This is a genomic window from Micromonospora sp. DT68 (genome assembly GCF_049847245.1).
Lineage (GTDB): Bacteria > Actinomycetota > Actinomycetes > Mycobacteriales > Micromonosporaceae > Micromonospora > Micromonospora profundi.
This window is the reverse complement of sequence record NZ_JBNCNZ010000004.1, coordinates 113,374-168,798: the sequence shown is the minus strand read 5'-3', so window position 1 is coordinate 168,798 and position 55,425 is coordinate 113,374. Positions and strand designations below refer to the sequence as shown.

Annotated in this window: 47 protein-coding genes (1 of these 47 only partly in view); 17 read left to right on the top strand and 30 right to left on the bottom strand. The window is 71.7% G+C overall.

Features of this window, described 5'->3' with window-relative positions; all coding sequences use genetic code 11:
• Nucleotides 1–143 precede the first annotated feature (143 nt).
• From ACPXB1_RS09310 to lysS, 3 genes are all read right to left on the bottom strand, one after another.
• Nucleotides 144–2,675, bottom strand: a complete 2,532-nt coding sequence (locus tag ACPXB1_RS09310) for an ATP-dependent Clp protease ATP-binding subunit (RefSeq protein WP_355590030.1) — start codon at nt 2,673–2,675, stop codon at nt 144–146.
• Nucleotides 2,676–3,175: 500 nt separating this feature from the next.
• Nucleotides 3,176–3,520, bottom strand: coding sequence for a histone-like nucleoid-structuring protein Lsr2 (locus tag ACPXB1_RS09305; RefSeq protein WP_007466057.1), 345 nt, complete (start codon nt 3,518–3,520; stop codon nt 3,176–3,178).
• 111 nt (nt 3,521–3,631) lie between these two features.
• Nucleotides 3,632–5,140 (bottom strand): lysine--tRNA ligase, encoded by a 1,509-nt coding sequence (gene lysS, locus ACPXB1_RS09300; protein WP_355590033.1) that lies wholly within the window; start codon nt 5,138–5,140, stop codon nt 3,632–3,634.
• 89 nt (nt 5,141–5,229) lie between these two features.
• Between lysS and ACPXB1_RS09295 the strand changes: the two genes are divergently transcribed.
• Nucleotides 5,230–5,970, top strand: a complete 741-nt coding sequence (locus ACPXB1_RS09295; protein ID WP_355590036.1) for a class I SAM-dependent methyltransferase — start codon at nt 5,230–5,232, stop codon at nt 5,968–5,970.
• 12 nt (nt 5,971–5,982) lie between these two features.
• On the opposite strand, the gene ACPXB1_RS09290 is transcribed toward ACPXB1_RS09295, so the two are convergent.
• The 7 genes from ACPXB1_RS09290 to ACPXB1_RS09260 form a co-directional block, all read right to left on the bottom strand.
• Nucleotides 5,983–6,741, bottom strand: coding sequence for a type III pantothenate kinase (locus tag ACPXB1_RS09290; RefSeq protein ID WP_355590039.1), 759 nt, complete (start codon nt 6,739–6,741; stop codon nt 5,983–5,985).
• Nucleotides 6,742–6,758: 17 nt separating this feature from the next.
• On the bottom strand, nt 6,759–7,655 hold the full coding sequence (nadC, locus tag ACPXB1_RS09285) for a carboxylating nicotinate-nucleotide diphosphorylase (RefSeq protein ID WP_425735061.1): 897 nt from the start codon (nt 7,653–7,655) through the stop codon (nt 6,759–6,761).
• Between the two features lie 53 nt (nt 7,656–7,708).
• Complete coding sequence (locus tag ACPXB1_RS09280) at nt 7,709–9,403, bottom strand: L-aspartate oxidase (RefSeq protein WP_425735060.1); 1,695 nt, start codon at nt 9,401–9,403, stop codon at nt 7,709–7,711.
• 108 nt (nt 9,404–9,511) lie between these two features.
• A complete protein-coding gene (locus ACPXB1_RS09275) occupies nt 9,512–10,396 on the bottom strand; it encodes a septum formation family protein (RefSeq protein WP_425735145.1) in 885 nt (294 codons plus the stop codon).
• Between the two features lie 107 nt (nt 10,397–10,503).
• On the bottom strand, nt 10,504–10,932 hold the full coding sequence (gene panD, locus ACPXB1_RS09270) for an aspartate 1-decarboxylase (RefSeq protein WP_355590051.1): 429 nt from the start codon (nt 10,930–10,932) through the stop codon (nt 10,504–10,506).
• A gap of 42 nt (nt 10,933–10,974) precedes the next feature.
• Nucleotides 10,975–11,823 (bottom strand): pantoate--beta-alanine ligase, encoded by an 849-nt coding sequence (gene panC, locus ACPXB1_RS09265; RefSeq protein WP_355590054.1) that lies wholly within the window; start codon nt 11,821–11,823, stop codon nt 10,975–10,977.
• A complete protein-coding gene (locus tag ACPXB1_RS09260; protein ID WP_355590057.1) occupies nt 11,820–12,794 on the bottom strand; it encodes a Rossmann-like and DUF2520 domain-containing protein in 975 nt (324 codons plus the stop codon). The genes panC and ACPXB1_RS09260 overlap by 4 nt, the downstream gene beginning before the upstream one ends.
• Before the next feature lie 146 nt (nt 12,795–12,940).
• Between ACPXB1_RS09260 and ACPXB1_RS09255 the strand changes: the two genes are divergently transcribed.
• The gene (locus ACPXB1_RS09255; RefSeq protein WP_355590060.1) at nt 12,941–14,242 is read left to right on the top strand and encodes an SAM-dependent methyltransferase; all 1,302 of its coding nucleotides are present in this window, start codon (nt 12,941–12,943) and stop codon (nt 14,240–14,242) included.
• Entirely contained in the window at nt 14,239–15,426 is a 1,188-nt protein-coding gene (locus tag ACPXB1_RS09250) for an NADH-quinone oxidoreductase subunit D (protein ID WP_355627857.1), read from the top strand. Before ACPXB1_RS09255 ends, ACPXB1_RS09250 begins: the two co-directional genes overlap by 4 nt.
• Before the next feature lie 35 nt (nt 15,427–15,461).
• Here ACPXB1_RS09250 and ACPXB1_RS09245 read toward each other — a convergent pair whose 3' ends face one another.
• The 4 genes from ACPXB1_RS09245 to ACPXB1_RS09230 form a co-directional block, all read right to left on the bottom strand.
• The gene (locus tag ACPXB1_RS09245; protein WP_425735059.1) at nt 15,462–17,222 is read right to left on the bottom strand and encodes a hypothetical protein; all 1,761 of its coding nucleotides are present in this window, start codon (nt 17,220–17,222) and stop codon (nt 15,462–15,464) included.
• A 108-nt stretch (nt 17,223–17,330) separates the two neighbouring features.
• Entirely contained in the window at nt 17,331–18,335 is a 1,005-nt protein-coding gene (locus ACPXB1_RS09240; RefSeq protein WP_425735058.1) for a glycine betaine ABC transporter substrate-binding protein, read from the bottom strand.
• A 217-nt stretch (nt 18,336–18,552) separates the two neighbouring features.
• Nucleotides 18,553–19,290, bottom strand: a complete 738-nt coding sequence (locus ACPXB1_RS09235) for an ABC transporter permease (RefSeq protein ID WP_355590069.1) — start codon at nt 19,288–19,290, stop codon at nt 18,553–18,555.
• Nucleotides 19,287–19,973, bottom strand: coding sequence for an ABC transporter permease (locus ACPXB1_RS09230; protein WP_355590072.1), 687 nt, complete (start codon nt 19,971–19,973; stop codon nt 19,287–19,289). Before ACPXB1_RS09230 ends, ACPXB1_RS09235 begins: the two co-directional genes overlap by 4 nt.
• A gap of 2 nt (nt 19,974–19,975) precedes the next feature.
• Here ACPXB1_RS09230 and ACPXB1_RS09225 point away from each other — a divergent pair, with 2 nt between their 5' ends.
• Nucleotides 19,976–20,980 (top strand): ABC transporter ATP-binding protein, encoded by a 1,005-nt coding sequence (locus tag ACPXB1_RS09225; protein ID WP_425735057.1) that lies wholly within the window; start codon nt 19,976–19,978, stop codon nt 20,978–20,980.
• Nucleotides 20,981–21,018: 38 nt separating this feature from the next.
• Here the strand turns inward: ACPXB1_RS09225 and ACPXB1_RS09220 are convergent, their stop codons facing one another.
• From ACPXB1_RS09220 to folP, 7 genes are all read right to left on the bottom strand, one after another.
• Nucleotides 21,019–21,525 carry a hypothetical protein gene (locus ACPXB1_RS09220; protein WP_355590078.1) on the bottom strand — a complete coding sequence of 169 codons (507 nt, stop codon included), beginning with the start codon at nt 21,523–21,525 and terminating at the stop codon, nt 21,019–21,021.
• A 53-nt stretch (nt 21,526–21,578) separates the two neighbouring features.
• Nucleotides 21,579–21,887 (bottom strand): hypothetical protein, encoded by a 309-nt coding sequence (locus tag ACPXB1_RS09215; RefSeq protein ID WP_053654772.1) that lies wholly within the window; start codon nt 21,885–21,887, stop codon nt 21,579–21,581.
• 51 nt (nt 21,888–21,938) lie between these two features.
• Nucleotides 21,939–23,153, bottom strand: a complete 1,215-nt coding sequence (locus ACPXB1_RS09210; RefSeq protein ID WP_355590081.1) for an ABC transporter permease — start codon at nt 23,151–23,153, stop codon at nt 21,939–21,941.
• A 120-nt stretch (nt 23,154–23,273) separates the two neighbouring features.
• A complete protein-coding gene (locus tag ACPXB1_RS09205; RefSeq protein ID WP_355590084.1) occupies nt 23,274–23,813 on the bottom strand; it encodes a DUF3180 domain-containing protein in 540 nt (179 codons plus the stop codon).
• Nucleotides 23,814–23,832: 19 nt separating this feature from the next.
• On the bottom strand, nt 23,833–24,360 hold the full coding sequence (gene folK, locus ACPXB1_RS09200) for a 2-amino-4-hydroxy-6-hydroxymethyldihydropteridine diphosphokinase (RefSeq protein ID WP_425735056.1): 528 nt from the start codon (nt 24,358–24,360) through the stop codon (nt 23,833–23,835).
• Nucleotides 24,357–24,722 carry a dihydroneopterin aldolase gene (gene folB, locus ACPXB1_RS09195; RefSeq protein ID WP_355590090.1) on the bottom strand — a complete coding sequence of 122 codons (366 nt, stop codon included), beginning with the start codon at nt 24,720–24,722 and terminating at the stop codon, nt 24,357–24,359. The genes folK and folB overlap by 4 nt, the downstream gene beginning before the upstream one ends.
• 145 nt (nt 24,723–24,867) lie before the next feature.
• Complete coding sequence (gene folP / locus ACPXB1_RS09190) at nt 24,868–25,737, bottom strand: dihydropteroate synthase (RefSeq protein ID WP_355590093.1); 870 nt, start codon at nt 25,735–25,737, stop codon at nt 24,868–24,870.
• A 354-nt stretch (nt 25,738–26,091) separates the two neighbouring features.
• On the opposite strand from folP, the gene ACPXB1_RS09185 reads away from it, so the two are divergent.
• Genes ACPXB1_RS09185 through ACPXB1_RS09155 form a run of 7 tightly spaced genes read left to right on the top strand, consistent with a single transcriptional unit; the run spans nt 26,092 to nt 34,628 of the window.
• Nucleotides 26,092–26,406: a hypothetical protein gene (locus ACPXB1_RS09185; RefSeq protein WP_053654780.1), complete on the top strand. Its 315-nt coding sequence runs from the start codon at nt 26,092–26,094 to the stop codon at nt 26,404–26,406.
• A 13-nt stretch (nt 26,407–26,419) separates the two neighbouring features.
• Nucleotides 26,420–26,782, top strand: a complete 363-nt coding sequence (locus tag ACPXB1_RS09180) for a hypothetical protein (RefSeq protein ID WP_053654782.1) — start codon at nt 26,420–26,422, stop codon at nt 26,780–26,782.
• Nucleotides 26,783–26,831: 49 nt separating this feature from the next.
• Nucleotides 26,832–30,317 carry an ATP-binding protein gene (locus tag ACPXB1_RS09175; protein WP_355590096.1) on the top strand — a complete coding sequence of 1,162 codons (3,486 nt, stop codon included), beginning with the start codon at nt 26,832–26,834 and terminating at the stop codon, nt 30,315–30,317.
• Between the two features lies 1 nt (nt 30,318).
• Complete coding sequence (locus ACPXB1_RS09170) at nt 30,319–32,289, top strand: MFS transporter (protein WP_355590099.1); 1,971 nt, start codon at nt 30,319–30,321, stop codon at nt 32,287–32,289.
• Entirely contained in the window at nt 32,286–32,843 is a 558-nt protein-coding gene (locus tag ACPXB1_RS09165) for a hypothetical protein (RefSeq protein WP_355590102.1), read from the top strand. The genes ACPXB1_RS09170 and ACPXB1_RS09165 overlap by 4 nt, the downstream gene beginning before the upstream one ends.
• Complete coding sequence (locus tag ACPXB1_RS09160) at nt 32,840–34,015, top strand: M23 family metallopeptidase (RefSeq protein ID WP_355590105.1); 1,176 nt, start codon at nt 32,840–32,842, stop codon at nt 34,013–34,015. The genes ACPXB1_RS09165 and ACPXB1_RS09160 overlap by 4 nt, the downstream gene beginning before the upstream one ends.
• Nucleotides 34,016–34,028: 13 nt before the next feature.
• Nucleotides 34,029–34,628, top strand: coding sequence for a hypothetical protein (locus ACPXB1_RS09155; RefSeq protein WP_355590108.1), 600 nt, complete (start codon nt 34,029–34,031; stop codon nt 34,626–34,628).
• Between the two features lie 6 nt (nt 34,629–34,634).
• On the opposite strand, the gene ACPXB1_RS09150 is transcribed toward ACPXB1_RS09155, so the two are convergent.
• On the bottom strand, nt 34,635–35,189 hold the full coding sequence (locus ACPXB1_RS09150; RefSeq protein ID WP_355590389.1) for a hypothetical protein: 555 nt from the start codon (nt 35,187–35,189) through the stop codon (nt 34,635–34,637).
• 194 nt (nt 35,190–35,383) lie between these two features.
• Here ACPXB1_RS09150 and ACPXB1_RS09145 point away from each other — a divergent pair, with 194 nt between their 5' ends.
• Both ACPXB1_RS09145 and ACPXB1_RS09140 read left to right on the top strand, forming a co-directional pair.
• On the top strand, nt 35,384–37,945 hold the full coding sequence (locus ACPXB1_RS09145) for an FtsK/SpoIIIE domain-containing protein (protein ID WP_425735055.1): 2,562 nt from the start codon (nt 35,384–35,386) through the stop codon (nt 37,943–37,945).
• A gap of 28 nt (nt 37,946–37,973) precedes the next feature.
• A complete protein-coding gene (locus tag ACPXB1_RS09140) occupies nt 37,974–38,687 on the top strand; it encodes a hypothetical protein (protein WP_355590113.1) in 714 nt (237 codons plus the stop codon).
• 46 nt (nt 38,688–38,733) lie between these two features.
• Here ACPXB1_RS09140 and folE read toward each other — a convergent pair whose 3' ends face one another.
• The 4 genes from folE to ACPXB1_RS09120 all read right to left on the bottom strand — a co-directional run bounded on the left by folE (nt 38,734) and on the right by ACPXB1_RS09120 (nt 42,787).
• Nucleotides 38,734–39,399, bottom strand: a complete 666-nt coding sequence (folE, locus tag ACPXB1_RS09135; RefSeq protein ID WP_355590392.1) for a GTP cyclohydrolase I FolE — start codon at nt 39,397–39,399, stop codon at nt 38,734–38,736.
• Nucleotides 39,400–39,434: 35 nt separating this feature from the next.
• Nucleotides 39,435–41,453 carry an ATP-dependent zinc metalloprotease FtsH gene (gene ftsH / locus ACPXB1_RS09130; protein ID WP_355590116.1) on the bottom strand — a complete coding sequence of 673 codons (2,019 nt, stop codon included), beginning with the start codon at nt 41,451–41,453 and terminating at the stop codon, nt 39,435–39,437.
• 469 nt (nt 41,454–41,922) lie between these two features.
• Nucleotides 41,923–42,498, bottom strand: a complete 576-nt coding sequence (hpt, locus tag ACPXB1_RS09125) for a hypoxanthine phosphoribosyltransferase (protein WP_030328005.1) — start codon at nt 42,496–42,498, stop codon at nt 41,923–41,925.
• Nucleotides 42,499–42,598: 100 nt separating this feature from the next.
• Nucleotides 42,599–42,787: a hypothetical protein gene (locus tag ACPXB1_RS09120; protein WP_355590421.1), complete on the bottom strand. Its 189-nt coding sequence runs from the start codon at nt 42,785–42,787 to the stop codon at nt 42,599–42,601.
• A gap of 99 nt (nt 42,788–42,886) precedes the next feature.
• On the opposite strand from ACPXB1_RS09120, the gene ACPXB1_RS09115 reads away from it, so the two are divergent.
• Nucleotides 42,887–43,849, top strand: coding sequence for a GlxA family transcriptional regulator (locus ACPXB1_RS09115; RefSeq protein WP_355590119.1), 963 nt, complete (start codon nt 42,887–42,889; stop codon nt 43,847–43,849).
• A gap of 151 nt (nt 43,850–44,000) precedes the next feature.
• Here ACPXB1_RS09115 and tilS read toward each other — a convergent pair whose 3' ends face one another.
• The 3 genes from tilS to dacB form a co-directional block, all read right to left on the bottom strand.
• Nucleotides 44,001–44,993 carry a tRNA lysidine(34) synthetase TilS gene (tilS, locus tag ACPXB1_RS09110; protein WP_355627885.1) on the bottom strand — a complete coding sequence of 331 codons (993 nt, stop codon included), beginning with the start codon at nt 44,991–44,993 and terminating at the stop codon, nt 44,001–44,003.
• A gap of 10 nt (nt 44,994–45,003) precedes the next feature.
• A complete protein-coding gene (locus ACPXB1_RS09105; RefSeq protein WP_355627888.1) occupies nt 45,004–46,074 on the bottom strand; it encodes a zinc-dependent metalloprotease in 1,071 nt (356 codons plus the stop codon).
• A 128-nt stretch (nt 46,075–46,202) separates the two neighbouring features.
• Entirely contained in the window at nt 46,203–47,696 is a 1,494-nt protein-coding gene (gene dacB / locus ACPXB1_RS09100; RefSeq protein ID WP_425735143.1) for a D-alanyl-D-alanine carboxypeptidase/D-alanyl-D-alanine endopeptidase, read from the bottom strand.
• 561 nt (nt 47,697–48,257) lie between these two features.
• Between dacB and ACPXB1_RS09095 the strand changes: the two genes are divergently transcribed.
• Nucleotides 48,258–48,764, top strand: a complete 507-nt coding sequence (locus tag ACPXB1_RS09095) for an inorganic diphosphatase (protein ID WP_355590127.1) — start codon at nt 48,258–48,260, stop codon at nt 48,762–48,764.
• Nucleotides 48,765–48,795: 31 nt separating this feature from the next.
• Here the strand turns inward: ACPXB1_RS09095 and eccD are convergent, their stop codons facing one another.
• Complete coding sequence (gene eccD / locus ACPXB1_RS09090) at nt 48,796–50,199, bottom strand: type VII secretion integral membrane protein EccD (protein WP_355590129.1); 1,404 nt, start codon at nt 50,197–50,199, stop codon at nt 48,796–48,798.
• Between the two features lie 101 nt (nt 50,200–50,300).
• Here eccD and eccCa point away from each other — a divergent pair, with 101 nt between their 5' ends.
• Both eccCa and mycP read left to right on the top strand, forming a co-directional pair.
• Nucleotides 50,301–54,278: a type VII secretion protein EccCa gene (gene eccCa / locus ACPXB1_RS09085; protein WP_425735054.1), complete on the top strand. Its 3,978-nt coding sequence runs from the start codon at nt 50,301–50,303 to the stop codon at nt 54,276–54,278.
• A 74-nt stretch (nt 54,279–54,352) separates the two neighbouring features.
• Nucleotides 54,353–55,425 carry the 5' portion of a type VII secretion-associated serine protease mycosin gene (gene mycP, locus ACPXB1_RS09080; RefSeq protein ID WP_355590135.1) on the top strand. It continues 274 nt past the right edge of the window, so the window shows 1,073 of its 1,347 coding nt (coding positions 1–1,073); the start codon lies at nt 54,353–54,355; its stop codon lies beyond the right edge, outside the window.

Here is a 55,425-nt window from a genome sequence, read left to right as displayed (position 1 = left end):
GGGGGGGTTTGGGCGGGGGGGGGGCGGCCGGGCGGGGTGGGGGGGGGCAGGGGGTTTGGGGTGGTGTGGGTGGTGGGGTACGCCAACCGGGGGGGCCCGGGGGGTTTCCGCCCCGGGGGCCCCGCCCCTTGCTGCTGGTTCTACTACTCGTCCGCGCCTGCGGCGGCGGTGCCACCGAGGTCGGCCGGCACGGCGTCCGGAACCTCGACCGGCTTCTCCGCACCCCGGAAGACGAGCTTGGACTTGTCGATGTCGTTCGGGTCGCCTTCGCAGTCGACAACCACGATCTGACCGGGGGTCAGCTCGTTGAACAGGATGCGCTCGGACAGGTTGTCCTCGATGTCGCGCTGGATCGTGCGACGAAGCGGACGGGCACCGAGCACCGGGTCGAAGCCCTTCGCAGCCAGGTACTTCTTGGCGTTGTCGGTCAGCTCCAGACCCATGTCCTTGTTGTGCAGCTGGGTCTCGATCCGCCGGATCATGATGTCCACGATCGAGAGGATCTCGGTCTGACGCAGCTGGTGGAAGACGATGGTGTCGTCGATCCGGTTGAGGAACTCAGGCCGGAAGTGCTGCTTGAGCTCGTCGTTGACCTTCTGCTTCATCCGGTCGTAGGTCGACTCGGAGTCCTCCGACTGCTGGAAGCCCAGCGACACGGCCTTGGCCACGTCACGGGTGCCCAGGTTGGTGGTCAGGATGATGACCGTGTTCTTGAAGTCCACGATCCGACCCTGACCGTCGGTGAGCCGACCGTCTTCCAGGATCTGCAGGAGCGTGTTGAACACGTCCGGGTGGGCCTTCTCGATCTCGTCGAACAGGACCACCGAGAACGGCCGACGTCGCACCTTCTCGGTCAGCTGCCCGCCCTCGTCGTAGCCGACGTAGCCGGGAGGGGCACCCACGAGCCGGGACACCGTGTACCGGTCGTGGAACTCGGACATGTCCAGCTGGATGAGGGCGTCCTCGCTGCCGAAGAGGAACTCGGCAAGCGCCTTGGACAGCTCGGTCTTACCGACACCGGACGGGCCGGCGAAGATGAACGAGCCCGAGGGGCGCTTCGGGTCCTTCAGGCCGGCCCGGGTACGCCGGATCGCCTTCGAGACGGCCTTGACCGCGTCCTCCTGGCCGATGACGCGCTTGTGCAGCTCGTCCTCCATGCGCAGCAGGCGCGAAGTCTCCTCCTCGGTCAGCTTGTAGACCGGGATGCCGGTCCAGTTGCCGAGAACCTCGGCGATCTGCTCGTCGTCAACCTCGCTGACGACGTCCAGGTCACCGGCCTTCCACTCCTTCTCCCGCTGCGCCTTCTGACCGAGGAGCTGCTTCTCCTTGTCACGCAGCTGGGCGGCGCGCTCGAAGTCCTGCGCGTCGATCGCGGACTCCTTGTCACGACGCACCTGGGCGATGCGCTCGTCGAAGTCACGCAGGTCTGGCGGCGCGGTCATCCGACGGATCCGCATCCGGGCGCCGGCCTCGTCGATCAGGTCGATCGCCTTGTCCGGAAGGAAGCGGTCGGAGATGTACCGGTCGGCCAGGGTGGCAGCGGCCACGAGGGCGGCGTCGGTGATGCTGACGCGGTGGTGCGCCTCGTAACGGTCGCGCAGGCCCTTGAGGATCTCGATGGTGTGCGCCAGCGACGGCTCACCCACCTGGATCGGCTGGAAACGACGCTCGAGCGCGGCGTCCTTCTCCAGGTGCTTGCGGTATTCGTCGAGCGTCGTGGCGCCGATGGTCTGCAGCTCACCACGGGCCAGCATCGGCTTGAGGATGCTCGCCGCGTCGATCGCGCCCTCGGCGGCACCCGCACCCACCAGGGTGTGGATCTCGTCGATGAACAGGATGATGTCGCCGCGCGTACGGATCTCCTTGAGCACCTTCTTGAGGCGCTCCTCGAAGTCACCGCGGTAGCGGGAACCGGCGACCAGCGCACCGAGGTCGAGCGTGTAGAGCTGCTTGTCCTTCAGAGTCTCGGGCACCTCGCCCTTGATGATCTTCTGGGACAGCCCCTCCACCACGGCGGTCTTACCGACGCCGGGCTCACCGATCAGGACCGGGTTGTTCTTGGTGCGGCGGGACAGCACCTGCATGACCCGCTCGATTTCCTTCTCGCGCCCGATGACCGGGTCGAGCTTGCCCTCCCGGGCGGCCTGGGTCAGGTTACGGCCGAACTGGTCCAGCACCAGGCTGGTCGACGGCGCGGCCTCACCCGGCGCGGCGCCAGCGGCGGCCGGCTCCTTGCCCTGGTAGCCCGACAGCAGCTGGATCACCTGTTGGCGGACCCGGTTGAGGTCGGCGCCGAGCTTCACAAGCACCTGGGCGGCGACGCCCTCACCCTCACGGATCAGCCCGAGCAGGATGTGCTCAGTGCCGATGTAGTTGTGCCCCAGCTGAAGCGCCTCGCGCAGCGACAGCTCCAGCACCTTCTTGGCCCGCGGCGTGAACGGGATGTGCCCGCTCGGCGCCTGCTGGCCCTGGCCGATGATCTCCTCGACCTGCTGACGGACGCCCTCCAGGGAGATGCCGAGGCTCTCCAGGGCCTTGGCTGCCACGCCTTCACCTTCGTGGATCAGGCCCAGCAGGATGTGTTCCGTACCGATGTAGTTGTGGTTGAGCATCCGGGCCTCTTCTTGGGCCAGGACGACAACCCGTCGCGCTCGGTCGGTGAACCGCTCGAACATGCCCTCGTGCTCCTCACGTGCCGTGCGCCTTGATGGTCAAGATCTTGGCGGGGCCGGTGCGCGAACGTCCAAGACGGGCGTCCGTGCCTCCTTACTCTATCGTCGCTGACCGACTCAGCTGAGGTCGTGTGTCTCTGGTCTGGGTCAGTTCCGCGTCGTTTTGCACAACCGTCCGCGCTCAGGAGGTGTTCCGGTACCCCTGTCGCTACGCGCAGAGCGAAATCCGACCGGCGCGACGGAAGCCTTCTCCGGGCCCTCGGAGCGTCTCCGGGGCCCACGGAGGGTGGGCCGGCACCGGCGACGAACGCCGCGCGCGGCCCTGTGGGAGGTCGTCCACAGGCTGTGGATATCTTCTCCACCGGCTGTGGACAACGCCGGTCCGACCCGAAAGCTTCCCGGGGCCGGGGACAGCGCGGAGACGGCGACGCCGGCCCGGAGAATCTCCGGCCCGGCGTCGGTGTCGCCCTGCGGCGGCCAGCGGCCACCGATTGCTGAACGGGTCAGCGCTTGGCGTGGTACTCGTCGACGATCTCCTGCGGGATACGACCCCGATCCGAGATGTCCTTGCCGGCCTTCTTGGCCCACTCCCGGATTGCCTTGTTCTGCTCCCGGTCAGCGGTTGCGCCGCCCCTGCCGCGGGCAGCCCGACCGCCGATGACCACGCCACCGCGACCCACCTTGGTGCCGGCACCCACGTACGGCGCGAATACGTCGCGCAATTTCGCGGCGTTGGCACCGGACAGGTCGATCTCGTACTGAACGCCGTCGAGCGCGAACTTGACGGTCTCGTCAGCGTCCCCACCGTCCAGGTCATCGACCAGCTTGTGAATGATTTGCTTGGCCACGTCCCACATTCCTTTCGAGCAGGGTCGTCCTGCTAACGAGAGCACAATAACCCGTGCGCCGCTTGGCCCGTCAATAGGATGCGGTTACGGCACGCTGAGAGCCAGCTGAGACTACTCAGGGCGAACCAACGGGAACAGGATGGTTTCCCGAATTCCGAGGCCGGTCAGGGCCATCAACAGGCGGTCGATTCCCATTCCCATACCGCCCGCCGGCGGCATTCCGTACTCCATCGCCCGGAGAAAGTCCTCGTCGAGACGCATCGCCTCGTCGTCGCCGCGGGCGGCGAGCTGCGCCTGGGCCAGCAGCCGCTCGCGCTGCACCACAGGGTCGACCAACTCGGAGTACGCGGTGCCCAGTTCGAAGCCGAGGACGTAGAGGTCCCACTTCTCCGCCAGGCCCGGCTCGCTGCGGTGTGCCCGGGTCAGTGGGCTGGTCTCCTCCGGGTAGTCCCGCACGAAGGTGGGCGCCTCCAGGCCGGGTACGACCAGTTCCTCGAACAGTTCCTCGGCCAGCTTGCCCGGACCCCACTTCGGGTCCACGGCCAATCCCACCTTGTCGGCGTACTCCACGAGGCGGGACCGTTCGGTGCGGACCGTGACCTCCTCGCCGAGCGCTTCGGAAAGGACTCCGAACAGTGTCACCGAGCGCCACTCCCCGCCGAGGTCGAACTCGCGTCCGTCGGCGTGGGTCACCACCGTCGACCCGCCGACCGCGATCGCCGCCTGCTGCACGAGATTGCGCGTCAACTCGGCCATCGTGTCGTAGTCGCCGTACGCCTCGTACGTCTCCAGCATCGCGAACTCCGGCGAGTGCGAAGAGTCGACACCCTCATTACGGAAGTTGCGGTTGATCTCGAAGACGCGGTCGACGCCGCCGACCACTGCGCGCTTGAGAAACAGTTCCGGGGCGATTCGCAGATACAGATCGGTGCTCAACGCATTGCTGTGGGTCACGAACGGTCGGGCCGCCGCTCCACCGTGCAACAGTTGCAGCATCGGAGTTTCCACCTCGATGAAACCCTGCCCGTGCAGTGAATCGCGGAGGCTGCGTACGGCTGCGGCACGGGTGCGGACCATCTGCCGGGCCTGCGGCCGGACGATCAGGTCGACGTAACGCTGCCGGACCCGCGCCTCCTCGGAGAGCGGCTTGTGGGCCACCGGCAGCGGGCGCAGCGCCTTGGCGGTCATCTCCCAGCTGTCGGCAAGCACTGACAGCTCGCCCCGGCGGCTGGTGATCACCTCGCCGGTCACGCCGACGTGGTCGCCGAGGTCGACCAGGCGCTTCCACGCCTCCAGCCGCTCCGGCCCGACCCGGTCCAGGGAGAGCATCGCCTGCAACTCGGTGCCGTCACCGTCGCGCAGGGTGGCGAAGCAGAGCTTGCCGGTGTTGCGTACGAAGATCACCCGGCCGGTGACGGAGGCCTGGTCGCCGGTCGCGGTGTCGGTCGCCAGGTCGGCGTACTTCGCGCGGATCTCGGCGAGCGTGCTGGTGCGGGGAAAACCGATCGGGTACGGCTCGACGCCCTCGGCGAGCATCCGGTCCCGCTTCTCCCGGCGGACCTTCATCTGCTCCGGAAGGTCGTCGGCGGGGTCCACTGGCACGGCGTTCTGCTCGCTCACGGCACGCTTCCTCGTCACGAAGACTACTGGGGGTCAGGCCCGAGCGTACTCAAGCGCTCAGGTGCCCGTTACCGGATAGCCTGCCCGCCATGGCGGATCACACTCAGGCACTCTCGTTCGGTATGGCCGCAGCCGACTACGACCGGTTCCGGCCCCGCTATCCGATCGAAGCCGTGCGGTGGGCGCTGGACGGGCTCAGCGGCTCCGCCCGGGTCGTCGACCTGGGTGCGGGAACCGGCATCCTCACGCGCAGGGTGCTCGCACTCGGCCACCGGGTGACCCCTGTCGAGCCGGACCCGGAGATGCGCGCCCGGCTGGACGCCGCCACGCCGGGCAGCACCGCGTTGGCCGGCGGCGCCGAGTCGGTGCCGCTGCCCGACGGATCCGCCGACGCCGTGGTGGTGGGGCAGGCGTACCACTGGTTCGACAGGGAGCGGGCGCACGCCGAGATCGCGCGGGTGCTGCGACCGGGCGGGACGTTCGCCCCCATCTGGAACCTCCGGGACGATCAGGTGGGCTGGGTCGCCGAACTGGGACGGATCGCCCGTCTGGGGGACAACGCCGGCGACGTGATCGAGAGGTACACCGACTTCGGCTCCGCCTTCGGGGCGATCGAGCTGGGCGAGTTCACCCACCGCGCCACGCTCACGCCGGATGAGATAGTCGCCATGCTGCACACCCGCTCGTACTGGCTCACCGCCCCGGCGGAACAGCGGGCGGCGATCGACGAGGAGCTGCGAGCACTCTTCGCCACCCATCCGGACCTGGTCGGGCGCGCGACAGTCGACCTGCCGTACCGCACGATGGTCCTGCGCGCCCGGCGGCGCTGACGCCCGGCGGGGTCAGCGGTTGCGGTCGTAGACCATCCGCAGGCCGATCAGGGTGATCATCGGCTCGTGGTGGGTGATGCTGCGGCACTCGTTGATCACCAGGGAGGCGAGGCCACCGGTGGCGATAACGGCTTTCACCTCGCCCAGTTCCTCGGTCATCCGCTCGACGATCCGGTCCACCTGCCCGGCGAAGCCGAAGTACAGGCCGGACTGGAGGCACTCGACGGTGTTCTTGCCGATCACCGAGCGGGGCTTGGTCGCCTCGACCTTGCGCAGCTGGGCGGCCCGGGCTGCCAGCGCGTCGAAGGAGATCTCGATGCCCGGGGCGAACGCCCCACCGAGGAACTCGCCCCGACCGCTGATCACGTCGAAGTTGGTGGTCGTGCCGAAGTCCACGACGATCGACGGCCCCCCGTAGAGGGTGTACGCGGCGAGCGTGTTCACCACCCGGTCGGCGCCCACCTCCTTCGGGTTGTCGATCGCCAACTGCACGCCCGTCCGTACTCCGGGCTCGACGATCACGCTCGGCACGTCGGCGTAGTAGCGGCCGAGCATGGTCCGCAGCGACCGCAGAGCGGCCGGCACCGTGGAGCAGGCGGCCACACCGGTGATCTCGACGTTGTCCCCGGCGAGCAGACCCCGGAACTTCAGGCCCAGCTCGTCCGCCGTCGAGCGGGCATCGGTCTTGATCCGCCAGGAGTGCACCAGCTTGTCACCGTCGAAGGTCGCCAGCACGGTGTTTGTGTTTCCGATGTCGATGCAGAGCAGCACGCACGCAGCCTAGACAACTACTCGGAGCGCAGGTCCAGCGCGATGTCCAGGATCGGCGACGAATGTGTGAGCGCACCTACCGAGAGGAAGTCCACGCCGGTGGCCGCGTACCGGCCAGCCACCTCCAGCGTGAGCCCGCCGGTGGCCTCCAGCTCCGCCCGGTCGCCCACGGCGGCCACCGCCTCGGCCAGCGCCTCCGGCGTCATGTTGTCGCAGAGCAGGAAGTCCGCGCCGGCCTCCACAGCCTCCAGAGCCTCGGCGACGCATGTCACCTCGACCTGCACCGGCACCTCCGGGAACGCCTCCCGCACCCGCCGGTACGCGGCGGTGATGCTCCCGGCGGCCAGCTTGTGGTTGTCCTTGATCATGGCGACGTCGTAGAGGCCCATCCGCTTGTTGGTGCCCCCGCCGGCCCGCACCGCGTACTTCTCCAGCGCCCGCAGGCCCGGCGTCGTCTTGCGGGTGTCCAGGACCATCGCCTTGGTGCCCGCCAGGGCGTCCGCCCAGGCGCGGGTGTGGGTGGCCACCCCGGACATCCGGCAGAGCAGGTTGAGCGCCGTCCGCTCGGCCGTCAACAGCAGCCGGGTCGGGCCGGTCACCGTCGCCAGCACGTCGCCGCGCGCCACCCGCTCACCGTCGCGGGCCAGCTCCGACACCTCGACGGTACGCCCGAACGCGCTCACCTCGCCGACCAGCTCGAACACCGCGGTGGCCACGGCCAGCCCGGCCAGCACACCGTCCGCTCGCGCCACCAGGTCGGCCGTGTCGCTCTGCTCAGCCGGGATCGTCGCCACGCTCGTGACGTCGAGGAAATCCGGTCCCAGGTCCTCCACGAGCGCGTTCTCGATCACCTGCCGCACCTGCGCCGGATCCAGTCCGGCCGCCCGCAACGCCGCCTGCGTCGACTCCGTCATTTCCGTCTCCATTCGCGACTGCGGGGCTCGCAAACTCGGCTCACTCCTCGCGCTCACTGCCGCCCCTCCCATTGCTGCGTCAACCCGCCCTGCCTCCCGACCGACCCGACCAGGTGGCCCAGCCACCGCTCGTCGACAGTCGGGAAGTCCTCCCGCCAGTGACATCCCCGCGTCTCGGCGCGCGCGTACGCGGCGGCCACCAGCGCCGACGCCACAGTGAGCAGGTTCGTCGCCTCCCAGTCGGCGGTCCTCGACCGACCACGGGCGGTGCCCAACTCGGTAAGCGTCCCCGCCGTGCCGGTCAGCGTCGCGGCCGAGCGGAGCACCCCGGCGCCCCGCGTCATGGCCCGTTGCAGGGTCGGCGTCGCTTCGGCCGGCAGCAGCCAGCCCGCACTGCCGCGCCACGCGCCGACGTTCGCCGGTTGCGCCTGCTCGGGTAGCCCGGCGGCGATGTCGTCGGCGATCCGCCGGGAGAAGACCAGCCCCTCCAGCAGCGAGTTGCTGGCCAGGCGGTTGGCACCGTGCACACCGGTGCAGGCGACCTCGCCGCAGGCGTACAGGCCGGGGATGGAGGTGCGACCGCGCAGGTCCGTGCGGACGCCGCCGGAGGCGTAGTGCGCGGCCGGCGCGACAGGGATCAGGTCGGTGGCCGGGTCCACGCCGATCGCCAGGCAGGACGCAACGATTGTCGGGAACCGGCTGGCCAGGAAAGCCCCGCCCAGGTGCCGGGCGTCGAGGAAGACATGGTCGGCGCCGCTGGCCAGCAGCACCCGGTGGATGCCCTTGGCCACGACGTCGCGGGGAGCCAACTCGGCCAGTTCGTGCTGGCCCACCATGAACCGCTTGCCGTCGGAGTCCACCAGGTGCGCGCCCTCGCCGCGCAACGCCTCGGAGACCAGCGGCTGCTGCGCGTGGCCGGCGCCGGGCACCCCCGCGCCGGGCGGGGTGATCAGGGCGGTCGGGTGGAACTGGACGAACTCGATGTCGGTGACCGCCGCGCCGGCCCGCATCGCCAACGCCACCCCGTCACCCGTGGACACGGCCGGGTTGGTGGTGGCCGCGAAGACCTGCCCCATTCCGCCGGTGGCGAGCACCACCGCCCGGGCCAGCAGCGCGCCGACACCGTCCTCGCTGCCCTCGCCCAGCACGTGCAGGGTGATCCCACAGGCCGGGCCGAGGCCGTCCGGGCCGTCGCCGGGCGCCCGCAGCAGGTCCAGCACCAGGGCGTGCTCCACCAGTCGGATCCACGGGTCGCGCTGCACCGCCGCGTGCAACGCCCTCTGCACCTCGGCGCCCGTCGCGTCGCCACCGGCGTGCACGATCCGGTCCGCCCGGTGCCCACCCTCACGGGTCAGCATCAGCGAGCCGTCCGGGTGGCGGTCGAATTCGGCGCCGATCCGCATCAGCTCCCGCAGCCGGGTCGGACCCTCCTCGACAAGCGCCCGGACCGCCGCCGGGTCGCAGAGCCCCACCCCGGCGATCTCGGTGTCCCGGGCGTGCGCCGCCGGGGTGTCGGCCGGGTCGAGCACGGCGGCGATGCCACCCTGCGCCCACCGCGTCGAACCGTCATCAATGTTGACCTTGGTCACGACCGTGACGTGCAGACCCGCCTCGCGCAGGTGCAGTGCGGCGGTCAACCCGGCCACCCCGGAACCCACCACGATCACGTCGGTGGTCTCCACCCAGCCGGGCGCGGGCGCGGCAAGCAACGGCGGCAGGGCCGGCAGATCGACGGTCGGAAAATCCATCCCCCCAGTCAACCCGAACCATCCTCGTCCGGGGGCGACGGGGGCGGGACAAGTGGTTTGGGCTACCCCGTCCGGCGGTCGCCCCGCCGCGCCGACCGGCCCCGCTTGTCACTTCGTCCGGACCGGCAGGCCGGCAGCGCCCGCGCCGCGCAGTGAGGCGGTCACCGTACGGTCGCTGAGCCACAGGTAGCAGCGGACGCCTCGATCACCGACCCGCCAACGGCCAGCACCCGGTGGCCGCACCACCACGCCGCTGCGAAACCGCAGGTCGGCGTCGTCCGGAACGCCGACGTACCGGCCGAGGATGCTGCGGCAACCGTCGTAGAGCGGCACCCAGTCGGCGTCCCGGGTCGGGTACGGCCGGTCCGGTGCACGCCACACCCCGACGAACTCGGCATCGTGCTGCTTGCCGCACTCCACCGGGACCAGGGTCTGCACACCTCTGCCCGCGCCGCCACGGGTCTGCTGGCAGCCCAACCGCAGCCCGGAGGGCGCCTTCAGCGCGTCCCGCAGACTGCCCGACCGGACCACCACGGTGGCCGCCGCCTCGACAGTGGTCAACTCGGTGAGGTCACATCGGAACCAACGGGAGCCGGCCGCCCAACCCGGCCCGGACGGCAGCGCCACCGACAACCGCAGCCGCCCGGCCCGCCAGTCGTCGCCCACGTACGCGGAGGCCCTGGTGTCGCACTCGGCGAACGCGCCGCGCAACTCGGTCGACCCGTTGGCCGGGACGGCGGCCCGCTCGACCGGAAACGCCCCCACATGCGCGGTCTCCACCCGGTGCGGGCCGGCGCAGTCGATCGGCTGGTAGCTGGCCAGGGTGACCACCTCGGTGAAGTCGGCGGCCTGGCACACACCGGCGGCCGGCGTGAACGCCGTGGCCGGCGGCAACGCCGCCCAGTCGTCGGTCAGGTCACCGTCCAGGTCACCGGACGCACCGCAGCCGACCAGCAGCACCGCCGCGACGACAGAGGCGAGCACAGGCGTCATGGCACGGCGCATCGCGGCCTCCCCCAGCACCGACCGTCTTCCGACGGCGTGCCAAGGGTAACCGGAAATGACCTTCCGGTGACAGACCGGAATCGCGTCGCGTGGGGTCAGACGCCGGACACGGCTAGCGGGCTGGGCACCGGGTCGCCGGCCGTGCCCGGGGCCACCGCAGCCGGGTCGGCACCCAACTCGATCACCCGGTTGTCGGCGTCCACGTGCACGACCCGGGGCCGGTACGACCGGGCCTCGGCGTCGTCCATCTGCCCGTACGAGATCAGGATGACCAGGTCACCGGGGTGCACGAGGTGGGCGGCGGCACCATTGATACCGATCACGCCGCTGCCCCGCTCACCCGGGATCACGTACGTTTCCAGCCGGGCGCCGTTCGTGATGTCCACGATCGCGACCTGCTCGCCGGGGAGCAGGTCGGCGGCGTCGAGCAGGTCCTCGTCCACCGTCACCGAGCCGACGTAGTGCAGGTCCGCCTGGGTCACAGTGGCTCGGTGGATCTTCGACTTGAGCATGGTCCGCAGCATCGGGGCTGGCCTTTCGAAAGGTGGTGGAGGGGTGCGGCCGGGTCAGGAGCGAGGGGCGAGGTGGACGGCCGCGTTGTCGATCAACCGGGTGCTTCCCACCCAGGCGGCGATCACCAGTCGCGCCGGCCCGGACACTGGCCCCGGCTCCAGCTCGGGATCGGTGAGCACCAGGTAGTCGAGCTGAGCGCCGGGCGTACCGGCACCGAACGCGGCGTGCGCGGCGGTAAGCACCGCCCCCGCGTCCAGGCCGTCGTCGGCGGCCCGGGCACCGGCACGCAGCGCGGCGGACAGGCTCAGCGCCGCAGCCCGCTCGGGCTCGCTCAGGTAGCGGTTGCGGCTGGACAGCGCCAGGCCGTCCGGCTCCCGCACGGTCGGTACGCCGACCACCTCGACCGGCACGTCCAGATCCCGCGTCATCCGCCGGACCAGGGTGAGCTGCTGATAGTCCTTCTCACCGAAGAACGTCAGGTCGGGCCGGGTGAGCTGGAGCAGCTTGAGCACCACGGTGAGCACACCGTGGAAGAAGCCGGGACGACTGGCGCCCTCCAGCTCCGCGCCGAGCGGCCCCGGATCGAGGCGCACCCGGGGCTGACCGTCCGGGTACATGTCCGCCACCGACGGGGCGAACACCAGATCGGCCCCCGCCCGCCGGCACACCTCCAGGTCAGTGTCGAGGGTGCGCGGATAGCGGTCGAAGTCCTCGTTCGGCCCGAACTGCAGCGGGTTCACGAAGATCGTCACCAGCACGTGGTCGGCCCGTTCCCGGGCGGCCCGCAGCAGCGTCTCGTGCCCGGAGTGCAGGGCACCCATGGTCATCACCACGCCGACGGTGCCCTTCAGCGCGGCCCGCGCCTCGGCCAGCTCGGCCCGCGTGTGCACAAGCTGCGTCATGCCGCCACCTCCCGATCGCTGTCGGCCAGCACGCCCAGCAGCGACTGCGCGTCCACAGGCCGCAGCCGGCCTGCGGCGATCGCCCGATCGGCGGTACGCCGGGCCAAAGCCAGGTAGGCCGGGACGGACTCCGGTGCGGTGGCCGCCAACCGGGCCAGATGCCGCTCGACAGTGCCGGCGTCGCCCCGGGAGACCGGGCCCGTCAGGGCGTCGTCACCGAGCCGCAGCGCGTTCTCCAGGGCTGCCCGCAGCAGCGGGGCGAGCACCTTCTCCGGCCGGGACACCCCGGCGTCACGCAGCCGGTCGGCCGCCTCGTTCACAAGGGTCACCAGGTGGTTCGCACCGTGTGCCAGCGCGGCGTGATAGAGCGGGCGGTCCGTCTCGGCCACCCACTCGGGCACGCCACCAAGGTCGGCCACCAGCCGGGCAGCCAACGGGCGCAGCTCGGCCGGGGCGGTCACCCCGTACGAGATGCCGGCCAGGCGGGCCAGGTCGTCAGGCGTACCGGTGAAGGTCATTGCCGGGTGCAGGGCGAGCAGGCGGGCGCCGACCGCGGCGGCCGGGGCCAGCACGGCCAGCCCGTGCGCGCCGGAGGTGTGCGCGACCACCTGGCCCGGGCGCAGCGCGCCCCGCTCGGCGAGGTCGGCGACCACCCCGGCCAACGCGTCGTCCGGCACGGCGATCACCAGCAGGTCGGCGGCGGCGTGCGCGACGGCGGCGGCCGGGCGGCGGGGCACCTCGGGCAGCAGCAGGGCGAGCCGGGCGCGACTGGCACCTGATTCACCCGTGACGGCTGCCACCCGGTGCCCGGCTGCGGCGAGGGCCGCGCCCAGCACGGCACCGACCCGGCCGGCGCCGACGACGCCAACGGTCAGCAGGCGGGATGTGGCGGGGGCGCCGGTGACGGCGCGATCCCACGGCACGGCGGGCCCAAGCTGGGCGGCCGGACGCGGGCGCAACGGTGCGCTCATGGCGACGATCCAGTCCTCGAGAAGGGGTACCGGTCGATCGCAAGTATGCTCCCGCGCCGCAGAACCCAAACAGGATGTGTGAAAACGTTCACCGCCTCAGGTCGTAGGGTCGGCACGGTGACGCACCCTGACCCCGGAGTGAACTGATGTCGATCCGCTGGCGGGACGCCATGGACAGGGCCCTCTACGGGCCGGGCGGCTTCTTCGTCTCCGGCACCGGCCCGGCCGACCACTTCCGCACCAGCGTGCACGCCTCCCCGGCGTTCGCCGCCGCTCTGCTGCGCCTTCTCTCGCAGGTCGACGCTGCTCTCGGCCACCCTGCTCGGCTCTCCGTGGTCGACGTCGGCGCCGGGCGGGGAGAACTGCTGCTCACCCTGCAGAGGCTCGTCGAGGCCGTCGGGGTTGCGGTGGGGGTTTCCGGGGAGCCCACCCACTCCGGGCGGTCAGGCTTGATCCCTGCGTGGGCGGGCTCCCCGGAAACCCTGACTTCCACGGCCTCCGCCCGCCGGTCACCCGGCGATCCGTCATTCGCCGCTGCTCGTACGTCTCTCGCGGAGCGGGTGCGGTTCACGGCTGTCGAGTTGGCACCTCGACCCGAGCACCTGCCTGAAGAGATCGAGTGGGTGTCCGAGATTCCGGCGGGGATAACCGGACTGTTGATCGCTACCGAGTGGTTGGACAACGTTCCGCTCGACGTGGCGGCGCTCACCGGGGATGGCTGGCGATACGTGCTGGTCGACCCGGACAGCGGCGCCGAGACGGTTGGTGAGCTGGTCAGCACTGCTGATCTTGAGTGGCTGACAACGTGGTGGCCCCTGCCCTCGGACCCACCGTCATCAGGTGCGGACAGCGACCCGGATCCGGCCTCGACCTGGACCGACGCGACAAGCGGAAGCGAGTCGGGTTTCCGGCCAGCCCGGCCGGCGCAGGGATCAAGCCTGACCGCCCGGAGCCGGCCGGGCTGCCCGGAAACCCCCAACGGCAACGCACGCGCAGAGATAGGTAGGAGCAGGGACGAAGCCTGGGCGGCAGCGGTGCAGAAGATCGAACGTGGGCTCGCGGTCGCTGTCGACTACGGGCACCTGCGGGAGAGCAGGCCGGTGGACGGGACGTTGACCGGGTATCGAGGTGGGCGGCAGGTGCCTCCGGTGCCGGACGGGTCGAGCGATGTGACAGCGCACGTGGCAATGGACTCCGTCGCATCCGCTGGCGCGGCTGTGGCTCTGTGCGCGTACTCCCTGGTCTCGCAGTCCGAGGCGCTGCGGGCGCTCGGGGCCGACGGCGGCCGACCGCCGCTGAGCCTGGCCGGCACCGACCCGGCAGGGTACGTGCGGGCGCTGGCCGCCGCGTCGGCGGTGGCCGAGCTGACCGACCCGGCCGGACTCGGCGGGCACTTGTGGCTGCGCCAACCGGTCGGCATCGAGCTCGCGCCGGCCGTGGCACGATGACGGGCATGACCACCGACGCCGGGGACCTCCGTGAACTGACCGTCGGCACCGGGGCCGGCCTGGTCGCCGGGACCGGCGGTGAACAACTCGGTACCGACATGGTGCTGAACATCGGCCCGCAACACCCGTCGACGCACGGCGTGCTGCGGCTCAAGCTGGTGCTGGACGGCGAACGGGTGATCGCCTGCGAACCGATCGTCGGCTACATGCACCGGGGGGCCGAGAAGCTCTTCGAGGTCCGCGACTACCGGCAGATCATCGTGCTTGCCAACAGGCACGACTGGCTTTCGGCGTTCTCCAACGAGCTGGGCGTTGTGCTCGCTGTGGAACGCCTCATGGGCATGGAGGTGCCGGAGCGCGCCACCTGGCTGCGGATGGCCCTCGCCGAGCTGAACCGGGTGCTCAACCACCTGATGTTCCTCGGCTCCTACCCGCTGGAGATCGGCGCGATCACGCCGATGTTCTACGCCTTCCGGGAACGGGAGACCATCCAGGCGGTGATGGAGGAGGTCTCTGGCGGCCGGATCCACTACATGTTCAACAGGGTGGGCGGCCTCAAGGAAGAGGTGCCCTACGGCTGGACCGGGCGGGCACGGGCGGCCATCGGCGAGGTACGTCGACGACTGCCCGACCTGGACAACCTGATCCGACGCAACGAGATCTTCCTGGCCCGCACAGTGGGCGTGGGAGTGCTGTCCGCAGCCGACGCCGCCGCGTTCGGCGCGTCCGGCCCGGTGGCCAGGGCCTCCGGGCTCGACCTGGACCTCCGCCGCGACGACCCCTACCTGGCCTACGACGAGCTGGACGTGCCGGTGGTGACGAAGACCGCCGGGGACTGCCACGCCCGCTTCGAGGTGCTGCTCGACCAGGTGTACGCGTCGCTGGACCTCGCCGAGCAGTGCCTGGCCCGGGTGGACCAGCTCACCGGGCCGATCAACACCCGGCTGCCAAAGGTGCTGAAGGCTCCGGAGGGCCACACGTACGCGTGGACCGAGAACCCGCTCGGCATCAACGGCTACTACCTGGTGTCCCGGGGTGAGAAGACGCCGTGGCGGTTGAAGTTGCGCACCGCGTCGTACGCCAACGTGCAGGCGCTCGCCACCCTGCTCCCCGGCTGCCTCGTGCCGGATCTGATCGCGATCCTCGGCTCGATGTTCTTTGTGGTCGGCGACATCGACAAGTGACCCGGCGGCCGTTGTGGCTGCTTGCGGTTGCGGAGTCAGCGCCAGCGGTCGGTGACCGGGGCGCCACCTGCGCGTGGCACGTCGTCCTGCGGCGGGTAGCCGTACCGCTCGTCGACCCGCCGCCGACCGGCCCGCTCGGGTGCGGGTTCCGGCTCGTGGCCACGCTGGCGGGGCGGGCGCCACTCGTCCGGGACGGGCACCCCACCTGCCGGCAGCGCCGCCCGTCCCGCCGGCTCGCCCCGGCGCGGGTCGTCCTGCCGGCGCGGGTCGTCCTGCCAGCGTGAGTCGTCGGACCAGCGTGAGTCGTCCGGCCGGCGTGGGTCCTCGCGACGGCTCGGGTCCTCGTGGCGGACGGAGGCCCAGCGGTCGGCCATCCGGTACTCGGTGCCCGTACCGTCTGCGTGCACCTCGGCCCGGCGCTCGCCGACGTGCAGCTCACGGCCGTGCTCGTCGTCGCGGACGGCCGCCCACCGATCGCCGGCACGCAACTGCGACCAGTACTCGCCGGTGTCGTCAGCCCGCAGGGGAGGACCGGACTGCGGTGCCGCGGCACCGGCCCGGCCCGGCTGGGGGGACTGCGTCCAGCCACTGTCGTCGCGCTGCGACCGGGCACTCCAGGCGGGTTCCTCCGGCTGGGCGTAGGCGTCGCGCGGATCGGTCCACTGCGGCTCGTCGCGGCGGGGAGCCGCCTCCGGGGCCGGTCCCCAGCCGTCCCGTACGCCCGGTCGGGCCGGCTCACCACGGGTCACCGGCTGCCCACCCCAGGAACGGTCGTCGGCGGGACGGGCGTGGTCGTCCGCGTTCCAGGCGGCCGGGGCGGCACGGGGGCGGTCGTCGTCGTACGCGGGCCGGGGGTTCTCCTGGTCGCCCCACGAGTGCTCGGCCGACCGTGCACGCCCCTGCGCGCCGCCACCGCCCCGGGTCCATTCCTGCGCCGGCGGGGTCCACTGGCCTGCGTACCCGCTGCCGTAGCGGCCGTCCGGCTCGGCCTGCCCGCCGTCGACAACTGTGTGCCGGGTGGTGACGTGGACCGTCTCGGTGTGCCGGACCACACCGACCGGCCGGGGCGCCGGCTCGAGGCGTTCATGCTCGCGGGGGCGGTCATGCTCGCGGGGGCCGGGGACCGAGCCGTACCCGGTGCGCGGCTCTGCCCCGTGCCGGCCGGCGGCGGGCTGCTCGGGGCCGGCGTCCGCGGCGGCGCGGCTGCGGTACGCGGGCTCGTCGTCGTCGGGGCGCTCCTGGCCGCCCCAGCGGGCGGGGGCGTCGTCCGCTACCGAAACCCGGGCCCGAGCGGCCGGCGCGTCGGCGGGAACCGAGGCCCGGCTGCGGGCGGGCGGTGCCTGGTCGACGGGGTCGGCGGCAGGCACCCGCGCACGGCCCGCGCCTGCGGGTTCGGCCGCCGGGGTGGCACCGGCTAGGGCGGCACCCGTGGCGTCGAGGCGACGGCGGACCGCAGCGACGCCCTCCTGCGCACGCTGCGCCTGGTCGAGAGCCTGGTTGCCGCGCTGGGCGGCGGCGACGATCTCGGCGCGTAGTTCCCGCCGGACCTCCTCGATCTCGTCCAGCAACTCGTCGGCCCGCGCCGAGGCGCCAGCGTTGTCCGGCCGCAACGCGATGGAGAGACCGATCAACACCACGGCCAGGATGGCGAGTACCGCCGCGAAGCGCAGAGGACCGTTACCGTCGGCGACCAGCAGGATCAGCGCAGCCAGCGGGGCGAGGCCCACGCCGGCCCAGAAGAGCACGGTCAGCAGCAGCGGTTGACGCCGGGCGTCGGGGGTGGCCGGGGCTGACATGGATGTGCAGCCTACCGACGATTTCCACCAGATGGAACGGGCCCTACCGGACGGAGAACGCCCCCGGCCCGAGTGGGACGGGGGCGTCGCCGGCACGCCGTAAGTGCGTCAGCTGGTGGCGAAGGCACCGTCCGACGAGAAGATCAGACCAACGCTGATCTTGCCCTCACGCAGCGCGTTCTTGGTCAGCGGACCGCCCTGGTCCAGCGAGGAGAACGAGCCCACCGAGAGCCCGTACGTCTTCTCCAGGCCCGGCTTGCAGAACGGACGCTGCTGGCACTCCGGCGGGCCACCCAGCACAGTGGCGCTGCCGGAGCACTTCGTGGCGAACTCGGAGAGGGTCCGCACGCCGTACTTGTCGGCGAACGCCTGGGTGACCGCGAAGGCGTTCTGGTCCTGCGCGGCGGCCGGTGCACCGAACGTGAGGCCCACCTTGTCGCCCTGGGCCTTGAGCGCCGTCACCGTGGCGTTGATGTCGGGCGAGGAGACCGGCTGGGCGTTCGGGCCGTTGGCCTTGGTGTTGAGGAACTCGGCCATCGTCGCCGCGTACTCCGGGACGACCTGGACCTCGCCCTTCTCCAGCGCCGGCTCGTAGAGCTCCCGGTTGCCGATCTGTTGCACCTTGACCTGGTAGCCGGCCGCGGTGAGCGCGACGCGGTACAGCTCGCCCAGGATCTGGCTCTCACTGAAGTTAGCGGCGCCGACCACGATCTCGCCGCCCGGGCCCTTGGCGATGCCCGTGGTGATGTTGTTCGCGGCGGCGAACTCCTCCGCAGCGACCTTGGGAGTCTTGCGGTCGACGTCGACGGTCTTGTTGAGCTGGACCAGCTTCGGAGTGTCGAGCGCCGCGGAGACCTTGTCCAGAGCGGCGATCAGCTCCGGGGTGGCCACCTTGGTATTGACCGCCGGAATGACGTTGTCGGAGTTCTGCAGCTTCTTGTCGTCCTCCAGCGCCACGAGCTGCTGGCCGGCGACCGGGGCGCACCCTGCGCCGGACGCGCTCGTCTGCGGCGCGTCGGTGCCGGACGAACCGGCATCACCGCAGCCGGTGAGGAGCGCTGCTCCGGCGACGGCGCCGATCGCGCCCATCGCCAGACGTGTACGTGCGCGCATGTGCCCGCCTTCCGTGTCCCGGCGCGGCCCGTCCCGGGCCGGCCGCGTGTCCGACGGGCGATCCTGACTGTCGGCCGCCCGCGACTATCCACCCAACATGGTCCGCAACCGACCGACAACCTGAAATGGGCATCGTCACCGCATCGTCACCGAACGTCCCGCCGGCGGTCGCCGCTTCGCCTTCTGCTCACTCGGACGGGCCACCGGCAAGCGGGCGTCAGGCGCGGCCGGTGGCGTCGGCAGGCAGGGGCCGACCGGCGCGCTGCCGCCCACGCCGCAGCGGGCGTGGGGTGACCAGCCGTTCGACGATGCCGAGGAGCAACTCGGCAAGCAACGCGAGCCCGGCCACCAGCACACCACCGGCCAGGATCTGACCTCCGCCGGCCGCGATGCTCAGCCCGAACCCGGTGCGGATGATCTCGCCGAGGCCGCCACCGTTGACGAACGACGCCAGCGCCGCCGTGGCGATCACCTGCACGGCGGCGGTGCGGAAGCCTGCGGCCAGGTACGGCACCGCCAGCGGCAACTCCACCCGACGCAGCACCTGCCCGCCGGACAGACCCATTCCGCGGGCCGCGTCGCGCGCCTCGGCGTCCGCCTGACGTATGCCGGTGTAGGCGTTTGCCAGCAGCGGCGGGACCGCGAAGACGGCCAACGCCACAACCACGGGTGTACGGCCGAAGCCGAGGAACGTCAGCGGCAGGATGGTCAGAAGCGCCAGGGTGGGGATGGCCAGTGTGGCGTTGGACACCAGCACCACGAGGCCGCCGCCCCGCCCGGCGTGCCCGAGCCACAGGCCGACAGGCCAGGCCACCAGGCAGCCGAGCGCCACCGCCAGGGCGGAGATCGTCAGGTGCTCGCCGAGCCGGTCCAGGATGCCGCCGGGGTTGGTCCAGTTCAGCGGGTCGTTGAGCCAGAGCACCGCCTGGCGTACCGGGTTGGCCGCGGCGCTCACCGGGCACCCCGGGCGGACCAGGGGGTGACGAGCCGGCCGATGAGCACCAGCAGCAGGTCCAGCAGCACCGCGAGCGCCACGCAGAGCACCGTGCCGGTCATGATCTCGGCTTTGTAGAGGTTGTTCTGGAAGCCCGCGAATATCAGTTGGCCGAGGCCGCCATGCCCCACCAGCACCCCGACGGTGACCAGCGCGACAGTCGAGACGGTGGCCAGCCGCAGCCCGGTCAGGATGCCCGGGATCGCCAGCGGCAGATCGATCCGGAAAAGCCGCCGCCACCGGCCGTAGCCCATGCCCTCGGCGGCCTCGCGGACCTCAGGTGGCACCTGGTTGAGCCCGGCCACCACGTTGCGGACGATCAGCAGCAACGCGTACAGGACCAGGCCGACGAGCACTGTCGTGGTGCCGGTGCCCAGGTACGGCGCGATGAACGCGAACAGCGCGAGCGACGGGATGGTGTAGATCACGCCGGTGATGCCGAGGATCGGGCCGGCCAGCGGGCGCACCCAGTACGCGAGCACCGACAACGGGAGGGCGATCAGCACCGCGATAAGCACCGCGCGCCCGGTGAGGGAGGCGTGTTCACGCAAGGCGGCGACGATCGTGTCAGAGTTGTCCCGCACGTACTGCCAGGAGAACCAGGGGTTACCCGGGTCTGCCCGGTAGCTCAGGCGGAAGGACATACGTGGACGTTACCCCGGAGGCCCCCGGCGTGGCCGGCTCCCCTCGCGCGGCATCGATCTCCCTGCAGGGCATCCAGAAGCGCTACCCGAACGGCACCGAAGCCGTCCGTGAGCTCAGCCTGGAGGTCAAGGCTGGCGAACTGGTGGTGCTCATCGGGCCGTCCGGCTGCGGCAAGTCGACAGTCCTCCGCATGATCAACCGCCTGATCGAGCCGACCGCAGGGCGGATCATGCTCGGCGACGAGGACGTCACGGACGTCGACCCGGTGCGGCTGCGCCGCCGCATCGGCTACGTGATCCAGAACGTCGGCCTCTTTCCACACCAGACGGTACGCGCGAACGTGGCCACAGTGCCGGGCCTGCTCCGCTGGTCCCGCGAGCGGACCCGGACCCGGGTCGACGAGTTGCTGGACCTGGTCGGGTTGGACCCGGCCCAGTTCGGCGGTCGCTACCCGCACGAGCTGTCGGGTGGTCAGCGGCAGCGGGTCGGCGTGGCCCGCGCGCTCGCCGCCGACCCGGTGGTGCTGCTGATGGACGAACCGTTCTCGGCAGTGGACCCGATCGTCCGGGCCCGACTGCAGGAGGAGTTCCTCCGCCTCCAGGCCGAGGTCCGCAAGACGATCGTGCTTGTCACCCACGACCTTGACGAGGCCGTACGGCTCGGCGACCGGATCGCGGTGCTCTCCGAGGGCGGGCAACTGGAGCAGTACGACACGCCCGCCGCTCTACTCGGCGCACCTGCCACCTCGTTCGTCAGCGAGTTCGTCGGCGCCGACCGGGGCATCCGCCGGCTGGCGGTCACCCAGCTCGACAGGGGTGCGCTGGAGCCGGTGCCCGGCGACACCGACACCGATCTGCCCACCGTGCCACTGGACGGCACCGCGTACGACGCGCTGGCGGTGCTGCTCACCTCGGGACGGGACCACCTCGTGGTGACCGACGGCGGCCGACCGGTCGGCGCGCTCAGCCGGCAGCGTCTGCTCGACCTCGGCCGCCCGACGAGCTGACCCGCAGCGGCGCACTGCCGCAGCGACCGCCGGTCGGGTCAGGCACGACCACCGAGGCTGGCGGTGCCGATGATCCAGCCGGTGAGGAAGCCGTAGCCGGCACCCACGCTGGCGCCCTGCAACGCGCCGAGCATCGACGGGTCCGGGCCGAGCAGCGCCGCCAGCACGGCGGCGAGTCCACCGGCGAGCACGTACGCAGCCCAGCCGGAGAAGAACTGGCTGATCGAGCCCGGCACGCGGGCGACCTGCGCGGCGGGCAGCAGATACAGCAGCGCCACGGCGAGGATCACCAGTAGGACGGCCCGCAGGTTGGCGGCGAACAACCCGCCGGCCTGCCCGTCGGCGTCCACCGACCAGGCCGGCCACGCGAGGAGGCGGAGGTAGTAGCCGCCGGCCGAGTCCGGGCTGTTGAGCGTGTCGGCGGCCCAACCTGTGTACGCAGGGCTGCCGCAGATGCCGACAAGCAGCAGGACGGCGAGCGCCCCGGTGCCTGCGGCCGTCCCGTACCGGCTGACCGGGCCGGAGCGGCTGACGAGCCCTCTCATCCGCCCAGGCCCGGAACCTGCCGGTCGGGTGGACCTGGGCTGCACCGAGCGGCTCAGTGCTTCATCAGGTAGTCGATGAAGGCGGCCCGCAGCAGCGGCGCCGACTCCTCGTAGCCGTGCCCGGTCAGCTCCCGCCACAGCGCGTTCGCCTCGTCGATGGTCGGGCCGATCGAGTTCGGTGCGCCGTCCAGCACCGTGGCCTCGTCCGCGTTCGGCAGGTGTCGCAGCACCGACCAGAAGAAACCCACGTCGCGACGCTCCCGGGCCAGGGCGAACGCCCGTTCCCGTAGTTCCTCGGTGGACAACGCGTCGAGTTCTTCGAACGAGGATCCGCCTGCGGTGGCGGCAGGTGTGTCGGTCATGCCGCCGAGCCTAACGGTCGAGATCAGCTTCGGCTCGACGGACGGCGTGGCTCACCTGTCGTCGGTGTCCCAGCGGCGCGGGCCGTCCTCCCAGCGCGGATCCCGCCACGGGTCGACAGGTTGCGGCGCGGGTGGCGTCGGCAACGTCGGGGGCCAGTTGTCGGCCGGCTGTGACCGGGCCATCGTCCAGCCCGTGCTGATCGTGCCGTCGCCGACCGGCTCGAGCTTGTCGACGTTGCCCGGCCGGGGCCGCCCGAACGTCTCGACAAGCCTTGTCACCACAAGTCCGACGCCGAACGCCACGCCGCCGACCGCCCAGAGGCTCACGGTCCAGCCACGCTCCGGCGCGTACGCCAGGAAGACGGTGACAAGGCTGACGGCAAGCACGGTGCCGAACACCCCACCCCGGCGGCCGTACGCGCTGGTGCCGCCCAGCAGGGATACCCCGACCGCCAGCAGGGTCCAGTCCAGTCCGGAATCGGGTGTCACAGGCCCCGGGTTGTTGGCGGCCAGCAGCGTGCCGGCGAGCGCGGCCAGCACGGTGGAGCAGACCAGCGCGAACGCGGTGATCACGGCGGCCAGCGCGCCCCGGCGGCGGGCCGGATCGGCGACCGGCCGGTAGCGGCCGACCAGCTTGCGGATCGACCGGATCGCACCGAACACCCCGCCGAGGACCGCGACGGCGGCGAAGCCCGCGAACAGGTAGCCGGCCGACCGTGTGGGCTCGTAGTCCCCCTGCACCAGCACCGGTGCCGAACGACGTTCGATGTACACCACCACGGCGGCGGCCCCCGCCAGGCTCGCCGCCCAACCGGGTACCTGCAACACCACAACGGCAAGCGCCAGGACGAGCCCACCCAGCGCGGCGACCACGGCGGCCGACCCCACTGACGCCGTCAGGCCCCGGTCGCCCTGCTCCGCGTAGTGCAGCGCGGCGGCCACCGCCACCGGACCCACTGCCAGGTTCGGGGCAGCGGTACGCAGGCTCAGACCGGCGGATAGAGCGAGCAGGCCGAGCCCGACCGCGTTGACAAGCAGGGTGCGCAGGGCCGCGCCCCGCAACACGTCCGGGTCGGCCCGCCAGAGCAGCCAGCCCAGGGCTGCCAGGCCGGCCAGCAACAGGAACTCCCAACCCACGTGCACGCCGAGGCGGTCCCGGCCGGGCTCACCGTGCGCGGGGTCGTCGAAAACGTTCTCCAGGACGGCTGCGGGAACCCCGGATGAGGGTTCGACCGGCCGGTCCCGGCCCGATTCTTCGTACGCCATGGCGCCGCCTCCCCAGTGGCCGGCCGTCCTCGGTCCCGCGCACGGACGGATCGGCGGCGGCCATTGCTCTCCGATCGCAGGCACCGTACCCGCGCCCGGAGCCGGGCGTAACCCCTCGGCTCAGCGCTGGTTTGGGTGACTCTCGCGCTGGTCGGGCTCGTGGTCGTCGTCCGGCCGCTTCGGTACCCGGCAGGAACGCTCCAGCCAGAGCGCGGCACCGACCAGCGCCAACGACGCCAGCATTCCGCCCGCTGCGGCCGGGCGATCCTCCGTGGCGGCTCGGGTGTTCTCGACGAAGAGCCATCCGGTGAGGCCCGCGTAGAAGCCGGCGAAGATGGCGCCGGCCAGCGCCGACGCCTTCGCCAGCACCACGAACCGGGCGACCAGCAACGGGTTGACCGGATCCCGGCCAGGCTTACGGTCGATGCGACCCCGGGTGTTGACGGCGGCATACGCCTCCAGCACCGCGAGCGCGGCAAGTGTCACCACCGGCAGCCAGGGCAGTTCGGGGATGCTGCTGTAGTAGAAGGAGCTGATCAACAGCCAGGCCACCGCCGCCGCAGCCAGGGCCGCCACGACCAGTGTCGAGATGCGGGTGGGGCCCATCCGTGACCGGTCCTGGCCGGGCCCGCCCGGTGGTGGGGTCTTCGCCTGCGTCATGCCGGCCGGCTCCACTCGGTCATGCCGTCGACTCTAACGCCAGTTCCGGCCGGGGGCGCAGTTCCAGCGCGTCGTCGGCGACGGGACCGGCGGTGAGCAGGTCTGTCAGCCAGCCGTGACCGGGCAGCCGCCCGTACGGCTGGATGTCGATCCACGGCCGCAGCACGAACGCGCGCAGGTGCGCCCGGGGGTGCGGCAGGGTCAGGTCCTCGTCGTCGCTGAGCACCGGTTCGCCGTCGTCGTCCCAGACCGCGATCACGTCCACGTCGAGGGTGCGCGGCCCGAACCGCCGCTGCGGGTCACGGACCCGGCCTGCCGCGCGCTCCGCGGCCCGCGCCCGCTCCAGCCAGTCGCGCGCTGTGGCGGCGTCGTCCTCGGCCAGCAGCACCGCGTTGAGGTACGCGGGCTGGTCGGCGTCTCCCCACGGCGGAGTCTCGTACACGCCGGACACCACCAGCACCGCGTCGCCGAGCGCGGCGACGGCCGTGCGCAGGTGGTCGAGCCGGTCACCCAGGTTGCTGCCGAGAGAGAGCACTGCCCGGGTCACGGGGTACGTCTCCGGGTCATGGTGACGGCCACGTCGGTGAACGTGTGCGGCACCGGCGCCTCCGGCTTGTGCACGGTGACCGTGGCGGTGGTGACCCGCTCGTCGGCCAGGCAGACCGCGAGCAGCCGGTCCGCGAGTGTCTCGATCAGGTTGACCGGCTCACCGGTCACCACCGCGACCAGCCGCTCGGCCAACTCGCCGTAGTGGACCGTCGCGGCGACGTCATCACTGGCGGCTGCCGGGGCCAGGTCCAACTCCAGGACGGCGTCGACCACGAAGTCCTGGCCCTGCGCCCGCTCGAAGTCGTACACCCCGTGCCGGCCCCGCGCCCGCAGGCCGGTCAGCTGGATGCGGTCGCTCATCACTTCCCCTCTCGCCGGCCGGCCATCCGACCGGTCGGTGCCACGGCGGCACGTGGGCTCCGCCGAAACGGGCCGCTCATTCGGGCCGCCCGTGGTTCGTCTGTGCCGCCGCTCATGTGGGCGGCCGCTGGCTGGTCTGCGCCGCTCATTCGAGCCGCCCGTGGCTGGTCTGTGTCGCGACGAGTCGCGGGCGGCCGGTGGCGGCCCAGACGGCCAGCGCGTCGGCGGTGGCCCGCACGTCGTGCACTCGTACTCCCCAGGCGCCCGCCGCAACCGCCAGCACGCTTGTGGCGACGGTGGCCGCCTCCCGCTGCGCGGTGGGTCGCGGCGTGCCGTCCCCGGCGGCGAGCAGCCGTCCGAGGTACGACTTGCGGCTGGCACCGAACAGCAGCGGGTACCCGAGCTCCAGCAGCTCCGGCAGGCGGGCGCTGAGTTCCCAGTTGTGGGTGGCCGTCTTGGCGAAGCCGAGGCCGGGGTCGACGACGATACGGTCCGCCGCCACCCCCGCGGCGAGCGCCTCGTCGATCCGCTTGCCCAACTCGGCACGGACGTCGGCAACCACGTCGGTGTAGCTGGCCAGCTCGCGCATCTGTCGTGAGTGGCCACGCCAGTGCATAAGCACCCAGGGGCAGCCGGCGTCCCGGACCACCCGGGCCATGTCGGGGTCGGCCAACCCTCCGGAGACGTCGTTGACCACCGCCGCGCCGGCTTCCAACGCGGCCTCGGCCACCCGGGCGCGGCTGGTGTCGATGCTGACCGACACGCCGGCGGCGACCAGCTCACGGATGACCGGCAGAACCCGGTCGGCCTCGGTCGCCGCGTCGATCCGCTCGGCACCTGGGCGTGTCGACTCGCCGCCGATGTCGACCAGGTGCGCTCCGGCGTCGCGCAGACGGACGCCATGTCCGACAGCCGCGTCGAGGTCGGCGTACCGTCCGCCGTCGGAGAAGGAGTCCGGCGTGACGTTGAGGACGCCCATCACCACCGGGCCCGGAGCCCGTACCAGATCGGTCACGACTAGACGGTACCGGTCGCGGCGGCGGTGCCCTCCGGCCCGGGTGATCCCCCGAACCACCACCCCTGACGTGCGCATTGGAACAGGTGTACGATCGGTCGTCCGGGCAGAATCAGGCAGCCCCTTCGCGCTTGTCGCAATCCGGGGCGGCCCGTACGCTTTGGAATTGGCCAGCATCGAGATGGCGAAGCCTGGAGGGAGGGCCGAAGCGGGGAAAAACCGCCCAAAGCTCGCCACTCTCCGTGGTGAGTAACGAACACAGGGTCGAGTTCGCTGCGCCCTGTGAGCACATTTCCCGCAGGCTTGGCTACTGCACCGCCGCGGCACGGCCGGCCGCGATATGGGGAGGTTCCAGTGATCGCCTTTGAGCTCATGGAGACGGCGTCGTCCGGCGTCGCCCACGCGCTCTCCACCCTGGCGTCGGCTCCGCTCGCCGAGCCGGCACCGAAGGGGATCGACACCAACGGTGTGGTCACCTTCTTCGCCAGCAAGATCGCGCCGATCCTGCTCGCCGTGCTGGGCGTCATCTTCATCGGCCGCGCCAGCCGTGGCGAGATATCCAAGGTGCTGACGAGCTCCGCCATCGCCATCGTCGGGCTGGCCTTCATCGCAGGCGCAGCCACGCTGTTCTTCGTCGGCGATTACCTGATCGATCTGATCTTCGAATAGGCGCGTTCACCAAATGCGGCTGCGCACCGACGACGACATCTACCGGGCCCGCCTGGTCTACCTCGGGCCGCCCGGCTACACCCTTCCGGTCCACCTGCCCTACGCCCAGTACGGGCTGTTCATGCTGCTCGTCCCCCTCTACATGTTCATCCACTGGCTGTTCACGCTGACGGTCGAGCTCTTCCCGGCCTGGGAGATCGCGCTCGCCATCGTGACCACGTCGTTCATCTTCCGGCACGTCGACCCAGATCGGCCGGCGCGAGTGGTCATCCGCACCGCGCTCACCGACTGGCGACGTACACGGGAGCCGGCGGTCGAGCAGCGTGACCCACGCCTGGTCGGCAGCCGGATCAGGATCCGGGAGGAGCTGGCATGACCGGGCGTACGCCGATGGGTTTGTCACACGTTGTGGGTGAGGCTGCCGCATGAGTCGCTCTTCCACGCCGGGTTCCCCGGCCGGCCGCCCGGCCGTGCCGGCTGGTCACCGTACGCAGTCATTCGACTACACGGACGCCGAGGACGAGGTGGCGCTCGATCCTGCGCTGGTGACCTCCCCTGGTCACGGGGCGGTCGGTGTTTTCCAGGCTCCCCGGCCGGTCACCCGCCGTACGCCACCCGCCGAGCCCGCCGAGGTGTCGGCCGGCGAGAACGCCGACATCGACTCACCGTTCCTGGATCTCTTCGGCGCGGCCCGGCCCGGTGCGGCGCGGGCCGTGACGGCCGGCCCCGCCGTTCGGGATCAGCCGGCGGTTCCGCAGCAGCCCGCCGCCCTGGGGCCAGCGCCCACCCGACCGGCTCAGAGGGTGCCCGACCGCGCACCCGATCTGGAAGCACCGTGGACCCCCGAGGACGAGCCCGACGGCCGTCCGGTCGAGCCACGGCGCGAAGATGCCGGCGCGGCGCGGCGCGGGGCTGCCGCTGAGGCGCGGCGTGGAGATGCCGTCGAAGCGCGGCGCGGCGCGGCCGGCCCGGCCGTCGAGTCCCGGGTGCCGCACCAGGCCGGCGACCGGCTGCCCATGCTTCGCCCACCGAACGAGCCCGCGCCGGCCACGGGGCACACCCCGGCCCCGACCAGCGCGCCCGGTGCCGCCATTCCGACCGACGGGTCGACGGCACCGTCCGACCGACCAGCAGGCCCATCGAAGCGGGCGACGGCAGCGGGCCCGGCCGTCACTGCCGATCGGCCAGCACTGGAGCGATCCAGGCGGCGCACCCCCGAACCCGACGCGGAGCGACCCGGATCCGTCGGCACCGAGCCGGCCGGCCGGGAGGTCGCCACGCCCCGACGCCGCGCCGCGAACCGCCCGGACCAGCCGATCCGACCGACGCGCGTCCGCGCACCAAAGATCAAGTTCGGCGACCGGGATCCGTCGGTCGAGCTGGCCATCACCGAGATCGCCGGCCACCTGACCTTCACCCCCAACACGGTCACCGCCTGGTATTGGCTGCCCGAGGTCCGCTGGGCCTTCCGCCCCGACGCCGAACGGGAAGCACTGCTGTCGGCGATCTCCGAGCAGTACGCCGGTCTGGCCGGCTTCCGGCTGCACCTACGCCGCACCACCCGGCCCTTCCCCGCCGACGAGTGGGCGCGCACCATCGACGCGCACACCCCCGCGCCGCTCGCCGACGTGCCCGGCACCACCGGCTGGGCCGACCACCTGGTAGCCGCCCAACGGCACCTCATGGCGGTCAACCACGCCGAGGGGCAGACCTACCTGGGCGTCACCTTCGCCCGGCGCTCACTCGGCGACTCGCTCACCGAGCGGCTGCTGCGCACGTTCGGCCGGGGCACCGCCGAGGGCGAACGCCGCAAGCTGGGCCGTACCGTCGAACAGTTCGACGAGGTGCTCGGCGCGTTCGGCATGCGCGGCCGACGGGTCACCGCCCAGGAGCTGGAGTGGCTGCTCTACCGCTCGGTCGCGCTGTGCATGGCGCCCCCGGGCCGGCTCTCCCCGGTGACCGACGGGCACTGGGAACGCGGCGACCTGCTCGCCCTCACCGAGCAGGTCGAGCGCTACCGCACCCCGTACGGCTCGACTCTCAAGCTGGTCAACCGGATGACCGGCGAGGAACGACACGTCGCGGTGCTCGCCGTCGGTCGGATGGAACCGCTGGAGATCCCCGAACGGCACGAGCCCTGGCTGCACTTCCACGAGCGGCTGCCCTGGCCCATGGAGATCTCCACGCGGGTCGACATCCTCGGCTCCGGCGACTCGTTCCGTAATCTCGAACACCGACTGCGGATGATCCGCTCTCAGCAGCTCGACTACGCCGAGCACGGCATCGACGCGCCCCCCGAGCTGGAACGGCTCGCCAAGCGGGCGCTGGTGATCGGCGACGAGATGACCACCGGGCTGCCCGTCGACTCGGCACGCGCCCACGGCTGGCACCGGATCGCCGTCGGCGGCCGGACCAGGGAGGAATGCCTGGAGCGGGCCCGCCGGCTCATCCAGCTCTACTCCCGCGAGCTGCGCATCTCGCTCCAGCACCCGAAGAACCAGGACTGGCTGGCCCGCGAGTTCATCCCCGGCGAGCCGATCGCCAACACCGGCTACGTCCGCCGGATGCCGGTCCCGCTACTCGCCGCCGCACTCCCGCAGGCCGCGTCCAACGTGGGCGACAGGCGCGGCGACCTGATCGGCCGGACCGCCGGCACCTGCCGCCGCCCTGTCTTCCTCGACCTGCACTTCCCCATGGAGGTCCGCGAACGCTCCGGGCTCGCGGTCTTCGTGGCCGAACCAGGTGGTGGTAAGTCGACCCTGCTCGGCGCCCTGGGTTATCTGGCCGCCCGCCGGGGCGTCCAGGTGACCCTGCTCGACCCGTCCGGGCCACTGGCTCGGCTCTGCGCCATGCCCGAGCTGCGGCCGTACTCCCGGGTGTTGAACCTGACCGGTTCGGAGCACGGCACCCTGGCGCCCTACTCGCTCATCCCCACGCCCCTGCGCAGCGAGTTCGCCGCCGGGGCCGCCGGTGACCGGGAGTTCGAGATCGCGGTCTCCAACGCCCGCGCCGAGCGGCGGATGCTCGTCCAGGACATCTGCATGATGTTGGTGCCGCCGCAGGTGGCCCGGGAGGCGTCGACCGCCACCCTGTTCCGGCACGCGGTCCGGCAGGTCCCCGCCGAGGAGACGTCCACCCTGGACGACGTGGTGAGCTGCCTCGGCCGGCTCGACGACGATGCCGGCAAGGAACTGGCCAACCTCCTGCTGGACACCGCCGAGATGCCGTTGGCCATGCTCTTCTTCGGCAGGCCACCGGAGGGCCTGCTCGGTGCCGACGCGGCGCTCACGGTCATCACAATGGCCGGGCTACGACTGCCCGATCTCAAGATCGAACGCGAGTACTGGTCGGCCGAGGAGGCACTCGCCCTGCCGATGCTGCACACCGCGCACCGGCTCGCCGTCCGCCGCTGCTACGGCGGGTCGATGTCGTCGCGCAAACTCGTCGGTCTCGACGAGGCGCACTTCATGGAGGGCTGGCGCTCCGGGCGTTCATTCCTCGTCCGGCTCGCCCGCGACTCCCGCAAGTGGAACCTCGCCGCGCTCGTCGCCTCGCAGAACCCCCGCGACATCCTCGGCCTCGATGTGCAGAACCTGGTCTCCACCGTCTTCGTCGGCCGGATCGCCGAGGACGCCGAGATCGCCTCCGAGGCGCTGCGGCTGCTACGGGTACCGGTCAACGACGGGTACGAGGCCACCCTCGCCTCGCTCTCCGCCGCCGACACCAACTCGGCCAGCCGGCTCGGCTTCCGCGAGTTCGTGATGCGCGACGTCGACGGCCGCGTGCAGAAGGTCCGGGTCGACGTCTCGTACGTCGACGGCCTGCTGGAACACCTCGACACGACGCCCGCCGCGATCGCCGCGGCGGCCGGAGTGCTCCCGAGCATCCCCCTGCCGGATCTGGAGGCGTGACATGGCGAGGGCCTGGGCACGGATCGCGTCGTTCCTGCTCGCCCTCGGCGTACTGGCCGGGGCCAGCCTCTCCTGGCCGCTGATCGGCGCGGAGGCTGCCGCCGCCGCACCGTCCGCCGCCGCCCGGCCCGTCGCCCAGGCCCGCGCCGACCTGTGTACGACCCCGGAGTGGCAGGCCGACTTCCGGGCCTGTGTCGCAAAGCTCCAGGCGGTCGCCGATGCCGAGATTGACTGCCGAAAGCCACCCGTTCCGTCCGCCCCGGATTCGGGCCTGGCCGGCTGGTTTGCCTCTCGTCCGGAGTCTTCCAAGTTGCCTGGGCCGAATGGTATCTATAGCGAATACGGCTTTGGTGGATACAGCTTCAACACCTATGACGTGGAGGGCGGCTGCGCCTCCACCGTTCTCCACCCGGACTACAAGTTCACAACCACAGTCGCCAACGGCGAACTCATGATGGCCACGGCGGTCGTGGGCGCCTCGAATGCGTTGCGGGAGCGGGCTTGGGATCCCGGCTCGATGTGGAACTGGGCCGACCCGTTGGTCGATAAGGCCACGAAGGCTGTCTACCAGAAGGTGTTCAGCGTTTTCGGGATCATCACGCTCTGCGTCGTCGGCCTCTATCTGCTCTGGCGCTCCCGCCAGTCGGACATGAGCAATGCGATGACGACGGCCGGCTGGGCGTTACTGGTTATGGTGGCTGTCACCGCGCTCGCCGCTTGGCCTGTCAAGTCGGCGAACATCGCTGACAGCACCCTGATCACCTCACTCGGCGTCGTGCACGACGCCATAGGTCCGGCATCTAGGGACATCCCGACGGATAGGTGCGTGCTCCCCAACCCGGATGCGTGTGTCGACAAGCGGCCACCAGCCGTTCGGGCCAGCGACACCGCGACCGAGTCAATGCTCTACCGCAACTGGCTGCGTGGTCTGCTCGGCTCGGCGGATAGTGAAACCGCCAAGAAGTACGGGCGGGCACTGTATGACGCCAAGTCCCTCAGCTGGGGTGAGGCGGAATCCATCCGTTCCAACCCGGCCACCCGTGATGTAGTCATTAAGTCTAAGCAAAAACAGTGGATGACGGTCGCGGAACAGATTAAGACTGAGGACCCGGAAGCTTACGAATTTCTCGTCGGCACACGCGACATGGACCGTATCGGCGCCGGCTTCATCGCAGTGCTCGCGGCCATACTCTTCGCAATGTTCGATCTCACCGCGTCGGTGCTGGTGTTGTTGGGCTTCCTGATCTTCCGGTGGGCGGTGATCGCAGCGCCCATCCTGGGCACCATCGGACTGCTCCGGCCCGCCAGTGCCGGACTGCGGCGGCTAGCGAACGCCGTGGTCGCCGCTGTGTTCAACATCGCCATCTTCGGCACCGGGGCGGCCATCTACCTGTTCGCGGTCGACCTGATCATGAGTACGCCCACCCTGCCCGGCTGGCTCCAGGTGGTGCTGGTCTGGCTCTGCGGAGTGGTCGGTTGGTTGCTGCTGCGGCCGTACCGACGGATCACCCAATTGGGCGGCAAGGACAGCAGCGAGGCGGTCAGCTCGGCCGGATCCTGGCACCGCCGGTTCTTCCGGGACATGCGGGTCGCGGCGCGGCTCGACATCGCGGAGCCGGGAGGCACGGCGGAGCCGGTGGGTGGACGCCGCCGGTCGCCGGACGCGGAGCAGACCCGGCTGCGCCCGGAGGCGCGCAGGGAAGATCCGGTGCCGACCTCGGCCGCCCCGCTCGAAGGTCAACGCACCGGCGGCGCGCGGCCCGATGGTCAGGAACGCGCCCACGAGACGCCAACAACGGAGACGGGCGGCAAGCGTCCACCGGTTCCGCCCCAGCCGCGACGGCGACAGCCTGCGACCTGGACCGAACCGGACGTGCCGGCCGAGAATCCGTCGTTCGTGGTCTACCGGCCGGGCTCCACCGAACGTGCGCCGGACCGCACCGGACCGCGGGTGCGTTCAGAGGCCCGGTGACAGCGATGCGACGTGCTCTGGAGTTCCTCTTCACCCGGGCGCTGCGGTCCCGGTTGGGGGTGGCGCTGCTGATCGCGGTGCTCGTCTTCGGCGTGATCGGGGTTGCCCGTCTGGCCTCCGGTCCGCTCGACCCGGCGGACGGTCTGAGCAGCCGACCGAGCCGGCCGATCACCACCGTGGACCCGAAGGCCGGTGACGATGGCGTCCTCGCCACCGAGGCACCGCCGTCGCCGGTCACCCCGGTGGGTGCCCGTACTCCTGAGCAGACCGCCGACCGGTTCGCAGCGGCCTGGCTCGGCCGGCCCGGAATGACCGCCGAGGAATGGCACGCTGGGCTGCGGCCGTTGTCGACGCCGACGCTTACCGAGAAGCTGGCCGGCGCCGAGCCTGCCGGCGTTCCGGCCGAGAAGGTGACCGGCCCGACCACGATGCGGGCAGGCACCGAGACGTTCGTCGAGGTGCTTCTGCCACTCGACAACGGCCGACTCCGGCTCGAGCTGGTCATGGCCGACGGCGGCTGGCTGGTCGACGTCCTGGACTGGGAGCGGCAATGACCGCAGGCAGTGCCTCCGCAGCCGTCCGTCGGCCCATACGGATCGGCCTGATCGCCAGCATTCTCACCGGTGTGCTGCTCCTGCTCTGCTGTACGGGCGGCACGGCAGCGTTCTTCCTCAGCGGGCTCGGCGGCGAAGCGGAGGACGGGGAGAGCTTGGCCGGGTGGGGCTGCGGCCCCGTCCGGCCGGTTGACATCACTGGGGAACTGCCCCGGTTTGCCGAGTACGGCGACACACAGATCCGCAACGCCGCGATCATCATCAAGGTCGGCCAGGACATGGGAGTGCCCTCGCGCGGCTGGGTGATCGCCCTGGCCACCGCGATGCAGGAGTCCGCACTGCGCAACCTCGCGAACTCCGGCGTACCCGAGTCTCTCGCCCTGCCGCACGAAGGTGTGGGCGCCGACCACGACTCGCTCGGCCTCTTCCAGCAACGGCCGGGGTGGGGCTCCGTCGCCGAGCGGATGAATCCCGCCTACACGGCTCGGAAGTTCTACGAGAAACTCGTCAAGGTACGGAGTTGGCAGCGCCGACCGCTGACCGTGGTGGCGCAGCAGGTCCAGATCAGCGCATATCCGGACGCGTACGCCAAGCACGAGGAGTTGGCCAGCACGATCGTGGATGCCCTGGCCGGCGGTGCGGCCCGGACCGTCGAGATCAACGGCAAGGCGGTCTGCAACGCCGCCGAGCGTGGTGAGATCGCCGCCTCCGGCTGGACCGCGCCGATCCCCGGCGACGTCGGCTCCGGCTTCCGGACCACCGAGCGGCCCAGCCACAACGGGGTGGACATCGGTGCGGCCAAGGGCACCGATATCCGCGCCGCAGCCGCCGGTCGGGTGCTGGTCGCCCGTTGCGACCCCGACGACCGAGGGCGGCAGAGCTGTGACGTGGACGGCTATCCCGGCAAGGGCGGCTGCGGATGGTTTGTCGACATGCTGCATGCCGGCGGCTACATCACCAGGTACTGCCACATGGTGACCCGCCCTCGCGTCGCGCGTGATCAGATCGTGGCAGCGGGCGAGGTCATCGGGCAGGTCGGCAGCAGCGGCAACTCGTCCGGCCCGCACCTGCACTTCGAGGTGCACCGGCGCAACGACCGGTCCAGCCGCGGTGCGATCGACCCGGTTCCGTTCATGCGGCAGCGGGGTGCCCCGCTGCGCGCTGCGGAGTGAGGTCACCACGGGCATGACCGGGCCAATGCCGGACCCCTTCGCCGACCAGCCCGACTGGGCACCTCGGCCGCCTCGTCCGCTGACCATCGTCTCTGCTACCGAACCCGTGGAGCTACGCGGGCGGCGGGTCCTGGTCGGCCTGCCAGGGCTGGGCTGGCGAGGCGATCTGCGCGCCGACGACCGGGTGGTGCAGGGCGCACGCACCTACGTGCCGGTGATCCCCGAGCACGAGTGGTACCGGGCCGAGGCCGACCAGGTCGAGGTGTTCGCGCCGCTGATGCCGGTGGAGCGGGTATGGGTGGAGGTGGTGGGCGAGCGGCCCGTGGCGGACAGCAGCCGGGAACCCGGGATCCGGCTGGTGTCACTGGACGGCCCGTCCCACCCGTCGCCCACCCCCGTCTTCGAGGCGGACGCGGTCACCGGTCGCCGGGTCGTGCACGTCGAGGACGGCGTGGAACATCGGGACATGCGGGCGGTCACCGAGACCTACTCAGGTGCCGAGGGTGACATCTGTGTACGGATCACGCCCGAGGTGGAGTGGTACCGCTGGGCCTGGCGCGGCCAGTCACCCACCACCCTGGAAGTCCCGGTCCATCTGCTATGGATCGAATGATTCCTCTCAGGGCCCTTCGGCCTTACACACCCGCCAGCCGTCTTGGTGCCGTGTCTCAAATCGCCAACGCTGGCGATCACTTTGCGTAATCCCGTCCACGACCGCTGAGAGGATCACGTCGACCTCCACGACGGCGAAATCGTCTTGCCGCTGAAGGACAAAGCCCTCCCAACTTGTTGAGATCTTCGCGCTGAAGCGACTTTCGCGCGCAATCAGATCATCCCGAAGCAGCCGCAGTTCTTCGATATCCGCGCCGCCCTGACAGACGAACTCGCTTGCTCTCGCGTCGTTACGATCTGCCAGGAATGACTGAATATAGTTGGCTACCGCCACGTCTGGCGTGCTGCGGTCGGGGGCAGCAGCCCGGTTGTACCAGACGAAACCCGTGATGGCAGCGCCCATGCCGACCAGTGCGAGCACCCCTCCGACCACGATGAGCACAGTCCGCAACCGGCGGCGTGGCGGCTGCGGCGTCGGCGCTGGCTGGGCCGGCGGCAACTGCTCGGACGGTGTCCGCTGGGCCGGTACGCGGGAGACCTGGGAACCGGCGGGGGGCTGCACTGATTCCACCTCCTGACGTTAACGGCTGGACGCTCCGGAGCCAATGCCTCAGATCGAGCGGATCGTGACGGACCGCTGCCCACTGGTGAGATCCGCGACAACACCGGCGCACCGCCGTGGCACCTCCCGGTGGAGTGGCCATGGCTGGGATACCGTCTCTGCTCGGGAGGGGTTGCCAACCTCGGGCAGAGGGGGTGGACGCGGTGGCCGGTCCGAAGGCACGCACGAACCGCGCCGCAGCGCTGCACCGCCGGGCCGCAGCTGTCGTGACCGCCGCGGCAGGCATCCTCGACGAGACCCGCCCGGCCCCCGCTGATCAGCGTCGCCAGTACGAGCTGGCCGACCGTCTACGGGTGGTTGCCGAGCGCTTGGCTCCGGGTTGGTCGGGCACCGCCCTGGATTCGCTGACCGCAGATTCTCCGGCAGGTGACGGCCCGCCGCCGTTCGTGCGGGTGGGTACGGCTGCGCCGTTGGACGACGCCCGTTTCCCCGCACTGGTGCCGCTGGTCGGGGCGGGGCACCTCAGTGTGGACGTCGACGCCCGGGAACCCCGGATGGCGGGGCTCCTGCGGGCCGTGCTGTTGCGGCTGCTTGGTGCGGCGCCGGCGGGTTCTCTGCTTGTGCGTTCGGTGGATGCCACGGGTGCCGTGCTCAGCCCGTTCGGCGCGCTTGGCGATGCGGGTCTGTTGCCGCCGCCGGCGGTCGACGTGGCGGGCTTGCGCGCGGTGCTGACCGAGGCGGAGCAGTGGGTGGCCCCGGGGGCGAGTGGGCGGCGCCGGCACGACCGGACGCTGCTGTTGGTGATCGCGGTGCTGCCGGAGCTGACCGGTCCGACGGATCTGGCGCGGATCGAGGCGCTGGCGGAGCAGGGTCCGGCCGCTGGGCTGCACCTGGTGGTGACGGGTTGGCCTCCGGCCGGCCCGTACGCGGCTCGGGCGCCACTGCCGCGGGCCACTCCGTTGGTGTTGCGCAACGCGTACGCGCTGCTTGGTGATCCGCCGGGGACGTCGTTCGCGAGCCCCGGTGCCGAGCCGCCGGGTGGGTTGAACTCGCCTGTCTTCGTCGAGGCGGACCCGCCGGCCGACCTTGTTGACGCGGTGTGCCGGCGGCTGGCCGAGCAGGTGGAGGCGGGTTCCCGGTTGGCGCTGGCGGATCTGCTGCCGGCGACTGGTGAGCTGCTCTGGGAGGCGGATTCGGCCGACGGGCTGACCACGATGGTCGGTGATGCAGGGGGTCGGCCGGTGCCGCTGGGGTTCACGGAGCTGACCCCGCACTGGCTGGTGAGTGGTCGGTCCGAGGCGGGGCGTGCGGCGTTCCTGACCACGGCGTTGCTCGGGCTTGCCGCCCGGTACGGTCCGGACGATCTCGCCCTCTATCTGGTGGATCTCGGGGACGGTGAGTCCTTCGTGGAGTTCCTCCAGACCGAGCGGGACCGGTCCTGGATCCCGCAGGTGCGGGCGGCGGCGATGGCTGCCGACCGGGAGTACGTGCGGGATCTGCTCGAACAGTTGACGGCCGAGGTGCGGCGCCGGACGGAGGCGGCCGAGCGGGCGGGTGGTCAGCGCTTCGCCGAGTTGCGCCAGCACCGGCCGCTGCCACGGATCGTGTGTGTGGTGGACAATCTGCCGTCGGTTTTCGCCGAGCGGGACCGGCTGGCCGCCGAGGTGGCCGCCCTGTTGGACGGGCTTGCCCGGTCCGGTCGGGCGTACGGTGTACACCTGGTGCTTGCCGGGGCGGGTGAGCTGGGGTTGAGCGCCCGCTCGGACGGCGGGCACCGGGATTCGGTGCTCGGGCAGTTTCCGGTACGGGTGGCGCTGCCGGGCGGCAGCCCGGTGCTGGAGCCCACGAACGATTCGGCAGCAGGGCTACCGGTCGGCAGCGCGGTGGTGAACACCGCCGGTGGGCTGGGCGGCCCTCGGGGCGCTATCCGTGGCCACGAGCGGCTGATCCGGCACCCCGATCCGCAGGACCATCCGGAGGTGGTGGAGCGGCTGCGGCACGAACTGTTCGCCGCCCGGCCGGCGGGATCGGCCCCGCCCGTGGTGTTCGCCGGCTACGCGAGGCCACTGCTGGGCAACGATCCCCGGCACCGGGCCGCACTGGCGGGGCAGGCGCACGGGCCGGCTGCCCTGCTCGGCCGGGCTGTTGACGTGGCCCGCACGACTGTTGCCGTACCGCTGGGGCCCGCGGCCGGCCGCAACCTCGCGGTGCTGGGGTCGGGTCCGGCGGCGGGTGGGCTGCTGGCGACGGCGGCCCGGAGCACTGCGGCCCACCACCCGCCGGGCACGGCGCGGTTCCTGCTGGCGGCACCGGACCCGGGTGCCCGGCCGCTTGTGGAGACGCTGACGGCCGAGCTTGCCGATCGTCATCCGGCCAGCATTGTGGACCTGCCGACGCTGCTCGCGGATCCGGACGACGAGCTGCCGACGTACCTCGTGGTCTTCGGGTTGGATCGCCCCGGTCCCCGGGAGCTGCCGGCGGATCGGCTGCGTGCGCTGCTGCGGGACGGCCCGCCTGCGGGCCGGCACCTGTTGGGCTGGTGGCGGGCGGTGCCGCCGTTCGCCGCGCTGCTGGAGCCGGACGGCGAGGTGGACAAGCTCGCCGCCGTAGCGGTGCTGGATGTGCCGCCGGCGCAGCTCGCGGCCGTCTTCGGCCGGCCGGTGGAGTGGCGGGCGCGTCCCGACCGGGTGACGCTCTGGGACGGTCCGGGCGACCGGGGCACGGTGCTGGTGCCGTTCGCCGACGAGGCGGGGTGATCCGGCGGTGCGCGCGGGAGGTGCGGGGATGAGCGCGGAGGCGACGGTGACCGGGCCGGTCCGGCAGCGGACGGTCGGGCCGGACGATGCGCGGTCGGGTGGGGAGCCCGCCAACGCGTGGTCGGAGTACCTGGCGGCGGCGCGTCAGCTGGACGGGGTGCGGCGCGGCGCGGCTGCGGCAGCCGGCGAGCAGGCCCGCTCGGCGGAGGCCGCCCGGGAGGAGCTGACTGTGGTCCGCACCGGGCTGGCGAGCCAGCAAGAGCGGCTGCGGGAGCTGGGCGTGCCGGCGATCTCGCTGGTGCCGTCGCCGCCGGAGCTGACCGAGGCGGCCCGGTCGATGGCCGGCGGCCCGGCGGCCGTGTTGGCGGCGCTGCGGGCCGCGCGGGGTCGGGCCGAGGCGGCGGACGCGGCGCTGGCCGCCCGCCGTGGGTTCCGGCCGGGTTCCTGGCCCGCGCGGGCACGCAACCTTCTGGTGTACGGGCCGCTTGCGCTGCTCGTGCCGCTGATCCAGGTGATCGTGTACGCGTCGACAGGGGCGGGCGCGGCAAGTGTGGCGGCGTTGATCTGCGGGCTGCCGATGCCTGCGGTCGCGTTCGTCGCCGGTTGGGTGGGCGTCGGGAGGTTGTTCCGCGCCGGCCCCGGTGAACGACTGGACCGCACTGCGCGCTTCGGCGCGCTTGTCTGCCTGGTGCCGGCGGTGTTGGTGACAGCGGGTCTGCTGCTGGCCCTGCTGGCCGGCTGACCGGCCGCGAACAGCGGGGTTGGTCGGCCGACCAGCAGCGTACGGGTCAGCGGGGAATGATCAGGGCCATCGCCTCGGCCCGCGACTTCGAGTCCGTCTGCAGGATGCCGCGCACCGCCGAGGTGATGGTCTTGGCACCGGACTTCTGGATGCCGCGCATCGCCATGCACATGTGCTCGCACTCCAGCACCACGACGACGCCCCGAGGTGCGAGCTTGCTCATCAGCAGGTCGGCGACCTGCGCGGTGAGGCGTTCCTGCACCTGCGGACGGCGGGCGAAGACCTCGACCAGCCGGGCCAGCTTGGACAGGCCGGTGATCCGCCCGTCCGGGCCGGGGATGTAGCCGATGTGCGCGCTGCCGCGGAACGGCAGCAGGTGGTGCTCGCAGAGGCTCATCACGTCGATGTCCCGGACGATCACGAGCTCTTCGTGGTTGGCCTCGAACGTGGTGCTGAGGACCTGCGCCGGGTCGACCCGAAGACCGGCGAAGAGCTCGGCGTACGCGCGTGCGACCCGGGCCGGGGTCTGCTGGAGCCCGTCACGATCCGGGTCCTCGCCGACAGCGATCAGGATCTCCCGGACCGCCTTCTCGATCCGGCCGAGGTCGATGGCGTCCTCGACCGGGCGGCCGCTGAGCCTGCCGCTGATCAGTCGGGCGGCCACGTAGTCCAACGCGTCGTCGCCGTCGGGTTCGGTCGCGGAGACGGCCAGCTCCCGGTTGGGGGAGCTGGCCGTCGGGTCGTTGCTCAGTGCGTACCGTCCGAGTTGTTGGACGGTGTGCCGCCACCGACGGACGCCTGCGCGCCGTCGGCCTGGGCCTGCGCCTTGAGCGCGTCCTTTTCCGCGGGGGTGAGCACGGGCGGCTCGGTGGAGGGCTGGCGCTTGCCGAAGCCGTTGTACGGCGCCAGCGGCGGGCGCTTGACCACCCGGGCGCAGATCCGCGCCATGTCGGCGGTGGAGAGGGTTTCCTTCTCCATCAGCTCGAGCACGATGTTGTCCAGGACGTCCCGGTATTCCACCAGGATCTCCCAGGCCTCGTCGTGCGCCAGCTCGATCAGTGCCCGCATCTCGCCGTCGATCTCGGCGGCCACGGAGTCCGAGTAGTCCCGCTCGTGGCCCATGTTGCGGCCGAGGAACGGCTCGTCCCCGCTGGTGCCGTACTTGATCGCACCGAGCTTCGAGCTCATGCCGTACTGGGTGATCATCGCGCGGGCCAGTTGGGTGGCCTTCTCGATGTCGTTGCCAGCGCCGGTGGTGGGCTCGTGGAAGACCAGTTCCTCAGCGGCCCGGCCGCCCAGCGCGTACGCCAGGGTGTCGATCATTTCGGCCCGGGTCTGGGTGTACTTGTCTTCGGTCGGTAGCACCAGGGTGTGGCCCAGCGAGCGGCCACGGGACAGGATCGTCACCTTGTGCACCGGCGCGGCGTGCGGCAGCGCCCAGGCGACAAGCGCGTGCCCACCCTCGTGGTACGCGGTGATCTTCTTTTCCTGGTCGCTCATCACCCGGGTCCGTCGCTGCGGACCGGCGATCACGCGGTCGATCGACTCTTCCAGCGAGTCGTTGGTGATCGCCCGCTGGTCCTTGCGGGCGGTGAGCAGGGCCGACTCGTTGATCACGTTGGCCAGGTCGGCGCCGCTGAAGCCCGGGGTACGCCGTGCCACCGCGTCGAGGTCGACGTCGGGGGTGAACGGCTTGCCCTTGGCGTGCACCCGCAGGATGGCCTTGCGGCCCTCCATGTCGGGGGCGTCCACCGGGATCTGCCTGTCGAACCGACCGGGACGCAGCAGCGCCGGGTCGAGGATGTCCGGCCGGTTGGTGGCCGCGATCAGAATGACCCCGCCCTTGGTGTCGAAGCCGTCCATCTCGACGAGCAACTGGTTGAGCGTCTGCTCGCGCTCGTCGTGGCCGCCACCCATGCCGGCACCACGGTGCCGGCCGACGGCGTCGATCTCGTCGACGAAGACGATCGCCGGGGCGTTCGCCTTGGCCTGCTCGAAGAGGTCGCGGACCCGGCTGGCGCCGACACCGACGAACATCTCGACGAAGTCGGAGCCGGAGATGGAGTAGAACGGCACCCCGGCCTCGCCGGCGACCGCGCGGGCCAGCAGCGTCTTACCGGTTCCGGGCGGGCCGAACAGCAGCACGCCCTTCGGGATCTTGGCGCCCAGGGCCTGGTACTTCGCCGGGTTCTGCAGGAAGTCCTTGATCTCGTGCAGTTCCTCGACGGCCTCCTCGGCACCCGCGACGTCCGCGAAGGTCGTCTTCGGTGTGTCCTTGGTGATCATCTTCGCCTTGGACTTGCCGAAGTTGAGCACCCGGGAGCCGCCGCCCTGCATCTGCGACATGAAGAACAGCAGCAGGAGCACGAGCAGCGCGATGGGCAGCAGGTTGACCAGCAGGCTCACCCAGATGCTGTCCGACGAGACCTCGACGTCGGCCGGGCCGGTGACCCGGTTGGCCGCCTTGGCGTCCAACACCTCGTTCCAGATCTGGTCGCCAGCCTGGTACGGGAACTGGGCCTCGATCTTGTCGGTCTCGGTCTTGCCGAACTTCGTCTTCTCGGCCAGGTCGAGCTGGAGCGTCTGCTCCTTGTCCTGGAAGACGACTTTATTGATCTTCGCGGTGTGGAGCTGGTCGAGCGCAACGGAAGTGTCCACGCGGTGGTAGCTGGGACCACTGGTGAACAGCTGACTGAGCACAACGGCGCCGAGGATGACCAGGATGATCCAGACCACCGGTCGGCGGAAGAAACGCGTACGTTCCATACTGTTGTCGAGCGCCAAGGCGCCCGCATCCTCCTGATCGACGTCCTGACCGTCTGAATGGTGTCGCCGCGTGAGCGGCGGCCGGAGCCGCCGTGCGGGCCGGCCTCGACCCCGAAGCGCGAAAACTGCCGCGCCGCGGTCATTCGACGGTACACCGTGTACGCGACGAGTGAGCTCGCGAGCCCCGCACTCGGTGCACCGTCGCCATCGACGGCGGGCACCATGGGCGGCCTCGCCAGCCCCACACCGAGGTCGTACGGCGGGTCCCGGGCAGAAACCGGCGTGGCGGGAATTCCGGCCCGAACCACCCGAACGCCCGGTCACGCGGTCGAGGGGACGGGCGCGAGGGTACTTTTCACGCCACCGGGCTCCACGGTAACCGGAAGAACTGAGAGCGCGCTGAACGTCGGCTTGACGAACACCGATGCGAGTTGCGCTCACGAACCCGGGTGGACCGGGCCGGCCGACCTCAGGACCGGGCGTAGACCTCGGGCTTGAGCACCCCGACGTACGGCAGCTCGCGGTAGCGCTCGCCGAAGTCCAGGCCGTACCCGACCACGAACTCGGTGGGGATGTCGAAACCGACGTACTTGACCGGGACCGGCACCTTGACCGCGTCCGGCTTGCGGAACAGCGCGACCACCTCGACGCTCGCCGCCGAGCGCGACTCCAGGTAGCGCAGCAGCCAGGAGAGCGTCAGCCCGGAGTCGACGATGTCCTCGACGACGACGACGTGCCGGCCGGCGATGTCCCGGTCGAGGTCCTTGAGGATGCGGACCACCCCGGAAGAGGTGGTGCCCTGGCCATAGGAGGAGATGGCCATGAAGTCGAGTTCGGCAGGGGGGCCGTTGCGGCCCAACGCCCGGGCGAAGTCCGCCATGAACATCACCGCGCCCTTGAGCACGCAGACCAGCAGCAGTCCGTCACCCACGTGGGCGTAGTCGGCGGAGACCTGCTTGGCCAGTTCCGCCGTCTTCTCGCGGATCTGCGCCTCGGAGATGATCACGTGGTCGATGTCGGCGTCGTACCAGGAGCCGTCAGCCATGTCTCCTAGCCTGCCGTACGTCGCATGGCCTCCGTCGGCGGGGCCGCACCTTTCGGCGCGGTCCCGCCCGGGATTTTCAGGTCAAAGGGCATCAAAAGCATCAGCTGGTACGGGACTGCCACCGGCGGCCGTCCTCAGTGGGCTTCCAGTCGGCCGAGTCGCGGCTGTCCGCAGTGAGGCCGGCCGCCGAAGCGGCGACGAGCAGGGCGAGGAACAGGAGGAAGAACAGGAACTCCATGGCGGCGCTCACTTTCGCGTGTTTGCTGTCGTTTTCGCCGCCGGTGCGCACCGGACTGAGTCAAGTCTGCGACGGCCCACGCCTACCGAACAGTGGCAGTCACGACACTGATCATCGATTTACTGCCACGGCTCGGGTTACCCTCGTCACATGCTCAGATCCGTCGCCGTCCTCGTCCTGGACCAGGTCGCCCCCTTCGAGCTCGGAGTGCTCGCGGAGGTGTTCGGCACCGACCGCACCGCCGACGGTTTCCCCGCGTACCGCTTCGACGTGTGCGGCCCGGACGGCGCCCCCGTACGCACCTCGGCCGGGTTCCACCTCACCCCGAACGCCGACCTCGGGCCGCTTGAGGACGCCGACCTGGTGGCCGTACCGGCGCACGCCCAGGGCACTACCGTTCCGGGCCCGGTCCTGGACGCGCTCCGGCGAGCCGACGCACGCGGAGCGCACCTGTTCAGCGTCTGCTCCGGCGCCTTCCTGCTCGGCGAGGCCGGGCTGCTCGACGACCGCGAGTGCACCACCCACTGGCGGTACGTCGACGAGCTTCAGGACCGTCACCCGCGTGCCCGGGTCCGCTGCAACTCGCTATACGTCCAGGACGGTCGGCTGCTGACAAGCGCCGGCACCGCGGCCGGCATCGACGCCTGCCTGCACCTGGTCCGTCAGGAGCACGGCTCGGCCACCGCGACCCGCCTGGCCCGCCGGATGGTGGTCCCGCCGCACCGCGACGGCGGGCAGTCACAGTACGTCGAGGCGCCCATTCCGAGGGTGCCCGAAGCGCCGACCCTGGAGCCGGTCCTGGAGTGGCTCATGGGGCACCTGGATCGCCCCATCACCGTCGAGGAGTTGGCCGCGCGCGCCGGCATGGCCCCGCGTACGTTCGCCCGCCGGTTCCGCGCCGAGACCGGCACCACCCCGCACGACTGGCTCACCAACCAGCGGGTGCTGCTCGCCAGGCGGCTGCTGGAGGAGACCCCGCTGAGCGTGGAGGCGGTGGCCGACCGGGCCGGATTCGGCGACGCGGCGGCGCTGCGCCACCACTTCAACCGCCGCGTCGGCGCCACCCCGCACAGCTACCGGACGACCTTCCGGGACCGCGTGCACACCGTCTGACGCAGGCCCGACGCACGATCCGGCAGGCAGGGCGGGCCTGTGACGCAGGCCGGGCGGCGCACGGTTCGGAGAGCCTTTGCTCTGCTTCAACCCACGCAACAGTTGAGCGCCGTTTCTGTTGCGCCGGTTGAAGCAGAGCAAAGGAGGTCGGTCAGGCGGGGTCGACCGGCGCCAGCCGGCCGGCGCGGCGCAGCACCCGGATCCCTCCGGGCAGGTCGACAGGGCCCTGACCGTGCCACTCGGTGACCAAAGCGTCCAGCGCGTTGACGTGCCGGTACGACAGGGCAGCCGGTAGGGCGCCCAACTCCCGCGCCCAGGTGTGCAGCACCCGGCCACGCACGGCGGGCACCAGGCCCGCCAACGCCGCCACGGAGAGCCCACCGTCGGTACACCGGGCCGCAGCCAGCGCCGCCACCGCCAACTCGTCGAGCGCGGCGTTGTCCGCCGCCACCAACCGGGCGGTACGCGCGAGGTTGTCCACCACGCCCGGCCCGAGCGCCCGTACCAGTGCCGGCAGCAGGTCGGCCCGCACCCTTGAGCGGGCGTACGACGGGTCGGTGTTGTGCGGATCCTGCCACGTGTCGAGGCCGAGCGCCGCACAGGCGGCGCGGGTCTGCTCCCGGCTGATCTCCAGCAGCGGGCGCAGCAGCGGCACCCCGGCCAGGTCCCGTCGAGCCGGCATTCCGGCGAGCCCGCGCGGGCCGGCCCCCCGCGCCAGCGCGAGCAGCACGGTCTCCGCCTGGTCGTCCCGGGTGTGCCCGGTGAGCAGCGCGACAGCCCCGTGCTCGCGAGCCGCCTCCGTCAATGCCTGGTAGCGGGCCTCCCGGGCTGCCGCCTCCGGGCCGCCCGGACGTCCGGCCACCTCCACCCGGGCCACCGCCACCGGAGCGAGGCCGACCTCATGTGCCCAGGCCGCCACTGCCTCCGCCCGCTGCGCCGAGCCGGCCTGAAGGCCGTGGTCGACGGTCACCAGCCCCGCGGACCGGCCCACCCGGGGTGCCACGAAGGCGGTCGCCGCCGCCAGGGCGAGCGAGTCGGCGCCACCGGAACAGGCCACCAGCACCGGACCACCGGGCGGCAGGTCGTTCAGCGCGCGGCGGACCGCCACCCGGATCGCGGCCACCTGCGGGGCGAGCGCGGCCACCTGCGGATGGTCAGCCAGCGGCCGGGATGGGGCCGGCCGGTCCGTGCACCCGCGCCACCCAGGCGTCCGGATCGCCAAGCTCCGACAACCGGGGCAGGGTGAGCGGAGAGTTGAAGATCGAGTTGAAGCCCTCCATGCCGACCCGCTCGACCACGCCGTGCACGAACTTGCGGCCCTCGGCGTACTGGCGCATCTTGACGTCCACCCCGAGCAGCCGGCGGATCGCCTTCTCCAGCGGATTGCCCGCCTCGCGACGCCTGTTGAACGACGCACGGATCCGCTCCACGCTCGGGATCACCTGCGGGCCGACGCCGTCCATCACGAACTCGGCGTGCCCCTCCAGCAGGGTCATCAGCGCGGTGAGCCGGTCCAGTACGGCCCGCTGCCCCGGGGTCTGCACGATGTCCAGCACGCTGGTGCGGCTCTCCGGATCGCGGACCGCCTCGGACAGCGTCGCCACGCCACGCCGCAGCCGCTCCACCAGGTGCTCGCCGCCGTTGGACGAGGCGTCCACGAACGCCTGCACCTCGCCGAGGAAGTAGCCACGCATCCACGGCACGGCGGTGAACTGGGTGCGGTGGGTGACCTCGTGCAGGCACACCCAGAGCCGGAAGTCGCGCGGGTCGGCGCCGAGCTTGCGCTCCACCTCGACGATGTTCGGCGCGACAAGCAGCAGCTGGCCCGGTTCGGCGGAGAAGACCTCGTACTGGCCGAGGACCCGGCCGGACAGGTAGGCCAGCACGGTGCCGGCCTGCACCCCGGTGAGCCGGGACCCGATGGCCTCGGTCAGCACACCTGGCTGCTTGTCACCGGATAGGCGGCTGACCAGCGGAGTGATCACCTCACGCAGCCCCGCGATGTTCGTGGCCGCCCAGTCCCGGCGGTCCACCACCCGCACCGGCGGATGCGCCACCTGCGCCCGTAGCCCCGTGTAGTCGGCCACGTGCCCGGCCGCCTCGTCGGTAAGCCGACGCAGGTCGCCGACCACGTCGGTGGCCTCGGCGTACGTCACCCGAGGGCCCGACTTGCTCAACGCCCCCGCCGTAGCAGCGGCCAGATCCCAGTCCACGAACTGCGCCATGGACCCACCGTACCCGCGCCGCGACACCCCGGCCCGGGGTCGCGTCGGCGATAGACGCCGGTCGCGGGCTTCCGCACTCGACGTTCACAGGCGTCAGCGGCGACGGTGGACGGCTCTCGACAGGTCGGTCAGCGGCAGCCGCAGCCCGCCAGCGCGGCGGCGATCCGGTCCAGCGCCGGTTGGGCGGTGTCCGTGCCACCGGGCACCTTGTCGGTGAGCACCGCGAAGGTGAGCAGCCGACCGTCAGCCGTGGTGACCAGGCCCGCGATGGCGTGCACGCCGGTCAGCGTGCCGGTCTTGGCCCGGACGGCGCCAGCTCCGGCGGCGGTGCCGGGAGCGCCTCGGTAGCGGTCGTCCAGGGTGCCGGACCAGCCGCCCACCGGCAGGCCACCGAAGACACCCGCCAACTCCGGGTGGTCCGGGCTGGCGGCCAGCCGGATCAGGTCGGTGAGCAGTGAAGGGCTGATCCGGTTGCTGCGGGACAGCCCGCTGCCGTCGGAGAGGGTGATCTCGTCGGCGGGCAGGCCCAGCGCAGCCACCTCCGCGTCCATCGCGGCGGCGGCGCCGTCGAACGAGGCCGGCTGACTGCGGGCCAGCGCCACCTGACGGGCGAGCGCCTCGGCCAGCAGGTTGTCACTCTCGCTGATCATGATGTCCACCAGCCGGATCAACGGCGGGGACTGCACCGTACCCAGCTCGGTGCCGGGAGGTGGGGTGCCGCCCGCGGCAGCGGCAAGGGCCGGAGCCGTACCCCGCTTGACGGTGCCGGCGGGCACTCCGAGCAGCTTGGCGAACGACCGGCCCGCGGCGAGGTCCGGCTCGGTGACCCGTTCGGCGCCACCGGAGTCGGCTCCCGGGTCGCGCCGCGCACCGTCGGCCATCAACGCGGTGACAGCACCGCCGTAGCCGCCGGTGGGGATGTCGGCGTCCCAGCCGGGGCCGTACACCGGGCCGGAGTAGATCGTCCCGTCGACGGTGACGCTCGTCGGGGCCGTGCCGCCGAGCGCGGTACGCACCTGCGCGGCCAGGTCGTCAAGGCGTGCCGCGCCCGGGTAGTAGCCCTTCTTGTCCACAGCGAGGGTCGGGTCACCGCCGCCGACGAGCACCACCTCGCCGGGCTTGTCGCCGGCTACGGCCCGGGTGGGAATCCGGTAACCGGGGCCACGGGCGGCAAGCACTGTCACCCCGGTCGCAAGCTTTGTCACCGAGGCGGGCACCGTCCCGTCGTCGGCGCCCTTGGCGAAAAGTGTCTGACCGGAGGTCACGTCGGCCACCGAGACGTTCACCCGGTCACCAAGGGCTGCGGCACCGACAAGCGGGCCCAGCGCGGCCTTGACCCCGTCCGGGGTGGGCAGCGGAGCGTTGGCGTCCGGCCCGGCCAGCACCTCCGACGGGTCGGGTTCCGGTGTGGCGCCGGCCGCGACCTGCGTCGACGCGTCGTCCTCGCCCAGCCAGCCGGCCACCGGCCCAGGTCGGGCCACGACCACGCCGACGCCGGCGACCACAATCAGCAGCACCGTGGCGAGCACGGCCAGGAGCCGTCCCCGGCGGCGCGGGCCGGCCGGTGTGGTGGGCGGCTCGACGCCGGCCGGAGCTGGAAGCGCGGAGATCGGTGGGCCCAGCGGCGGTACGCCTCCGGGGGCGGGCGGTCGATCACCGGCAGGCGGAGGGCCGGCCTGGGCAGGACCACCCGAGGCCGGCGCGCTGCCTCCCGAGGCCGGCGCGCTGCCCCCCGAGGCTGGACTGGTCGGCACCACGGCACGGCCAGCCGCCGGGGCGCTGGGCCGGTCGCCACCGAGAACCGGGAAGCGGCCGGTGTTCGGGCCGGCGGCCACCGATCCGGGCGGGCTCCACGGCAGGGGCGCCTGCCGATCGGGGACCGACCCCGGTGCCGGAGATGTCGGTTCGGGAGGCTGCGGGAGGTGGGCCTCGGGCACCGGCACACGCCCGGTGGCACCGCCGGAGCCGGATCGTCCGGTACCGCGTGCAGCGCCCCCGTCCGGGCGGTAGTGTGAATCTTCCCTCCCCACGACCCCCTCCTCCCCCAGCGAAAACCGGCTTGGGTGACACTACTTCGGTCCGAAGACTATGCGGCGGCCGGCGTCGGCGGGTGGGCATTCACCTGTCCGGGGAGCCGCCAGTGGTTTCCGTTAGCCAGCGTGGGCAGACGAGGGAGCGTGCAGATGGATTTCGACGTGACGGTTGAGATCCCCAAAGGTCACCGGAACAAGTACGAGGTGGACCACGCGACCGGCCGGATCCGGCTGGACCGCACCCTCTTCACGTCCACCCAGTACCCGGCCGACTACGGGTTCATCGAGGGCACCCTGGGCGAGGACGGCGACCCGCTCGACGCCCTGGTGCTGGTCCCCGAACCGACCTTCCCGGGCTGTCTGATCCGGTGCCGCACCATCGGCATGTTCCGGATGACCGATGAGAAGGGCGGGGACGACAAGGTCCTCTGCGTGCCCTACGAGGACCCCCGCCAGGAGCACCTGCGCGACATCCACCACCTGGGCGAGTTCGACCGGCTGGAGATCCAGCACTTCTTCGAGGTCTACAAGGACCTGGAGCCCGGCAAGTCGGTGGAGGGCGCGACCTGGGTCGGCCGTACCGAGGCCGAGGCCGAGATCCACGCCTCTTACCAGCGTGCCCGCGAGGCTGAGGCGCGCGGCGAGACGCTGCACTGACGCACCCTTACGCACAGGGCCCGGGAGCCGCTCAGCCGAGCAGCCCTCGGGCCCTGTCGTACAGGTCGAGCACCGCGCAGGCGACCGGCACCACGGCGACCACGAGCGCCGTGTCGGTGAGGTCCGCGACCCTTCCGAGGTACGGCGAGACCGGCCGACGGGCGTATCCGGTGCCGGCGGCCACGGCCACCAGGCCCAGCACCGCACCGCTCACGGCCAGCGCCAGCCGCCCGGTGTCGTCGGCCCGATCGACGAGTACGACGCCGAGCACCGCGTAGCCGGCCAGCCCGGCGAGCACCGTCGGCACCCGGTGCCGCAGCGCCACGAACAGGCGCGACCGCAGCAGCAGCACTGCCGAGACCACCGCCACCAGCACCCGGCCGGCCGTACCACCGGCGGTCCCGAGCACCGCCGCCGCGGCAACCACGAGCAGTGCGTGCCCGAGCAGCATCCCGGTGAGCATCTCCTCGGTACGGGCCACGGCCGCGTGCACCCGGCCCCGATCCGGCAGGTCCCGGGCCCGCTCCGGCTCGCCGCCGGACGCGGTCGCCGGCAGGGTGATCGGCGGCAGCGGCAGCTTGCCCAACCGGATCGCCAACAGCGGGATCGCGCCGACGGCGAAGGCCAGGGCGCTGAGCAGCACCGCTGCCGTGCCGGCCGGGGTCAGCAGCAGCGCGCCGAGAGCCGCACCGGCACCGACAAGGCCGACGGTGACACCGGCTACGAAGACCCGCAGTCGACTGGCCACCCCGAGCAGCCCGAGCAGGGCCACCAGCAGCAGCGCCACCGACCCGGCGAGCAACTCGGGAGCGCCGACCCAGCGTGCCAGCCCCAGCGGCCCGATCGGATCGCCCGAGCCGACCGCGAGGGCACCGGCGACGAACGAGTACGGCAGGGCGTACCCGCCGAGTGTCGCCCCGGCCGCGCCGTCCCCGTTGGCCCGGGAGGCGACCGCGCCGGCAACAGTGAGCAGCAGTGCCACGATCGCCGCCGCGAGCCAGCCGCTGCGGAGCATCGGGCCGCTGACGAGCAGTGCGAACAGCCCGACGGCGAGCGGCACTGCCGCGCCGGCCAGACCGGCGACCCGGGTAGCGGTAGGTGACCAGGCACCGCCGCGACGCCGGGCTCCGTCGGCGATCGCCTCCACCACGTCGTCGTACTCAAGCTCGGGCCAGTGCGTGTGGGCCGGTACGAGGTGCAGCACCTCACCGTCGCGTACGCCCTGCGGCAGCAGCGCCTGAGCCGTCGCCAGCAGCGCGCCGTCGGTGCGCCGCAGCACCCAACCGCCGTGCCGCTCGCCGTCGTCGGCCAGGCCTTCACCGGCGTGTCGAAGCACGTCGGGCAGCAACTCCGCCAGCGGCGTCTGCTCCGGCAGTGCGACGTCCACCCGACGCTGCGGCGCACTGATGGTGACGCGGGCCAGCCCTGTTGTCATCGACTGATCTCCATATCGAGGGGGATCGGAGGCTGCGCGGACGACAGGACTTTACCTACCATGAGCCAGGCTCGGGTTACCCAGCGCAGTCAGGAGGCCGAGTGTCCACGGTCATCATCAAGCGACCGCCGCGCCGGCCGGCACCGGAGATCCCCGCCGGTGACCTGCCCGTCGAGGCGCCGCCGGAGATCCCCGCGGTCACCGGTGGACGCTGGCAGCAGATGCTCATGCTGCTGCCCATGCTGGGCGGCACAGTCGCGATGGCGATGATGTTCGGCCGAGGTGGCGGCGCCTACTCGTACGTGGTGGGCGGAATGTTCGGGCTCTCCTCGCTGGCGATGCTCGTGACGTCCTGGGGCAGCGCCTCGGGCATGCCGAAGAAGTCGGAGATGATGGCTGCCCGCCGGGAGTACCTGCGCCACCTGGCCACCCTGCGTCGCCGGGTCCGACAGACGGCCGGGCAGCAGCGGGCAGGGCTCTACTACCGGCACCCGGATCCGTGCCGCCTCTGGTCGACAGTGGACAGCCACCGGGTCTGGGAGCGGCGTCCCGCTGACCCGGACTTCGCGGTCGTACGGGTCGCCGTCGGGCCGCAGACCCTTGCCACCCCGCTGGTCCCACCGGTGACCCGGCCGCTGGAGGAGCTGGAGCCGATGACCGCCGGTGCGCTGCGCCGGTTCCTGGACGCGTACTCGGTGGTGCCGGAACTGCCGGTGGCCCTGTCGTTGCGCAGCTTCGCCCGGGTGCACGTGCGCAGCGGTACGGGCAGCACGCCGGCTACCAGCGGGCCGCACACCGGCGACCCGGCGGCGCAGTCCCTGGTCCGGGCCGTTCTGACCCAGTTGGCGGTCTTCCACGCCGCCGACGAGTTGCTTATCGCGATCTGCGCGGGGCCGGAACGCCGAGCCGAGTGGGAGTGGGTGAAGTGGCTTCCGCACGCCCACCATCCCGTCCGCACCGACGCGCTCGGCGCGGTACGGCTGGTCACCACATCAGCGGTCGAGCTGGAACGGCTGCTCGGTGACGTGCTGGCCAGCCGCTCCCGGTTCAGTCCGGCCGGTACGGCCACCGACGGCCCGCATGTGGTGGTGGTCCTCGACGGCGGCGACCTGACCGGTGCCAGCGACCTGACCGGCGACGGCGGCATCGACGCGGTCACCGTTCTGGATCTGGAAACCCCGCCACCCCGACTGCTCGACAGGTACGCGTTGCTGCTGGAGCTGCGCGGCCGGCGACTGCACTCCCTGTCGATCGAGGGTCATGCGGAGGTGGGCGTCGCCGATCAGCTCGATCTGACCGATGCCGAGGCGGTTGCCCGACGGTTGGCTCCGCTCCGGCTTGCCGGCACGGCACGCGGTCCCGACGCGCCGCTGCAGGCCGAGCTGGGCCTGCCGGAACTGCTCGGTCTCGGCGACCCGGAGAGCTTCACCGCCGAGCAGGGCTGGGCACCCCGCTCGGCCCGGGACCGCCTGCGGGTGCCGATCGGGGTGGGCGCCGACGGGGGTGCCATCGAGTTGGACCTCAAGGAGTCCGCGCAGGACGGGATGGGACCGCACGGCCTGCTCATCGGTGCGACCGGCTCCGGCAAGTCCGAACTGCTCCGCACGCTGGTGCTGGGGCTGGCGGCCACGCACAGCTCCGAGCAGCTCAACTTCGTCCTTGTCGACTTCAAGGGTGGCGCCACCTTCGCCCCGTTCGGCAGACTGCCGCACACCGCCGCGGTGATCACCAACCTGGCCGACGCGTTGCCACTTGTCGACCGGATGGTCGACGCGATCAACGGCGAGCTGGTACGCCGGCAGGAGCTGCTGCGCCGGGCCGGCAACTTCGCAAGCGTGCGCGACTACGAGCGTGCCCGTGCCGCCGGCACCCCGCTCGCCCCGCTGCCGTCGCTGCTGCTGATCTGCGACGAGTTCTCCGAGCTGCTCTCCGCCAAGCCCGACTTCATCGACCTGTTCGTCCAGATCGGCCGGTTGGGTCGGTCGCTCGGCGTGCACCTGCTGCTCGCCAGCCAGCGCCTGGAGGAGGGCCGGCTGCGCGGCCTCGACACCCACCTGTCGTACCGGATCGGGCTGCGCACGTTCTCCGCGCTGGAGTCCCGTACGGTCCTCGGCGTGCCGGACGCGCACGAGCTGCCCCGCTCACCGGGCCACGGCTACCTGCGCGCCGGCACCGACCCGCTGGCCCGGTTCAAGGCCGCGTACGTCTCCGGCGCGGTCCGTCGTCGGGCCGCGTCGGCGAGTGCCGTAGCCGGGGCGGGTGCGCGTCTGCTCACCTTCACCACCCACACGGTGCCGCTGCCGGAGCCGGCCACTCTGGCGCTGCCCATGGTGGCCGAGGACGAGAGCAGCCGGGAGACCCTGCTCGACATGCTTGTCGACCGGCTCGTCGGGCAGGGTCCGCCAGCGCACCAGGTGTGGCTTCCGCCGCTCGGTGAGCCGCCCGCCCTTGACGAACTGCTCGGCCCGGTCGAGGTGGATCCGGCGCGCGGGCTCACAGTGGGCAACCCCGAGCTGCACGGCGCGCTCGGCGTGCCGGTGGCAGTGGTGGACCGTCCGTTGGAGCAGCGCCGCGATCTGCTCTGGCTGGCGCTGGACGGCGCGGCCGGGCATCTCGCGGTGATCGGCGCACCGCAGAGCGGCAAGTCCACAGCACTGCGGACGTTGATCTGCGCGCTGGCGCTCACCCACACCCCGGCCGAGGTGCAGGTCTACTGCCTCGACTTCGGTGGCGGTGGCCTGGCGGCACTGCGGGACCTGCCACACGTGGGCGGGGTGACGGGTCGCGCCGACCCGACCGCCGTCCGGCGAACCGTCGGCGAGATGACCACGTTGTTGGCCGAGCGGGAGCGCCTCTTCGACGAGCTGGGCGTGGAGTCGATGGCGGCGTACCGGCAGCGTCGGGCAGCAGTGGGCGCGGCGAGCCAGCCGGGTGCCGACCCGTTCGGCGACGTGTTCCTGGTGATCGACGGCTGGAGCACCGTCCGTGGCGAGTACGACGACCTGGAACCCCTGGTCACCGACCTGGCCACCCGCGGCCTGTCGTACGGGCTGCACGTCGTCGCCACGGCACTGCGCTGGCTGGATTTCCGTCCGGCGATCCGGGACCTGTTCGGCTCCCGGCTGGAGCTGCGCCTGGGCGACCCGGCGGATTCGCTTGTGGCGCGGAGGGCGGCGGCGAACGTGCCGGAGCAGCCCGGGCGGGGTGTGACGGCGGAGAGCCTGCACTTCCTTACCGCCCTGCCGCAGCTCACCGCCGAGGGCGGGGACACCGCCGATCTGGTCAAGCGGGTCGCCGACAGTTGGACCGGCAGTGCGGCGCCCCGGGTGCGGGTCCTTCCGCCCGTGTTGCCGTACACCGAACTGGATCTCGCCGCGGCGACCGGCCTGCGGCTGCCGATCGGGATCGCCGAGGCGGACCTGCGTCCGGTGCTGCTCGACTTCGCGACCGAGCCGCACTTCGTGGTCTTCGGCGACGCGGAGTGCGGCAAGTCCTCGTTCCTGCGGGCGTTGGCCACCTCGATCATCACCCGGTTCACGCCCGAAGAGGCCCGGGTGATCCTTGTTGACTACCGGCGCAGCCTGCTGGACGCGATCGAGACGCCGCACCTGATCGGGTACGGCACCGCCGCGGCGCACACCGCCGACCTGGTCGAGTCGGCGGCAGGCTATCTGGAGCGGCGGGCCGCCGGCCCGGAGGTCACTCCGCAGCAGTTGCGCGACAGGTCCTGGTGGTCGGGGCCGGAGCTGTTCGTGCTCGTCGACGACTACGACCTGGTGGCGGCCGGTCCGGCGAACCCGTTGCGGGCGTTGGAGGAGCACCTCCCACACGCCCGGGACGTCGGGCTGCACCTGGTGCTGGCCCGCCGCACGGGCGGGGCGGGCCGGGCCCAGTACGAGCCGATCGTGCAGCGGCTGCGGGAACTCTCGACAGCCGGTCTGGTGATGGCGGGCAGTCCGGACGAGGGCGCGCTCGTCGGGCCGGTGCGGCCGGGCCCGCTGCCGCCGGGCCGCGGTCGGCTGGTCACCCGGCGGGAAGGTGTACGCCTCGTTCAGCTCGCCCACCTGCCGCCGCCATGACGTGTCTTCGCGGTTCCTCCCGAGACGGGTGGGGAAACCGGTAATCTCCGATCGTCATGGTTCCGTCGGGGTGAATGGCTGGGGATGTGACTGGGGTTCGGCACAGCTGTCCGGCTGCGGCCCGGCGGGTCGCCGGCCGGGCGCTGCTCGGCGTGGTGGCGGCCCTCGCCGTCGCGGCGCCGACCGCCGTGCCCTTCGCCGCGGCTGTCGAGGCTTCCACCGCCGGCGGACAGCTCGCCGGCGCGCCGATGGCGTTCGCTCCCGGCGATGTCGTCACCCGCACCGACCAGGTCCGCGACGAGCAGTGGCAGCTCGATGAGTTGCGCGCCGAGACGGCCTGGCGCACCTCGACCGGCCGGGGCGTGACAGTCGCGGTGGTCGACTCCGGAGTGGACGGCTCTCATCCTGACCTGGTCGGCCAGGTGCTGACCGGTGTGGACCTGGTTGGTCCCGCAGGCGGCGCCGGCCCTGACCCGGTGGGGCACGGCACGACCGTCGCGGGCCTGATCGCCGGGCGCAAGGACGACAAGCGGGGCGTGGTAGGCCTTGCGCCGGACGCCCGGATCCTGCCGGTGCGGGTTCTCGACGAGGACAACCGCTACGACGACGCGCTGATCGTCGCCAAGGGGGTCCGGTGGGCTGTCGACAACGGCGCCCGCGTCATCAACTTGTCACTCGGTGGCAGCGGCGACAGCCCGGCCTTGGCGGCGGCTCTCGACTACGCGTTCGCCCGCGACGTGGTGGTGGTCGCCTGCACCGGCAACCTGGCCACCTCGACCAACTCGAAGGTCTGGTACCCGGCCCGCGAGCCCGGTGTGATCGCGGTCGCCGGCCTCGACGGGGGCAGCGACAACCTGTGGTCCGGGTCGATCACCGGTCGGGCGACGGTGCTCACCGCCCCCGCGACCGGCCTGGTCGGTGCCCGACCTCCGACGGGCTACTGGCGGGTGCAGGGCACGAGCTTCGCCGCACCCCTGGTGGCGGCCACCGCCGCGCTGGTCCGGTCCCGCTATCCACAGATGCCCGCCGGTGAGGTGGTCAACCGGTTGCTGGCCACCGCCCGGGACCTCGGCCCGACCGGCCGCGACGACCGCTTCGGGTACGGGGTGGTCGACCCGGTGGCCGCGCTGACCGCTCAGGTGCCGCC

What these genes read in the sequence shown, in the direction of transcription:
- ACPXB1_RS09310 (WP_355590030.1), bottom strand. Translation starts at nt 2,675, where the DNA reads ATGTTCGAGCGGTTCACCGACCGAGCGCGACGGGTTGTCGTCCTGGCC.
- ACPXB1_RS09295 (WP_355590036.1), top strand. Translation starts at nt 5,230, where the DNA reads ATGGCGGATCACACTCAGGCACTCTCGTTCGGTATGGCCGCAGCCGAC.
- nadC (WP_425735061.1), bottom strand. Translation starts at nt 7,655, where the DNA reads ATGACGGAGTCGACGCAGGCGGCGTTGCGGGCGGCCGGACTGGATCCG.
- ACPXB1_RS09280 (WP_425735060.1), bottom strand. Translation starts at nt 9,403, where the DNA reads ATGGATTTTCCGACCGTCGATCTGCCGGCCCTGCCGCCGTTGCTTGCC.
- ACPXB1_RS09275 (WP_425735145.1), bottom strand. Translation starts at nt 10,396, where the DNA reads ATGACGCCTGTGCTCGCCTCTGTCGTCGCGGCGGTGCTGCTGGTCGGC.
- panD (WP_355590051.1), bottom strand. Translation starts at nt 10,932, where the DNA reads ATGCTGCGGACCATGCTCAAGTCGAAGATCCACCGAGCCACTGTGACC.
- panC (WP_355590054.1), bottom strand. Translation starts at nt 11,823, where the DNA reads ATGACGCAGCTTGTGCACACGCGGGCCGAGCTGGCCGAGGCGCGGGCC.
- ACPXB1_RS09260 (WP_355590057.1), bottom strand. Translation starts at nt 12,794, where the DNA reads ATGAGCGCACCGTTGCGCCCGCGTCCGGCCGCCCAGCTTGGGCCCGCC.
- ACPXB1_RS09255 (WP_355590060.1), top strand. Translation starts at nt 12,941, where the DNA reads ATGTCGATCCGCTGGCGGGACGCCATGGACAGGGCCCTCTACGGGCCG.
- ACPXB1_RS09250 (WP_355627857.1), top strand. Translation starts at nt 14,239, where the DNA reads ATGACGGGCATGACCACCGACGCCGGGGACCTCCGTGAACTGACCGTC.
- ACPXB1_RS09245 (WP_425735059.1), bottom strand. Translation starts at nt 17,222, where the DNA reads ATGTCAGCCCCGGCCACCCCCGACGCCCGGCGTCAACCGCTGCTGCTG.
- ACPXB1_RS09240 (WP_425735058.1), bottom strand. Translation starts at nt 18,335, where the DNA reads ATGCGCGCACGTACACGTCTGGCGATGGGCGCGATCGGCGCCGTCGCC.
- ACPXB1_RS09230 (WP_355590072.1), bottom strand. Translation starts at nt 19,973, where the DNA reads ATGTCCTTCCGCCTGAGCTACCGGGCAGACCCGGGTAACCCCTGGTTC.
- ACPXB1_RS09220 (WP_355590078.1), bottom strand. Translation starts at nt 21,525, where the DNA reads ATGAGAGGGCTCGTCAGCCGCTCCGGCCCGGTCAGCCGGTACGGGACG.
- ACPXB1_RS09215 (WP_053654772.1), bottom strand. Translation starts at nt 21,887, where the DNA reads ATGACCGACACACCTGCCGCCACCGCAGGCGGATCCTCGTTCGAAGAA.
- ACPXB1_RS09210 (WP_355590081.1), bottom strand. Translation starts at nt 23,153, where the DNA reads ATGGCGTACGAAGAATCGGGCCGGGACCGGCCGGTCGAACCCTCATCC.
- ACPXB1_RS09205 (WP_355590084.1), bottom strand. Translation starts at nt 23,813, where the DNA reads ATGACGCAGGCGAAGACCCCACCACCGGGCGGGCCCGGCCAGGACCGG.
- folB (WP_355590090.1), bottom strand. Translation starts at nt 24,722, where the DNA reads ATGAGCGACCGCATCCAGCTGACCGGCCTGCGGGCGCGGGGCCGGCAC.
- ACPXB1_RS09180 (WP_053654782.1), top strand. Translation starts at nt 26,420, where the DNA reads ATGCGGCTGCGCACCGACGACGACATCTACCGGGCCCGCCTGGTCTAC.
- ACPXB1_RS09175 (WP_355590096.1), top strand. Translation starts at nt 26,832, where the DNA reads ATGAGTCGCTCTTCCACGCCGGGTTCCCCGGCCGGCCGCCCGGCCGTG.
- ACPXB1_RS09170 (WP_355590099.1), top strand. Translation starts at nt 30,319, where the DNA reads ATGGCGAGGGCCTGGGCACGGATCGCGTCGTTCCTGCTCGCCCTCGGC.
- ACPXB1_RS09160 (WP_355590105.1), top strand. Translation starts at nt 32,840, where the DNA reads ATGACCGCAGGCAGTGCCTCCGCAGCCGTCCGTCGGCCCATACGGATC.
- ACPXB1_RS09155 (WP_355590108.1), top strand. Translation starts at nt 34,029, where the DNA reads ATGACCGGGCCAATGCCGGACCCCTTCGCCGACCAGCCCGACTGGGCA.
- ACPXB1_RS09140 (WP_355590113.1), top strand. Translation starts at nt 37,974, where the DNA reads ATGAGCGCGGAGGCGACGGTGACCGGGCCGGTCCGGCAGCGGACGGTC.
- ftsH (WP_355590116.1), bottom strand. Translation starts at nt 41,453, where the DNA reads ATGGAACGTACGCGTTTCTTCCGCCGACCGGTGGTCTGGATCATCCTG.
- hpt (WP_030328005.1), bottom strand. Translation starts at nt 42,498, where the DNA reads ATGGCTGACGGCTCCTGGTACGACGCCGACATCGACCACGTGATCATC.
- ACPXB1_RS09115 (WP_355590119.1), top strand. Translation starts at nt 42,887, where the DNA reads ATGCTCAGATCCGTCGCCGTCCTCGTCCTGGACCAGGTCGCCCCCTTC.
- ACPXB1_RS09105 (WP_355627888.1), bottom strand. Translation starts at nt 46,074, where the DNA reads ATGGCGCAGTTCGTGGACTGGGATCTGGCCGCTGCTACGGCGGGGGCG.
- ACPXB1_RS09095 (WP_355590127.1), top strand. Translation starts at nt 48,258, where the DNA reads ATGGATTTCGACGTGACGGTTGAGATCCCCAAAGGTCACCGGAACAAG.
- eccD (WP_355590129.1), bottom strand. Translation starts at nt 50,199, where the DNA reads ATGACAACAGGGCTGGCCCGCGTCACCATCAGTGCGCCGCAGCGTCGG.